The 57,671-nt window shown below is 63.4% G+C and carries 49 protein-coding genes and 3 pseudogenes (2 of these 52 cut by a window edge); 34 read left to right on the forward strand and 18 right to left on the reverse strand.

Going from position 1 to position 57,671, the window contains the following annotated elements; genetic code table 11:
- From X773_RS42510 to lpxK, 6 genes are all read left to right on the forward strand, one after another.
- On the forward strand, nt 1–957 hold the 3' portion of the coding sequence (locus X773_RS42510; protein WP_023674376.1) for a TldD/PmbA family protein. The gene continues 387 nt to the left of window position 1, outside the view; the window shows 957 of its 1,344 coding nt (coding positions 388–1,344); the start codon falls outside the window, past its left edge; its stop codon occupies nt 955–957.
- Nucleotides 944–1,750, forward strand: coding sequence for a 3'(2'),5'-bisphosphate nucleotidase CysQ (locus tag X773_RS42515; protein ID WP_023674377.1), 807 nt, complete (start codon nt 944–946; stop codon nt 1,748–1,750). Before X773_RS42510 ends, X773_RS42515 begins: the two co-directional genes overlap by 14 nt.
- Nucleotides 1,751–1,824: 74 nt before the next feature.
- On the forward strand, nt 1,825–2,070 hold the full coding sequence (locus X773_RS42520) for a DUF4170 domain-containing protein (protein WP_023674378.1): 246 nt from the start codon (nt 1,825–1,827) through the stop codon (nt 2,068–2,070).
- Nucleotides 2,071–2,075: 5 nt separating this feature from the next.
- Complete coding sequence (locus X773_RS42525; protein WP_023674379.1) at nt 2,076–2,855, forward strand: lysophospholipid acyltransferase family protein; 780 nt, start codon at nt 2,076–2,078, stop codon at nt 2,853–2,855.
- On the forward strand, nt 2,852–4,168 hold the full coding sequence (waaA, locus tag X773_RS42530; protein ID WP_023674380.1) for a lipid IV(A) 3-deoxy-D-manno-octulosonic acid transferase: 1,317 nt from the start codon (nt 2,852–2,854) through the stop codon (nt 4,166–4,168). The genes X773_RS42525 and waaA overlap by 4 nt, the downstream gene beginning before the upstream one ends.
- Before the next feature lies 1 nt (nt 4,169).
- Nucleotides 4,170–5,198 carry a tetraacyldisaccharide 4'-kinase gene (gene lpxK / locus X773_RS42535; RefSeq protein WP_023674381.1) on the forward strand — a complete coding sequence of 343 codons (1,029 nt, stop codon included), beginning with the start codon at nt 4,170–4,172 and terminating at the stop codon, nt 5,196–5,198.
- A 259-nt stretch (nt 5,199–5,457) separates the two neighbouring features.
- Here the strand turns inward: lpxK and X773_RS42540 are convergent, their stop codons facing one another.
- Both X773_RS42540 and X773_RS42545 read right to left on the reverse strand, forming a co-directional pair.
- Entirely contained in the window at nt 5,458–5,691 is a 234-nt protein-coding gene (locus X773_RS42540) for a DUF2093 domain-containing protein (RefSeq protein WP_031211156.1), read from the reverse strand.
- Between the two features lie 234 nt (nt 5,692–5,925).
- A complete protein-coding gene (locus tag X773_RS42545) occupies nt 5,926–6,852 on the reverse strand; it encodes a LysR family transcriptional regulator (protein WP_023674383.1) in 927 nt (308 codons plus the stop codon).
- A gap of 90 nt (nt 6,853–6,942) precedes the next feature.
- On the opposite strand from X773_RS42545, the gene X773_RS42550 reads away from it, so the two are divergent.
- Complete coding sequence (locus X773_RS42550) at nt 6,943–7,836, forward strand: DMT family transporter (RefSeq protein ID WP_023674384.1); 894 nt, start codon at nt 6,943–6,945, stop codon at nt 7,834–7,836.
- Between the two features lie 204 nt (nt 7,837–8,040).
- Here X773_RS42550 and mutL read toward each other — a convergent pair whose 3' ends face one another.
- Together mutL and X773_RS42560 are read right to left on the reverse strand one after the other, a co-directional pair.
- The gene (gene mutL / locus X773_RS42555) at nt 8,041–9,891 is read right to left on the reverse strand and encodes a DNA mismatch repair endonuclease MutL (protein ID WP_023674385.1); all 1,851 of its coding nucleotides are present in this window, start codon (nt 9,889–9,891) and stop codon (nt 8,041–8,043) included.
- Between the two features lie 80 nt (nt 9,892–9,971).
- The gene (locus tag X773_RS42560) at nt 9,972–10,874 is read right to left on the reverse strand and encodes a LysR family transcriptional regulator (protein ID WP_023674386.1); all 903 of its coding nucleotides are present in this window, start codon (nt 10,872–10,874) and stop codon (nt 9,972–9,974) included.
- A 103-nt stretch (nt 10,875–10,977) separates the two neighbouring features.
- On the opposite strand from X773_RS42560, the gene X773_RS42565 reads away from it, so the two are divergent.
- Nucleotides 10,978–11,967, forward strand: coding sequence for a zinc-dependent alcohol dehydrogenase family protein (locus X773_RS42565; protein ID WP_023674387.1), 990 nt, complete (start codon nt 10,978–10,980; stop codon nt 11,965–11,967).
- Between the two features lie 17 nt (nt 11,968–11,984).
- Here X773_RS42565 and X773_RS42570 read toward each other — a convergent pair whose 3' ends face one another.
- Nucleotides 11,985–12,887 carry a LysR substrate-binding domain-containing protein gene (locus X773_RS42570; protein ID WP_023674388.1) on the reverse strand — a complete coding sequence of 301 codons (903 nt, stop codon included), beginning with the start codon at nt 12,885–12,887 and terminating at the stop codon, nt 11,985–11,987.
- Between the two features lie 92 nt (nt 12,888–12,979).
- On the opposite strand from X773_RS42570, the gene X773_RS42575 reads away from it, so the two are divergent.
- The 6 genes and pseudogenes from X773_RS42575 to X773_RS42600 all read left to right on the forward strand — a co-directional run bounded on the left by X773_RS42575 (nt 12,980) and on the right by X773_RS42600 (nt 19,459).
- The gene (locus tag X773_RS42575; RefSeq protein ID WP_023674389.1) at nt 12,980–14,530 is read left to right on the forward strand and encodes a trimethylamine methyltransferase family protein; all 1,551 of its coding nucleotides are present in this window, start codon (nt 12,980–12,982) and stop codon (nt 14,528–14,530) included.
- A 41-nt stretch (nt 14,531–14,571) separates the two neighbouring features.
- Nucleotides 14,572–16,221 carry an ABC transporter substrate-binding protein gene (locus X773_RS42580; RefSeq protein WP_023674390.1) on the forward strand — a complete coding sequence of 550 codons (1,650 nt, stop codon included), beginning with the start codon at nt 14,572–14,574 and terminating at the stop codon, nt 16,219–16,221.
- A 105-nt stretch (nt 16,222–16,326) separates the two neighbouring features.
- Nucleotides 16,327–16,805: pseudogene (locus X773_RS42585) on the forward strand (DUF3828 domain-containing protein).
- 4 nt (nt 16,806–16,809) lie between these two features.
- On the forward strand, nt 16,810–17,367 hold the full coding sequence (locus tag X773_RS42590) for a hypothetical protein (protein WP_051406072.1): 558 nt from the start codon (nt 16,810–16,812) through the stop codon (nt 17,365–17,367).
- Between the two features lie 11 nt (nt 17,368–17,378).
- Nucleotides 17,379–18,563 (forward strand): mandelate racemase/muconate lactonizing enzyme family protein, encoded by a 1,185-nt coding sequence (locus X773_RS42595; RefSeq protein WP_023674392.1) that lies wholly within the window; start codon nt 17,379–17,381, stop codon nt 18,561–18,563.
- A 110-nt stretch (nt 18,564–18,673) separates the two neighbouring features.
- Nucleotides 18,674–19,459, forward strand: a complete 786-nt coding sequence (locus X773_RS42600) for an alpha/beta fold hydrolase (RefSeq protein ID WP_198023517.1) — start codon at nt 18,674–18,676, stop codon at nt 19,457–19,459.
- Between the two features lie 14 nt (nt 19,460–19,473).
- Here the strand turns inward: X773_RS42600 and queF are convergent, their stop codons facing one another.
- Nucleotides 19,474–19,935: a preQ(1) synthase gene (gene queF / locus X773_RS42605; RefSeq protein ID WP_023674394.1), complete on the reverse strand. Its 462-nt coding sequence runs from the start codon at nt 19,933–19,935 to the stop codon at nt 19,474–19,476.
- A gap of 113 nt (nt 19,936–20,048) precedes the next feature.
- Between queF and X773_RS42610 the strand changes: the two genes are divergently transcribed.
- The gene (locus X773_RS42610) at nt 20,049–22,094 is read left to right on the forward strand and encodes an NADH:flavin oxidoreductase (protein ID WP_023674395.1); all 2,046 of its coding nucleotides are present in this window, start codon (nt 20,049–20,051) and stop codon (nt 22,092–22,094) included.
- 139 nt (nt 22,095–22,233) lie between these two features.
- On the opposite strand, the gene X773_RS42615 is transcribed toward X773_RS42610, so the two are convergent.
- On the reverse strand, nt 22,234–22,602 hold the full coding sequence (locus X773_RS42615; protein ID WP_245274614.1) for a hypothetical protein: 369 nt from the start codon (nt 22,600–22,602) through the stop codon (nt 22,234–22,236).
- 156 nt (nt 22,603–22,758) lie between these two features.
- Here X773_RS42615 and X773_RS42620 point away from each other — a divergent pair, with 156 nt between their 5' ends.
- Nucleotides 22,759–23,187: a MarR family transcriptional regulator gene (locus X773_RS42620; RefSeq protein WP_023674397.1), complete on the forward strand. Its 429-nt coding sequence runs from the start codon at nt 22,759–22,761 to the stop codon at nt 23,185–23,187.
- Nucleotides 23,188–23,209: 22 nt separating this feature from the next.
- Here X773_RS42620 and X773_RS42625 read toward each other — a convergent pair whose 3' ends face one another.
- Nucleotides 23,210–25,282, reverse strand: a complete 2,073-nt coding sequence (locus X773_RS42625; RefSeq protein ID WP_023674398.1) for an EAL domain-containing protein — start codon at nt 25,280–25,282, stop codon at nt 23,210–23,212.
- A 265-nt stretch (nt 25,283–25,547) separates the two neighbouring features.
- On the opposite strand from X773_RS42625, the pseudogene X773_RS42630 reads away from it, so the two are divergent.
- The 3 genes and pseudogenes from X773_RS42630 to X773_RS73540 all read left to right on the forward strand — a co-directional run bounded on the left by X773_RS42630 (nt 25,548) and on the right by X773_RS73540 (nt 28,520).
- Nucleotides 25,548–26,733: pseudogene (locus tag X773_RS42630) on the forward strand (glycine C-acetyltransferase).
- Nucleotides 26,734–26,829: 96 nt separating this feature from the next.
- Nucleotides 26,830–27,864: an L-threonine 3-dehydrogenase gene (tdh, locus tag X773_RS42635; protein ID WP_023674399.1), complete on the forward strand. Its 1,035-nt coding sequence runs from the start codon at nt 26,830–26,832 to the stop codon at nt 27,862–27,864.
- Between the two features lie 32 nt (nt 27,865–27,896).
- The gene (locus X773_RS73540; protein ID WP_156937260.1) at nt 27,897–28,520 is read left to right on the forward strand and encodes a DUF4304 domain-containing protein; all 624 of its coding nucleotides are present in this window, start codon (nt 27,897–27,899) and stop codon (nt 28,518–28,520) included.
- A 30-nt stretch (nt 28,521–28,550) separates the two neighbouring features.
- Here the strand turns inward: X773_RS73540 and X773_RS42645 are convergent, their stop codons facing one another.
- Nucleotides 28,551–28,988, reverse strand: a complete 438-nt coding sequence (locus tag X773_RS42645) for a MarR family transcriptional regulator (protein ID WP_023674401.1) — start codon at nt 28,986–28,988, stop codon at nt 28,551–28,553.
- A 143-nt stretch (nt 28,989–29,131) separates the two neighbouring features.
- Between X773_RS42645 and hmgA the strand changes: the two genes are divergently transcribed.
- The 5 genes and pseudogenes from hmgA (at nt 29,132) to X773_RS42670 (ending at nt 33,291) form a co-directional block, all read left to right on the forward strand.
- The gene (gene hmgA / locus X773_RS42650) at nt 29,132–30,445 is read left to right on the forward strand and encodes a homogentisate 1,2-dioxygenase (RefSeq protein ID WP_023674402.1); all 1,314 of its coding nucleotides are present in this window, start codon (nt 29,132–29,134) and stop codon (nt 30,443–30,445) included.
- A 10-nt stretch (nt 30,446–30,455) separates the two neighbouring features.
- Nucleotides 30,456–31,365 (forward strand): annotated as a pseudogene (locus X773_RS42655) (MBL fold metallo-hydrolase).
- Nucleotides 31,366–31,413: 48 nt separating this feature from the next.
- On the forward strand, nt 31,414–32,436 hold the full coding sequence (locus X773_RS42660) for a fumarylacetoacetate hydrolase family protein (protein ID WP_023674403.1): 1,023 nt from the start codon (nt 31,414–31,416) through the stop codon (nt 32,434–32,436).
- A complete protein-coding gene (locus tag X773_RS42665; protein ID WP_023674404.1) occupies nt 32,433–32,726 on the forward strand; it encodes a hypothetical protein in 294 nt (97 codons plus the stop codon). Before X773_RS42660 ends, X773_RS42665 begins: the two co-directional genes overlap by 4 nt.
- Before the next feature lie 4 nt (nt 32,727–32,730).
- On the forward strand, nt 32,731–33,291 hold the full coding sequence (locus X773_RS42670) for a DinB family protein (RefSeq protein WP_023674405.1): 561 nt from the start codon (nt 32,731–32,733) through the stop codon (nt 33,289–33,291).
- On the opposite strand, the gene X773_RS42675 is transcribed toward X773_RS42670, so the two are convergent.
- The 3 genes from X773_RS42675 to hppD all read right to left on the reverse strand — a co-directional run bounded on the left by X773_RS42675 (nt 33,270) and on the right by hppD (nt 35,053).
- Complete coding sequence (locus X773_RS42675; protein WP_023674406.1) at nt 33,270–33,644, reverse strand: type II toxin-antitoxin system VapC family toxin; 375 nt, start codon at nt 33,642–33,644, stop codon at nt 33,270–33,272. The two genes, X773_RS42670 and X773_RS42675, sit on opposite strands and share 22 nt — an antisense overlap.
- Entirely contained in the window at nt 33,641–33,868 is a 228-nt protein-coding gene (locus tag X773_RS42680) for a type II toxin-antitoxin system prevent-host-death family antitoxin (RefSeq protein WP_023674407.1), read from the reverse strand. Before X773_RS42680 ends, X773_RS42675 begins: the two co-directional genes overlap by 4 nt.
- A gap of 69 nt (nt 33,869–33,937) precedes the next feature.
- Nucleotides 33,938–35,053 (reverse strand): 4-hydroxyphenylpyruvate dioxygenase, encoded by a 1,116-nt coding sequence (gene hppD, locus X773_RS42685; protein WP_023674408.1) that lies wholly within the window; start codon nt 35,051–35,053, stop codon nt 33,938–33,940.
- A gap of 139 nt (nt 35,054–35,192) precedes the next feature.
- On the opposite strand from hppD, the gene X773_RS42690 reads away from it, so the two are divergent.
- A complete protein-coding gene (locus X773_RS42690; RefSeq protein ID WP_023674409.1) occupies nt 35,193–35,660 on the forward strand; it encodes an Lrp/AsnC family transcriptional regulator in 468 nt (155 codons plus the stop codon).
- Between the two features lie 74 nt (nt 35,661–35,734).
- Entirely contained in the window at nt 35,735–36,088 is a 354-nt protein-coding gene (locus X773_RS76160) for a hypothetical protein (protein WP_156937261.1), read from the forward strand.
- Between the two features lie 42 nt (nt 36,089–36,130).
- Here X773_RS76160 and X773_RS42695 read toward each other — a convergent pair whose 3' ends face one another.
- From X773_RS42695 to aztA, 4 genes are all read right to left on the reverse strand, one after another.
- Nucleotides 36,131–36,469 carry a TIGR01244 family sulfur transferase gene (locus tag X773_RS42695; protein ID WP_023674411.1) on the reverse strand — a complete coding sequence of 113 codons (339 nt, stop codon included), beginning with the start codon at nt 36,467–36,469 and terminating at the stop codon, nt 36,131–36,133.
- Between the two features lie 184 nt (nt 36,470–36,653).
- Nucleotides 36,654–37,595: a zinc ABC transporter substrate-binding protein AztC gene (aztC, locus tag X773_RS42700; protein ID WP_023674412.1), complete on the reverse strand. Its 942-nt coding sequence runs from the start codon at nt 37,593–37,595 to the stop codon at nt 36,654–36,656.
- Nucleotides 37,596–37,617: 22 nt separating this feature from the next.
- Entirely contained in the window at nt 37,618–38,493 is an 876-nt protein-coding gene (aztB, locus tag X773_RS42705) for a zinc ABC transporter permease AztB (protein WP_023674413.1), read from the reverse strand.
- Nucleotides 38,493–39,305: a zinc ABC transporter ATP-binding protein AztA gene (gene aztA / locus X773_RS42710; RefSeq protein ID WP_023674414.1), complete on the reverse strand. Its 813-nt coding sequence runs from the start codon at nt 39,303–39,305 to the stop codon at nt 38,493–38,495. The genes aztB and aztA overlap by 1 nt, the downstream gene beginning before the upstream one ends.
- Before the next feature lie 212 nt (nt 39,306–39,517).
- On the opposite strand from aztA, the gene X773_RS42715 reads away from it, so the two are divergent.
- A complete protein-coding gene (locus tag X773_RS42715) occupies nt 39,518–39,862 on the forward strand; it encodes a RidA family protein (RefSeq protein WP_023674415.1) in 345 nt (114 codons plus the stop codon).
- 211 nt (nt 39,863–40,073) lie between these two features.
- On the opposite strand, the gene hutC is transcribed toward X773_RS42715, so the two are convergent.
- Both hutC and X773_RS42725 read right to left on the reverse strand, forming a co-directional pair.
- A complete protein-coding gene (gene hutC / locus X773_RS42720; RefSeq protein WP_023674416.1) occupies nt 40,074–40,835 on the reverse strand; it encodes a histidine utilization repressor in 762 nt (253 codons plus the stop codon).
- Nucleotides 40,832–42,184, reverse strand: coding sequence for a formimidoylglutamate deiminase (locus tag X773_RS42725; RefSeq protein WP_023674417.1), 1,353 nt, complete (start codon nt 42,182–42,184; stop codon nt 40,832–40,834). Before X773_RS42725 ends, hutC begins: the two co-directional genes overlap by 4 nt.
- Before the next feature lie 98 nt (nt 42,185–42,282).
- Between X773_RS42725 and hutI the strand changes: the two genes are divergently transcribed.
- From hutI to X773_RS42760, 7 genes are all read left to right on the forward strand, one after another.
- Nucleotides 42,283–43,518: an imidazolonepropionase gene (gene hutI, locus X773_RS42730; protein ID WP_023674418.1), complete on the forward strand. Its 1,236-nt coding sequence runs from the start codon at nt 42,283–42,285 to the stop codon at nt 43,516–43,518.
- The gene (gene hutH / locus X773_RS42735) at nt 43,515–45,050 is read left to right on the forward strand and encodes a histidine ammonia-lyase (RefSeq protein WP_023674419.1); all 1,536 of its coding nucleotides are present in this window, start codon (nt 43,515–43,517) and stop codon (nt 45,048–45,050) included. Before hutI ends, hutH begins: the two co-directional genes overlap by 4 nt.
- Nucleotides 45,051–45,324: 274 nt before the next feature.
- Complete coding sequence (gene hutG / locus X773_RS42740; RefSeq protein WP_023674420.1) at nt 45,325–46,143, forward strand: N-formylglutamate deformylase; 819 nt, start codon at nt 45,325–45,327, stop codon at nt 46,141–46,143.
- Nucleotides 46,144–46,175: 32 nt separating this feature from the next.
- Nucleotides 46,176–47,846, forward strand: coding sequence for a urocanate hydratase (hutU, locus tag X773_RS42745; protein ID WP_023674421.1), 1,671 nt, complete (start codon nt 46,176–46,178; stop codon nt 47,844–47,846).
- 8 nt (nt 47,847–47,854) lie between these two features.
- The gene (locus tag X773_RS42750) at nt 47,855–48,442 is read left to right on the forward strand and encodes a HutD family protein (RefSeq protein WP_023674422.1); all 588 of its coding nucleotides are present in this window, start codon (nt 47,855–47,857) and stop codon (nt 48,440–48,442) included.
- A gap of 268 nt (nt 48,443–48,710) precedes the next feature.
- Entirely contained in the window at nt 48,711–57,281 is an 8,571-nt protein-coding gene (locus tag X773_RS42755) for a glucoamylase family protein (RefSeq protein ID WP_023674424.1), read from the forward strand.
- 363 nt (nt 57,282–57,644) lie between these two features.
- Nucleotides 57,645–57,671: the beginning of a glucan ABC transporter ATP-binding protein/ permease gene (locus tag X773_RS42760; protein ID WP_023674425.1), read on the forward strand. The gene runs 1,743 nt beyond the window's last position; only the first 27 of its 1,770 coding nucleotides appear in the window; the start codon lies at nt 57,645–57,647; its stop codon lies beyond the right edge, outside the window.

Raw genomic sequence — 57,671 nt, forward strand, 5'->3', positions numbered from 1 at the left:
GAAGCAGCGCTTGCCGCCGAAGCGGCGGCGCTTGCCGTCAAGGGCGTCACCAATTCGGCCGGCAGTGGCGCCAGTGCCGGGCTCGGCGGCCTGGTGCTCGCCACCTCTCACGGCTTCGTCGGCCATTACGTCGCCTCGCGTTTTTCACGCTCGACCAGCGTGATCGCCGGCGAGGGCACCGGCATGGAGCGCGACTACGAATTCTCCTCGCGCCAGCATTTTTCCGATCTCGACGCGCCGGAAGACATCGGCCGCAAGGCCGGTGAGCGCGCTGTACGCCGCATTGGCGCGCGCAAGGCGGCGACCGGGCCTGTCGACGTGGTGTTCGATCCGCGTGTGGCGCGCGGCATTGCCGGCCACCTTGCCGGTGCCATCAATGGCGCCGCGGTGGCGCGCAAGACCAGCTTTCTCCGCGAGATGATGGGCAAGAAGGTGGCTTCGGCCGCAATCACCGTCACCGACGAGCCGCTCCGGCGCCGTGGACAGGCCTCGCGCCCGTTCGACGGCGAAGGCGTCGAGGGCGAAAAACTGTTCATGGTCGACAAGGGCGTGCTCAACCACTGGTTCCTATCGACTTCGGCGGCTCGGGAACTCGGCCTCGTCACCAATGGGCGCGGCTCGCGCAGCGGCTCGTCGGTCTCGCCGTCGTCGACCAATCTCGCCATCGAGCCCGGGGAAAACACGCCGGAAGAGCTGATCAAGTCGCTCAAGTCCGGCTTCTACGTCACCGAAGTGTTCGGCCAGGGCGTCGACATGGTGACGGGCGAATATAGCCGCGGCGCTTCCGGCTTCTGGATCGAAAATGGCGAGCTGGCCTATCCCGTCGCCGAGGTGACCATCGCCTCCAATCTGAAGACGATGTTCCTCAACATGGTTCCGGCGAGCGATCTCGACCGCAATTTCGGCACTGCCGCGCCCACGCTTTTGATCGAAGGAATGACCCTTGCCGGAGCTTGACCCGGCCGTCTCGGCCGGCGCTACTGAAGACCTGCAGCTGTTGCGCGATGCCGCCCGCGAGGCGGGGCTCATCGCGATGCAGTACTTCAACAACAATCCGCAGGTGTGGATGAAGGGCGGCACCTCGCCGGTCAGCGAAGCCGATCACGCCGCCGACAAATATCTGCGCGAGACCTTGCTGGCGGCCCGGCCGGATTATGGCTGGCTGTCGGAGGAAACCGTCGACGACCCGGTAAGGCTCGTCGCGCGCCGCACCTTTGTCGTCGATCCGATCGACGGCACACGCGGCTTCCTCGAAGGGCTGCCCACATGGTGCGTCAGCGTCGCTGTGGTCGAGAACGGCCGAACGCTTGCCGGCGTACTCGACTGCCCGGCGAAGGGCGAAATCTATTGGGCGCTGCCGGGCGAGGGCGCATTCCTGAACGGCAGGCGCATCAGCGTGCGTCCGCCGTCGGAAACGGCCGAAATCGCCGGACCGAAGGCGATGATCGACCTGATGCCGGCGAAATGGCACAAACGGCTGAAGCGCGTGCTCTATATTCCTTCGCTCGCCTACCGGCTGGCGATGATCGCCGGCGGCCAGCTCGATGCGACCTTCGTCAAGGCCAACGCGCATGACTGGGACATCGCCGCGGCTGATCTCATCCTGCGCGAGGCAGGCGGCGCCTTGCTCGATCGGCATGGCCGCGCGCCGCTCTATGCCGGCGAAGTGATCCGTCACGGATCGCTCGCCGCCGGCAGCGGCGAACTCCTCGCCGTGCTCGCCGGCGTCATCGCCGGGCTGGACAATTGACCACTATCAATAGTTCCAAAGTCGGCGGCTTTGGTCTAGACCTGTCCCAAACTCACGATATGTGAAGGATCGACATGGCCGCTGAAGACGGAAAGAAACAGCTTTTGCACCTGGTGTTCGGCGGCGAACTCAAGAAGCTGGGCGGCACCGAATTCCGCGATCTCGACGCGCTCGATATTGTCGGCATCTATCCGGACTATCAATCGGCGCACGCCGTCTGGAAGGCCAAGGCGCAAGCTAGCGTCGACAATGCCCATATGCGCTATTTCGTCGTTCACCTGCACCGCCTGCTCGACCCCGAAAACAAGGCTGTCGGTTGACATCGATGAACCATGAAGCGGTCAAGCGATCAGCCCCGCGGTCGGCGGTCAGACGTCGCAAGCCGAAGACGTTCTGGCGCAAGATCCGCGAACCGCTGGCGCAGTCGCGATTCGTCAAGAATGCGCTTGCCGCGCTGTTTGCGTATTTCGTCCGCCTTGTCCGCTTGACCAACCGCATGGTCGACGGATCGGCCAAGTTTTCCGGCGGCGCCTATGCGCAGCTCGAGCCTGGCATCATCGCGCTCTGGCACGGCCAGCACCTGCTGACCCCGGCCTACTATCCCAAGGGACGGCCGCTGGTTGCCATGGTATCGCGCAGCGCCGATGCCGAGCTCAACGCGCTGATGGTCGAGAAATTCGGCATCGAGGCGGTGCGCGGCTCTGGCGGGCGCGAAAGCGCAAGGCATCTCGACAAGGGCGGGGCCAAGGCGCTCATCGCCCTCAAAAAGTCGCTCGCCACCGGCAAGAATGTCGCCATGATTGCTGATATTCCCCACGGCACGCCGCGCGATGCGGGGCTCGGCGTCGTCCTTCTGGCGCGGCTGTCCGGCCGGCCGATCCTGCCTGCCGCGATAGCCACCAGCCGCCGCAAGGTGATCGAGGGCAGCTGGGACAAGACGACGATCAACTTGCCCTTCGGCCGCTCCTCGATTGTCGTCGGCACGCCTATCTTCGTGCCGGCCAACGCCGACGCCGCGGAAATGGAACGCAAGCGCCAGGAGGTCACGGCCTCGCTCAATGCCGCGACCGCCGAGGCCTATCGCCTTGTGGACGGTTCGAAATGAGTATGCGCTGGGCCCGCGCCTTCCTGACGGCCTACCGCTTCGCCGGGGCCGCCGCTTACCCGCTGGTCGGACCTTACGTCGCCTGGCGCACTTCCAGAGGCAAGGAGGACCGCATTCGCCGGCGTGAACGCTACGGCGTCGCCGGACGCGAGCGTCCCGAAGGCCCGGTGATCTGGATCCATGCAGCCAGCGTCGGCGAGACCATCGCCGTCGTGCCGCTGGTCGAGAGCATTCTCGATTACGGCGTCAACATCGTGCTGACGACGGGCACGGTCACCTCGGCGCAGGTCGCCGAAAAACGGCTGGGCGACCGCATCATCCACCAATATGTGCCGCTCGACCTCAAGCCGGCGGTCAGCCGCTTCCTCGACCATTGGCAGCCGGACCTGGCGATCATCGCCGAATCGGAGATCTGGCCGATGACCATCCTGGAACTCGGCGCCCGCCGCGTGCCGCAGGTTCTGGTCAACGGCAGGCTGTCCGACCGCTCCTTCAAGTCCTGGAAGAAGCGCGCCAACATTGCCGAAGCATTGTTCGAAAATCTTGCCCATGTCGTCGCCCAGTCGGACCTCGATGGCGAGCGCTTCCTTTCGCTCGGCGCCAGGCCGGTCACCGTATCCGGCAATCTCAAGGTCGACACCGCGCCGCCGCCGGCCGACGAACGGGCGTTGGCGGCGCTGAAACGCCAGATCGGCGGCCGCCCGACCTGGGCGGCGATCTCGACCCATGACGGCGAAGAGGCGGTCGCCGCCGAAGTTCATGCCATGCTGCACAAGCGCCACCATGGGCTTTTGACCATCATCGTGCCGCGCCATCCCGATCGCGCCGGGCAGCTGGCCGCCCAGATTTCCGGCATGGGCCTGAAGCTGGCGCAGCGCAGCAAGGGCGACAGGATCACCGCCGACACCGATATTCTGCTCGGCGACACGATCGGCGAGATGGGGCTTTATCTGAGGCTGACGGAAATCGCCTTTGTCGGCCGTTCGCTGACTTCCGAGGGCGGCCAGAACCCGCTGGAACCAGCCATGCTGGAGACAGCGGTGCTTGCCGGCCGCAACGTCCAGAATTTTCGCGAGGCCTATCAGCGCCTGCTCGATAGCGGCGGCGCCAAGCTGGTGCGCGACCGCGATATGCTGGCCGGCGCCGTTAATTTCCTTTTGACCAACGAGGCGGCCCGCCATGAGATGATGGCGGCGGGNGCGGCGACGGTCGACGAGATGCGCGGTGCGCTGGCGCATACGCTCAGGTCGCTCGAGCCCTATATCCAGCCGCTGGTCGTCAAGTCGCGCCTGAAGGGCGCGAACGGGCGCTGACGTGACCTCGGAAGCGCCGCCCTTCTGGTGGGAGGAGCCCGATTGGCGGGTCACGGCGCTGTCGCCGCTCTCCGCCGTCTATGCGCTTGTCGCCGGTCGCCGCATGCGGCACGCGCCGCGCGAAAAGGTTGAGGCGCCGGTGCTTTGCGTCGGCAACTTCACCGTCGGCGGCACCGGCAAGACGCCGGTGGCGATCGCGCTGGCCGAGCAGGCCAGGCGCATGCGGCTCAATCCGGGTTTCCTGTCGCGCGGCCATGGCGGCTCCTTCGCGCAGCCGCATATCGTCGATCCGCACCACGACGCCGCCAAGCATGTCGGCGACGAGCCGCTGCTTCTGGCCGAACACGCGCCGGTCGCGGTGACGCCGAACCGGGCCGCGGGCGCCAGGCTTCTGCTGGAGAAGCTCGGCTGCGATTTCTTGATCATGGATGACGGTTTTCAGAGCGCGCGCATCCACATCGACTATGCGCTGGTCGTTGTCGATGCGCGCCATGGCATCGGCAATGGCCGCGTCATCCCCGGCGGGCCTCTGCGGGCAAACATCGTCGACCAACTGGTCTTCACCAGCGCCTTGCTGAAGATGGGCGAGGGCACCGCGGCCGACACGGTCGTGCGCCAGGCAGCGCGCGCCGGCAGGCCGATCTTCGAGGCGCACACTGCCCCGAGCAGCAAGGTGACGCTGGCCGGCAGGCGTTTCCTGGCGTTCGCCGGCATTGGCCATCCCGACAGGTTTTTCGACACCGTAATCGAGGCCGGCGGCGAGCTTGCGCTGACCCGACCGTTTCCTGACCATCATTTCTACAGTGCGGACGAGCTTGCCGAATTGGCGGCGACGGCACGTAAAGCCGGGCTTGGCCTCATTACCACCGCCAAGGACGCTGCCCGCCTGCGTCACGGCGCGGCACCGCCGGAATTCCTCGACCGGCTCGATGTGCTGGAGATCGACACCGTCTTCGAACTCGACCATGTGCCGCAACGCATCATCGACGAGACGCTGGATGCCTGGCGGCAGCGCCGGCTTAAAGGCTGACCAGAAGCTTGAGCACCGAGGCAATGCGGGACTGGAATTTGCAGCTTTCCGCCGGTCGAACGTATTTTGTTCTTGCTTTGTGCCGGCAGCTATGCTACTAATTCGGTTATGGTGATGATTCACCGAGACCTGCCCTCGGGCCCCGAGGCGGGTTTTTTATTTCAAGATAACCTCTAAGGTTTCGGTGTCGCCGGCTTGACGTCGCGGCAGGAGGCGGCGCGCGAAGGATCGCAACGGGGCGGCTTCCATTTGCGCTGGACTAGCGTCGGCGGCGCAGTTCCGGATGCGCTTCGATCTCGCGGCGCAGCGAGGCAGCGGCGTTCACATAGGGTTCCTGCCTGGCGACACTCCAATATTTGAGCTCGTCGAGCGGGATGCTCTCGCCGGTCACCGCGCAGCGCACGAAGGCGCCGGGGCTGGTCACCTGGAAGTCGCCGTCGAGATAGCGGATGCGGGCTTCCTTGCCGCCGGGTCCTTCGAAACGGTTCATCATGGGGTGGTGCCCAAATTCATGACGATGTCATCGCCACAAATTGCGGCGAGGTCAAGCTCGGTTGGCCTTGCCTGGTTCTGTTTCTGGTGGCACTTGCTCGAACAAGCCGGCAAACCGGATGCCAATGCATGTCGCGCAAAAGTGTGCAGCGGTTTTGCGATAACGACATGCATAAACACAAGAACCTGAAACACGTCGCATCAGGCCGGTCGAACGCGACGCGCCTTAGACATCTCATTCCTCGGCGATGATAAACTCTTCGATCTTCTCCGCTGACAGCCCGGCCTGGACGGCGATGCGCCGGGCGAGTTCGGCGGCGGCGGCGCGCGGGCGCCCCAGCGGCCGGTCGAGCCAGTAGGATATCGGGCTTAGCGCACTGCGCTCGTCTACGGCGACGATGCGGCCCGATTTCAATTGGTCCACCGTCAACGGCGGACGTGCCAGCGCAATACCGAGCCCGTGCGCGGCGGCGTCGAGCACGAGGTTGTAGTCCTCGAAACGGCGGTCGTGCGGCCGCGGCCGATAGTCCATCTCCTGCGCCGCAAACCAGGCGCGCCAGGCCGAAGCGTCGGAATCATTGATCACCGGAAATTCGAGCAGTCGGGCGGGTTCTCCGCGACCGATCTCCCTGGCCAGTCCCGGCGAGGCGACCGGGAACACATATTCTTCGAAAAGCTGCACCGAGATCCGGCCCGGAATGCGACCGCGCCCGCAGCGGATCGACAGGTCGATGCCCTCGTCGGCAAGATCGCCTTGGCGGATGTCGACGTCGAGCACGATACGCAGCTTGGACGGGTGGTTCTCCAGCGCCGCCATGCGCGGCATCAGCCACAGCCCGCTGACCGAAGGGATCGAGGTCAGCCGCACCACCGCCGTGCCGCGCGGCTCTACCCAACGGTCCGAATTGCTGGCGATCAGGGCAAAGGCTTCGGTGGTGCGCAGATGCAGGCGATTGCCTTCGACGGTCAGAGAGACGCCGCGCGCGCCGCGATCGAAGACTTTCAGCCCAAGCCAGCCCTCGAGCTTGGCGATCTGCCGGCTGACGGCGCCGTGGGTGATGTTGAGCTTCTCGGCCGCCGCCGAAAAGCTGCCGGTCCGAGCCGCGGCGTCGAAGGCGCGCAGCGTTTCGAGCGGCAGCATCGGGTCTAAGCTGTGATCCATAGTCACAGGTGATCCTCGATTTGTTCGTTTGTCAACCGACCCGCAATAGCGTTTCTCTACTTCATGGCATTGGATCGCGAGGACACCCAAATGAGCGCTTACACCGGCACGTTGAATACGACACAGCGCATGGATGCCACGGCTGCCATCGCGGTGGCGCTGACGGTGGTCGGCTGGGCCTCCGCCTTTCCGGGGATCCGCGCCGGCCTTGCCGCTTTCGGGCCGCTGGAACTCGGCGCGCTGCGCTTTGCCATCGCCGCGGTTCCGGCGGCGATCTTCCTCGCGGTCAAGCGGCCGGCACTGCCCAAACTCGATGAACTCTGGCGCTTTGTCTTCGGTGGTGCCGTCTTCGTCGCACTCTACACGGTGATGCTCAATTTCGGCGAGCTGACCGTTTCGGCCGGTGCGGCCGGCTTCATCATCAATGTCAGCCCGATCTTCACCGCCATCATGGCGATGGCGCTGCTCGGCGAACGCTTCTCGGGCCTGGCCTGGGCCGGCACATTCCTGTCCTTCGCCGGTATCGGGATCATCGCCATGGGCGAGGGGCAAGGGCTGCATTTCAACAATGGTGCGCTGCTTGTCCTCGGCTCGGCGCTGTGCTCGGCCGTCAACACCATCGTCCAGAAGCCGCTGTTTGGTCGCCACCACCCGCTGACCATCTCGGCCTCGAACATGGTGCTTGGCGCGCTCTGCCTGTCGCCGTTCCTGCCGAGCGGTCTGGCGCAAGCGGCGGTCGCCGACACCGCCGGGCTCGGCGCCGTCATCTTTCTTGGCATCGTGCCCAGCCTCATCGCCTATGCCGCCTGGGCAACAGCACTTTCCCGGCTGCCGGCGGCGCGCGCTTCCAATTTCCTCTATTTGGTGTCGCCGGTGGCGACGGTGATCGGCTTCTTCTGGCTGGGCGAGGTGCCGACGGTGCTCGGCATCATCGGCGGGGCGCTGGCGCTGGGCGGCGTCATCGTGGTGAATTGGAAGAGATGAGCAAAGGGTTTGGGGCTGTGCTTGACTCGAAGAGAGCCGCTGTACAGCGGCTCTCTTCGTACCCCCACCCCGCTGCTTCGCAGCGACCCTCCCCCAAGGGGGAGGGTAAGCTCCTCGCGAGGCGTCGGCGGGTAGGCTCCCTACCTCCCCCTTGTGGGGAGGTCGGACCGAAGGTCCGGGTGGGGGCTGCGTCCTGCGAGTTTCTTATCGCCGCCCAAACAGCCGCTCGATATCCGCCAGCTTGAGTTCGATGTAGGTCGGGCGGCCGTGGTTGCAGGTGCCGGAGCCGGGCGTCGCCTCCATCTGGCGCAGCAGCGCGTTCATCTCTTCCGGTTTGAGCAGCCGCCCAGAACGCACCGAGCCGTGGCAGGCCATGGTCGCGGCTATTTTGTCCAGCCGCTCCTTCAGCGTGTCGACCGTGTCGTTGTCGGCGATCTCGTCGGCGAGATCGCGCACCAGCTGCTGGACGTTGGTCTCGCCGAGCATCGACGGCGTCTCGCGCACCGCGACGGCACCGGGGCCGAAGCGCTCGATGCCGAGGCCGAAGCGGGCCAGCGTCTCGGAGTGTATGGCAAGCCGCTCGGCATCCTCTTCCGACAGGTCGACAATCTCGGGCAACAGCAGCATCTGCGACGGCACCGCGCGTGAGTGGAGGGCGTTCTTCAAGGCCTCGTAGACCAGCCGCTCATGCGCCGCATGCTGGTCGACGATGACAAGCGAATCCCTGGTCTGGGCGACGATATAATTCTCGTGCACTTGCGCGCGCGCCGCGCCCAGCGCCGTGCCGAGCAGCGTTTCCGCCGCTTCGTTTTGCCCGGCGCGCGCATCGGCGCTGTGCAGCGGCCCCGCGTCGAAGGCCGCCTGCTCGTCCTCGCCGAACCCGTCGCCCATATCGAGCGGCCGCTGCGGCGAACGGGCAGGATCGAACCCGGAAAAGCCGGATGCCCGATAGGCGGCCTCGTAGCTGCGGTGACCGTTGGCCGGGCCGCCATGCGCATAGGATGCGGCGCCTGGCCGGAACGCCGCCATCATGCCGGCGGCCCCGGTGGTGGCGGCGCGGATGCCGGCATTGGCCAGCGCTTCGCGGATAGCGCCGACGATCAGCCCGCGCACCAGCCCCGGATCGCGGAAGCGAACGTCCGCCTTGGCCGGATGGACGTTGACGTCGACGATCGCCGGATCGAGCGTCAGGAACAGCACGGTGACGGCATGGCGGTCGCGCGGCAGCACGTCGGCGAAGGCGCCGCGAATGGCGCCGGCGATCAGTTTGTCACGCACCGGGCGGCCGTTGACATAAGCGTATTGCTGCAGCGCGTTGGCGCGGGTGAAGGAGGGGACCGAGACATGGCCGACGAGATGCACGCCGTCCCGCATCGCGTCGATGGCGATCGCATTGTCCGGAAAGTCGGCGCCCATCACCTGTGCCACCCGGCGCAGCCGGCCTTCCGGGCCGTCCTCGGTCGCCGGCAGCTCCAGCGTCGAGCGGTCCGGCCCGGCCAGGGTGAAGCGCACGGCGGGAAAGGCGATGGCGATGCGCTTGACCACGTCGCCGATGGCCGAGCTTTCGGCGCGCTCGCCCTTCATGAATTTGAGCCTTGCGGGCGTGGCGAAGAACAGGTCGCGCACCTCAACCGTGGTTCCGCGATTGGCCGCCGCCGGCCTGACCGCGGAGACGCGGCCGCCGTCGATGCCGATCTCGGCGGCGTTTTCACTGGACGTGGTGCGCGAGCGGATCGACAGCCGCGCCACCGAGCCGATCGAAGGCAAGGCCTCGCCGCGAAAACCGAGCGAGCGGATGTCGTGAATGTCGTCGGCGAGCTTGGAGGTGCAATGGCGCGCAATCGCCAGCGCCAGTTCCTTTTCCGGAATGCCCGAGCCGTCGTCGCTGACGCGGATCAGGTTCAGCCCGCCGCCGACGGTGACGATCTCGACACGGCTTGCACCGGCATCGAGCGCGTTCTCGACCAGTTCCTTGACCACGCTTGCCGGACGCTCGATGACTTCGCCGGCGGCGATCTGGTTGATCATCGTTTCGGAAAGCTGGCGGATCGGCATGGGGCACTATAGGCGGATTCGCGGTCGATGCGGGAGGGCGGAATTGAGGAAATCCACGCAGCCGACCGCGGCCGTGCATTTCAACTCATGAGCTTGGGCAGCGCTGCCGACAGTGCATCGACGGCAAGGCGGACTTTCATCGGCAGATGAGGCGTCTGCAACCACAGGGCATGAACGTCGTAGAGAAACCGGGATTGTTCCGGCAACAGCGGGACAAGTGCGCCCGCCTGGATGCGCTGGCGAACCATCCAGTATGGCAGCCACGCGAGCCCCATGCCGGCGGCCGCGGCATCGGCGATGGCATCGAGGTCGTCGAGCCGCAATCTGCTGACTGGCCTGACCTCAATCGGGGGATGGCCATTGCGCGGAAACAGCCACGGCTGAACGGCACGCCCGGAACGGCGGTAGATGATCGCGTGATGGCTGCCGAGGTCATCTATTTCATGTGGCTCGCCGTGCCGGTCGAGATAGGGCGGGGACGCGCAGACGACCATGTGCTGGCGCGCGATGCGACGCGCCATCACCCCGGTCTGGTCCTCCAGATCGCCCGTTCGGATGGCAAGGTCGCAGCCATCCTCTGCCAGATCGGCGATGGCATCGCTGAACGATAGGTCAAGTTCCAGCGCCGGATATTGCTGCGCAAGCCCGAACAGGATCGGGGCAACGCAGCGCCGGCCGAAATGCACCGGCATGAGGACACGCAGCTTTCCGCGCGGTTCGGCAAGCTGGTCGGCGGCGAGTGCATCCGCGGCCTCCGCTTCGGCAAGCACCAACCGGCAGCGTTCATAATAGGCGCGCCCGAAATCGGTCAGGCTTTGGCGGCGCGTGGTCCGGTTGATGAGGCGCACGCTCAGGCGCTCCTCGAGAAACCGGACATGCTTGCCGACCATCGGCCCGGACAGATCGAGAGCCGCCGCCGCGGCTGCGAACGAGCCCAGGTCGACGGCTTTGACGAACACGGCCATGCTCGTAAGGCGATCCATATTCAAAACCTACAGTTTCTGCTGATCTACTCAAGCGGCTATTTATCCGCCTGATGAGCGCTGGCATAGCTGATTCAGTTCAAATATTTTGGAGTTGTGATCGATGGCACGTGTCGTTCGCTTTCATGAGCTCGGTGGTCCCGAGGTCCTGCGCATCGAGAATGTTGACACGCCTGCGCCCGCGAGCGGTGAGATTCAGATCCGCGTCAAGGCGCTGGGTATAAACCGCGCCGAGGCGCTGCTGCGTTCGGGGACCTACATCCAGACCGCGCCGTTGCCTTCCGGTCTTGGGCTCGAGGCGGCGGGTATCGTCGAGATGGTCGGCGAAGGCGTGGACGGGTTTGCGCCTGGCGATGCCGTCAGCATCGTGCCGCCATTATCGATGGCCCGCTGGCCTGCCTATGGTGAGATTGCCACATATCCCGCCGAGCTCGTCGTCAAGCACCCGCCATCGCTGAGTTGGGAAGAAGCCGCCGCCGCGTGGATGCAATATCTCACCGCCTACGGTGCGCTGATCGACATTGCCAACCTCCAAAGCGAGGACTTTATTGTCGTTACCGCGGCCTCGAGCAGCGTCGGACTTGCCGCGATCCAGATCGCCAACATGATTGGCGCGACCCCGATCGCGGTCACACGGACATCTGCCAAGAAGCGGGCTTTGCTTGAGTTCGGCGCGGCCCACGTCATCGCCTCGGCAGAGGAGGACCTGGAAGCCAGGCTGAAGCGAATCGCCGGCCCGGACGGCGTGCGCGTGGTGTTCGATGCCGTCGGCGGCCCGATTTTCAAGCCTCTGACGGCAGCGATGGCACCGGGTGGCATTCTCATCGAATATGGCGGCTTGAGCCTCGACCCGACCCCCTTTCCGCTACCTGCAGTGCTGGCAAAGACACTGACGCTGCGCGGTTATCTCGTCCATGAGATCGTGCGCGATCCGGTCCGGCTGCAGGCCGCCAAGGCGTTCATCCTTGACGGACTGAGCTCGGGTTCATTGAAGCCGGCAATCGCCAGAACCTTTCCGTTCGACCAGATCGTCGAGGCGCACCGCTATCTCGACTCGAACGAGCAATTCGGCAAGATCGTCGTGACGGTTTGACCGGGCATTTATCGGCCTCACGCCTGCGCCGCCAGCCAGTCCCGCACCTTGCGGGCATTGTCGCTGAGCTCGCGGTTCTTCGACCAGATGACATGAAAGCCCTTGCCGGTCGTCATCGTGTGGCCGGTGACGCGCACCAGCAGCCCTGATGCCAGCAGCCGCTCGGCGAGGTGACCCCAGCCGAGCGCGATGCCTTGCCCTTCCATGACGGCCTGGATCACCAGCGCATAGTCGTTGATGCGCAAGCCGCGTCCGGCATCGGCGATGTCGACACCGGCCGAGGCGAACCATTCGTCCCAGCTCGCGGCCTCGCGAAACGGCTCTTCAAGATGGATAAGGCGGTGCGATTGAAGGTCCGCGACACGCTCCGGCAGCCCGAACCGTGCCACATAACTAACGCCGGCAACGGGGAATATCACCTCATCGGCCAGCGGCAGCGAATGATAATCCGGCCATTCCTTGGGCTCGCCGCCGCGGACGCCGAGCGGGATGTCTTCGGCGATGATGTCGAGATCGCGGTCGGCGGTCTGGATGCGCAGGTCGATGCCCGGCAATTCGTCGCGAAACTGCTGCAGGCGCGGCATCATCCAGAACGAGGCGAAGGCGGTCGAGGCGGCGAGCGTCACATGCGCGCCGACGGCGATCTGGCGCAGATCCTCCGCCGACTTGCGAATGTGCGACAGGCCGAGCGAGACATCGGCATGGAAGCGGTCGCCGGCCTCGGTCAGGCTGACTTGCCGATGGCGGCGCTGGAAGAGTTTGGCGCCGAGCTGCTCTTCGAGCCCACGGATCGCATAGGAGACGGCAGCCTGCGTCATGCCGAGCTCGCGCCCGGCGGCGGTAAAGCTCGACAGCCGCCCGGCGGCCTCGAAAACGATCAGGCTGCCGGCCGACGGCAGCAGGTGGCGCAAGCTTCGCATAAGCTGAGCTTATACAAGAGATCAGGATTTTCCAGCGTCACAGCTGCATTTTGTCTGGCTAGATTGGTCACCAACAGGAATATGGAGCCTTCATGAACGCACCGGCCGTTGAAGTGAGCGAACACACCAACCGCCGCAGCGGTGGCCGCTTGGGGCGCAAGGCGCTGCGGGGCGCACCCATAGCGTCGTTTCCAACCCTGGTCCGCCAGATTCCCGTCTATCAGATGGTTCCGGACGAGGCGGTTGAGCTGATCCACCAGGAGTCGCTCTCCATCCTCGAAGAAGTGGGATGCGAGTTCCGCGACGACGAGGCGATCGCAATGTGGAAGGCGGCGGGCGCCGATGTCTCGGAGACAAGGGTCCGGATCGACCGCGCCCTGCTGATGGAGCTCATCTCGAAGGTCCCGTCGGAGTTCACGCTCAATGCGAGGAATCCCCAGCGTTCCGTACGTGTGGGTGGCAACAACTCCATCTTCGTGCCGATGTACGGGGCGCCTTACGTGCGCGACCTTGACAACAACAGGCGCTACGGCACACTCGCCGACCTCAACAATTTCCACAAGCTCGCCTACATGGCGCCGGCGCTGCATTCGTCGAGCTCGATCATCTGCGAGCCGATGGAAATCGCGGTGCCGAAACGTCACCTCCACATCATCCATTCGGCGCTGAAGCACTCCGACAAGCCGTTCATGGGCATCGTGACCTCCAGGGATCGAGCCGAAGACACGATGGCGATGGCAGGCATCGTGTTCGGCGAGGACTATGTCCGCGACAACCCGGTCCTGGTGTCGATCACCAACTGCAATTCGCCGCTGGTGTGGGACGCCACCATGCTGGACGCGATGAAAGTCTATGCGCGCCACAACCAGCCGCTGATCCTCGCCCCCTTCGCCCTTTGCGGCGCCTCGACTTCGGCCTCTGCCGTCGGTGCGGTCGCGCAGGTCAATGCCGAAGCGCTGGCGGGCGTCGCGTTCACACAACTCCTGCGTCCGGGTTCGCCGCAGATCTACGGACAGTTCATGGTGACGGTCGACATGAAGACCGGCGCTCCCATGGGCGGCACGCCGGAGGCGGCCCAGATGATGTATCTCATGGGCGCGCTGGCGCGGAAGTATCGTCTGCCGTGGCGCACGTCCGGTTTCCATGTCGGCTCGAAGCTGAACGACGCCCAGGCGGGCTACGAGGCGAACATGCTGATGCATGCCGCCATCCTTGCCGGCGCCAACTACATCTGGCACTCTGCCGGTTGGCTCGAGGCCGGCCTGACCTGCGGCTATTCGAAATTTGCCACCGACTGCGAGCAGCTTGTCGGCTGGTACAAATATGCTGGCGGGCTGCCATTCGACGATTTCAAGGAGGCTATGGCGGCTATCCGCGAGGTCGGACCGCAGGGCCATTTCCTCGGCACCCAGCACACGCTTGAACATTTCGAGTCCGCCTTCTTCATACCGAGCATCATGGACTTCAATTCGTTCGAACAGTGGAAGGCGGAAGGAGCAAAGGACCACGACACCCGCGGCCGCGAGAAAGCGCGCAACATGCTCGCCGATTATGAGGAGCCGAAGCTCGATGAGGGCATCGCCGATGGTCTCAAAGATTTGATTGCGCGGCGCGAGGAGAAACTGCCGGACAGCGTTAGTTGATCACGGGCGAAGACCCGATGCGAACCATAAGGGAGGAAAAAATGACACTCTTCAGAAGCAACGGCGATCGCGTACCGAGCGCCATCGAAGCAATGGCCAGCGAGGCGCGCGCCGGTCGCGTCGACCGGCGGGAGTTTCTGGCCCTGGCAAGCGCTTTCGGCGCATCGACGGCCCTTGCCTACGGCATGATTGGACTTGCCGTGCCGGAGCGGGCTTTGGCTGAAGAGCCGAAGAAAGGCGGAACGCTGCACGTTTCGATGTCGGTGAAGGCGCAAAAGGACACGCGCACCTACGACTGGGTGGAACTTGCGAACATTTCACGCTGCTGGCTCGAGCCGCTTGTCCGCTACACCCGCCAGTTCACATTCGAGCCGGTTCTGCTCGAAAGCTGGGAGGTCAACGACGACGCCACCGAATACGTGCTGCATGTGCGCAAGGGCATCGCCTGGAACAACGGCGATGCTTTCAACGCCGATGACGTGGCCTACAATCTGACGCGCTGGTGCGAGAAGGCTACCGCCGGCAATTCGATGGCCGCGCGCGTTGGTGCGCTGATCGATGCAAAGACCGGCAAGGCCAGGGAAGGGGCGATCACCAAGGTCGACGACAACACGGTGAAGCTGAAGCTGAACGAACCGGACATCTCGCTGATCCCGAACTTCACCGACTATCCGGCGCTGGTGGTCCATCGCAACTTCGACGCCGACGGCGCCAATCCGATTGAGAAGCCGATTGGCACCGGGCCGTTCGAACTGGTGTCTTATGCGGTCGGCCAGAAAGCGGTCGTCAAGCGTCGTGAGAATGGCAAATGGTGGGGCGGTGAAGCGCTTCTCGACGGCGTCGAATTCATCGATTACGGAACCGATTTCAACGCCTCGATAAATGCATTCGACTCCGGCGAAATCGACCTCAACTTCGAGACGCCGGCCGACTTCATAGAGATTCTCGACAAGATGGGGCTGGTCAAATCGGAGGTCGCGACAGCGACCACGCTCGTCGCCCGGACCAACATCACGAACAAGCCCTATGACGACAAGCGGGTTCGCAACGCCCTCCAGATGGCCGTCGACAACAAAGCGGTGCTCGAACTTGGCTACGCCGGGCGAGGCACTGTTGGTGAAAACCACCACGTCAGCCCGATTCATCCGGAATACTACGCGCTGCCCAAGAAGACACGCGACGCCGCGGGCGCCAAGAAGCTTATGGCCGATGCCGGGCAGGACGACTTCGAGCATGAACTGATCACCGTCGAGGACGATTGGCAAAAGAACACCGGCGACGCTATTGCCGGCCAGTTGCGCGATGCCGGGATCAAGGTGAAGCGCACCGTGCTGCCGGGGTCGACCTTCTGGAACGACTGGACGAAATACCCCTATTCGATGACCATCTGGTACATGCGCCCGCTTGGCGTCCAGGTGTTGGCGCTCGGCTATCGCACCGGCGAGGCCTGGAACGAAACCGGCTACTCGAACCCTGATTTCGACGCCAAGCTCAAGCAGGCTCTTTCGCTCATCGACGTGGAAAAGCGCCGCGAGGTCATGAAGGACATCGAGCAGATCCTGCAGGATTCGGGCGTCATCATTCAGCCGTTTTGGCAGAAGCTGTTCAGCCACATGAACGAGAAGGTGAAGAACTACGGTGTCCACCAAACCTTCGAGATGGATCTCCAGAATGTCTGGCTGAACGCCTGAGTTGCCAGCAGAGGACGCGTTGCAGGATTTCATGGACCGCAAGAAAGCCGACGGGCAAGATGCGTGGTACTGATAGCTTCCGTCAGTGAACAATCGGGGACACCCATGAAACTGCCACTTTTTGTTGCCGCGCTTTCGATGGCCGTGCCGGCGGCCGCGTTTGCCGGCCCTGCTGCCAACGCCGTGAAGTTCTTTTATGTCCCGTCGGTCAAATTCGAGGCCGATGCGCAAATCGCGACCGCTTCACCGCACCGGTGACGAAACTGTTCGAGCTGAACGACAATGCGGCAAAGAACCATCCGGATGAAGTTCCCTGCATCGACTTCGCCCCTGGTCTCGATGCGCAGGACTATGACGAGAAGACCGTGGCCAAGACGCTGACGCTGGCCGAAACGCTGGATGGCGACAGCGCCGAGGTGACGGCGACGTTCAACCTTTTTCCGGAAGGCGATGATTCCAAACGCGAAATGGTCTGGTCGTTGAAGAAGATCGACGGCCAGTGGAAGGTCGCCGACATTACCTCGAAGACCAGCGGCTGGACGCTGAGTGCGCTCGAATGCCTGGCCGGGCAGCCTCCGGAGTGACGCCGTGCTTCGCTGCCATCCCTGGATTTTGGCGACTGCGTGCCTGCTGGCCGGATTGAGCAGCGCCGCCGCTCAGGGCCTGTTCGGCGCGCCGCCCGCAAACGCGCCGGCCGACAGTGCGGCACCCCCGCCGGCAGTGTTGCCGCCGGCAGAAAACGCGCCGGCTGCACCCGTGCAGCCGGGCTCGCCGACCGCGGTAGTGAAGCCGTTCTACGAGCATGCCGGGCTCGAGGTCGATCCGGCTCAGCGGGGCCATTTCACCGACCCGGCAAAGTCGGTGCTCGACAAGAGCGACGCGCTGCGGAAGTCGGGGCAGGGCGAGTGCCTCGATCCCAACATGGCGCTCGACAATTCCGAATACGACAAGGCGGAGATCGACAAGAGCCTGAAGACCATCGAAGCGGTCAAGGGCGACGAGGCCAAGGTCGTCGTCGCCTTCGTCGCCGCCGGCAACCCGCATCGGCTGGAATGGAAGTTCAAAAAAATCGACGGCGACTGGAAGATATCGGACCTGCTCTCGGTGACCGGCGAATGGGCGCTAAGCCAATACCAGTGCGAGTGAGAACGGAATCGATGAAGATCACCAACATCCGCGTCACCCACGTCAACGTCCCGCTCGATGCTCCGTTCTGGTGGACGGCTGGTCTCTACGGCGGCGCGTCGAAATCGATCATCGAGGTCGAGACGGACGAAGGCGTGGTCGGACTGGGCGAGGCGCCATGGTGGCATTTCGGCGAGGTGATCAAGGCCGAGATCGCGCCGGCGCTGATTGGCGCCGATCCGCTCGACATCGCCGACTGCGAGGCGCGCTGCGTGCCGCCCTGGCAGATTACCGCCAACACCGGCGAGAATGCAGCCACGGTGGCGTTCGGCGCCGTCGAACTGGCGCTGTGGGATATAAGAGGCAAGGTCTTCGGCATGCCGCTCTACAAGCTGCTCGGCGGCGCGGTGCGCAAGGACATTCCGTTTTCGGAATATTTCGCCTTTCGCCCCGCTCAAGGCGGAGCCGGCGGCGAGATGACCGCCGAAGCGATCGTCGACTACTGTCTCGGCATGCGAGAACAGCACGGCTCGACGATCTTCGAGGGCAAGCTGATCATGGGCGATCCCGAGCTCGAGATCAGGACAGTGCGCATGCTGCGCGAGGCGCTTGGCGATAAAGCGCAGATCAAACTCGATTCCAACATGCAGTGGTCGCTGACCACAGCGCGCTGGGTGCTGCGCGAGATCGAGCCGTTCAACATCCGCAACTACGAGGATCCGGTCGCGACCTTCGAGGAGATGGCTGCGCTGCGCCAGCATTCGCGCATTCCGTTCTCGACGCACATCCCGGATCTCAGACGGGCAGTCGCGCTCGGTGCGCCGGATTACTTCGTCTGCAATTTCGCAGCACTCGGCGGATTGTCGAAAACTCTGAAATTCATTGCCGCCTGTGAGGCGATGGGCAAGGGGTTCTGGTGCTATTCGAACGATCTCGGCATCATGACATCGGCTTATCTGCACGTCGTGGCGGCAACGCCATGGATCACCGAGGCGTCGCAATCCCTGTTTCGCTGGCAGATCGGCGACGTGATCAAGGACGGCCCGTTCAAACAGATCGCCAACACGGTGCGCGTGCCGGAAGGTGACGGGCTGGGTGTCGAGCTCGCCCCGGCGGCAATGAAACGCTGGTCAGCACACTTCGCCGAACACGGGCCGATGCACCATTTCAGCGATCCGAACAGTCCCGGCCGTTACCGGCGGCTGCCGCTCAACTGATGCGAAGTGCACGTGACCGATCGATGAGAAGAGGTCCTGTCGTGGTTGCTTTATTCGCGGCGGTTTGCGTCCTGGCCTGCGCTGTCACCTGGGAGGCAGGAAGCCGCGCGGTGGCCCGCGTGCCTCAGCAAAGCTTCACGCTGCCTGTGGGGTTAGAGGTGGAGCGCATCGTTCTGAAGCAAGAGGGCGCGCCCGATCTTGCCGGTTGGGTGGCGGATCGGCAGGACAGTTGCGGAACAATCGTGCTGTTACACGGACGCGGTTCAAACAAGCTGGCCATGGTTCCAAGAGCGAAGCTGCTTTTCGAAAGCGGCTACTCGATCGTGCTGTTCGATCTGTCGGGACATGGCGAAAGCGGCGGCGATATCAGAGGCTTTGGTTACATCGAACGGCAGGACGCCAGCCGCATCCTCGCCTTTGCGCGGCAACGCTTCGCCGGTCGCAAGGTGGCGGCCATCGGCTCGTCGCTCGGTGCGGCTGCTTTTGTATTTGGCGCTCAGCAGGAGCATGCCGATGCCTATGTCCTGGAGCAGCTCTACGCGACTTTGCTGGAAACCACGGCGTTGCGAGCGCCCTTGCCTATGTTGCGCGACGTACAGGCGACCATCCTCTTGGCGCAGATGCAGCTCCGCCTTGGCTTCGGGGTAGATGATGTCAGGCCGGTCGATCGCATCGGCGCGATTGATCGGCCGATATTGCTGCTAGCAGGCAATTCGGATCCGTTTGTCGCTCGCAGCCAGACATTGGCGCTGAAAGATGCGGCAGGCGCTGCCGCAAAGCTGGTCTGGTTCGACCGCGCGCGGCATGTTGATCTCTATCGCTATGACCAACAGCGGTACCGCGACGCGGTGATGCCTTTCCTGGAGACCAACCTGTGCCGGACCGGGATCAGGTGAGCCGCTCCGTCCGATCAGCCGCGCCCGCGATAGGGGGCGACGCCGGTGTCGGGCAGCCACACACCTTCCGGCGGCGCGCCGGTCTGCCAGAACACGTCAATCGGAATGCCGCCGCGCGGATACCAGTAGCCGCCGATGCGCAACCACAATGGCTTGGTCGCGGCGATGATGCGGCGGCCGATCATGACGGTGCATTCTTCGTGGAAGGCGCCATGGTTGCGAAACGAGGTCATGAACAGCTTGAGCGACTTCGATTCCACCAGCAGCGCATCGGGTGCGTAGTCGATGACGATATGGGCGAAGTCCGGCTGGCCGGTGACCGGGCAGAGCGAAGTGAATTCCGGGCAGGTGAAGCGAACGATGGCCGGCGGGCCGTCGCCGCGCGAAAACGGCACGGTTTCCAGGACTGCCGCTTCAGGGCTCTGTGGCGCCTCGACGTTGGTGCCGAGCTGGGTGAGATTTTTCGTATCGGTCATGAGCAGGTTCCTTGCTGCATGTCGCCCAAAACTGCGCAGCGATTTTGGGACAGCGACATGCGTAAAACAAAAATTTGCCGCTCATTAGCACAATTTGAAACAGCAGGAAGACGATGACCAGCAACGACCCGCTCCTCCAGCCCTATCAGCTCAAGCATTTGACGCTGAAGAACCGGGTGATGTCGACCAGCCATGAGCCGGCCTATTCCGAGGACGGCATGCCGAAGGAGCGGTACCGGCTCTACCATGCCGAAAAGGCCAAGGGCGGCATGGCGCTGACCATGACCGCCGGTTCGGCGATCGTCTCGCGCGACAGCCCGGCCGCTTTTGGCAATCTGCATGTCTATGACGACCGCATCGTGCCGTGGCTCGCCGAGCTTACCGATGCCTGCCACGAGCACGATTGCAAGGTGATGATACAGATCACCCATCTCGGCCGCCGCACCGGTTGGAACAAGGCCGACTGGCTGCCCGTCCTGTCGGCTTCGCCGGTGCGCGAACCGGCCCATCGCGCCTTTCCCAAGACTATCGAGGACTGGGATATCGAGCGCATCGTCGCCGACTATGCGGCGGCCGCGCAGCGCTGCCAGGCTGCCGGCCTCGACGGCATCGAGTTCGAAGCCTACGGCCATCTGATGGACGGTTTCTGGTCGCCGGCCACCAACCAGCGCGACGACGATTTCGGCGGCTCGCTCGACAACCGGCTGCGCTTCACCGGAATGGTGCTCGACGCAGTGCGTGCCGCAGTCGGCGAAAAGTTCGTCGTCGGCATCCGCATGGTCGCCGACGAGGATTTCGAGAAAGGCCTGTCGAAACAGGAGGGCGTCGAAATCGCCAGGCGGCTGGCCGGCTCCGGCAAGGTCGATTTCCTCAACATCATCCGTGGCTCGATCGAGACCGATGCGGCGCTGACCAAGGTCATCCCGGTGACCGGCATGCGCTCGTCACCTCATCTCGACTTCGCAGGGGAGGTGAGAGCGGCGACGAAATTCCCGACCTTCCATGCGGCGCGGATTTCCGACGTCGCCACCGCGCGTCACGCCATCGCCACCGGCAAGCTCGACATGGTCGGCATGACGCGTGCCCACATTGCCGACCCGCATATCGTCAAAAAAGTGATGGAGGGCCGCGAGCACGAGATCCGGCCTTGCGTCGGCGCCACCTATTGCCTCGACCGCATCTATGAGGGCGGCGAGGCGCTGTGTATCCACAATGCGGCGACGGGCCGCGAGGCTGATATCCCGCATATTATTCCGAAAACCGAGGGACCGAAGCGGAAGGTGGTCGTCGTCGGCGCCGGCGCCGGCGGGCTGGAGGCAGCGCGCGTCGCCGCCGAGCGCGGGCACCACGTGACGGTGCTGGAAGCATCGAGCCAGGCCGGCGGCCAGGTGCGGCTGGCAACGCAAAACCCGCGCCGCAAGGAATTGATCGGCATCATCGACTGGCGGCTGGCCGAACTCGACCGGCTTGGCGTCGAGATCCGCTACGACAACTGGGCGGAGAAGGACGACGTGCTGGCGCTGTCGCCGGACGTGGTGGTGATCGCCACCGGCGGGCTGCCGCAGAACCCGCCGCTGACGGCGGGCGACAATCTCGTCACCTCGAGCTGGGATATCATGGCCGGCAGCATCAAGCCGGCCGAGAACGTGCTGCTCTATGACGACAATGGCGGCCATCAGGGCATGGGTGCTGCCGAACTGATCGCCAATAGCGGCGCCAGGCTTGAGCTGGTTTCGCCCGAACGCTTCTTCGCCCCGGAAATGGGCGGCATGAACCATGTGCCCTACATGCGCGCCTTCCAGGAAAAGGGGGTCACGGTGACCATCAACACACGGCTGCGCTCGGTGCGGCGCGAAGGCAACCAGCTGATCGCCGAGCTCGCCTCCGACTTCGCCGATGGCTGGCGCGGTGAGCGGCGCGTCGACCAGGTGGTGGTCGAGCACGGCACGCTGCCGCTCGACGATCTCTACCTGGCGCTGAAGCCGCTGTCGAAGAACGCCGGCGCGATCGATTACGAAAAACTGGTCAATGGCGGCGACATCTTTCCGGTGCGCAATCCGCAGAGTGGTTTCGTGCTCTTCCGCATCGGCGATGCAGTAGCCTCGCGCAACATCCACGCCGCCATCTATGACGGCATCAGGTTCGGCTTGCGAATCTGAGGAATATTTTGGATTGATTGGTGGCGCGCAGCCGAACCTCCGTACGGAGAGCCACCAGGCACGTCGGTCCGGTCTGCGCGCCGCGCACGCCGCCGGCCATCGCCGGGCACCGTACGATCTTGCGATTGCGGCAGGACGCTCAAAACATCCTGGCGGTGGCCATGCAGAACACGGTGATGACCAGCAGGCCGCCAGCGATGCGTTCGCCTTTTGTCATCTTGGCGCGCAATTGGGTTTGCTTCGCCGCATCAGCGCCGGCCAACTGCCTGCTGGCGGAACCCACCAGCGCGCCCTGAACCCCGGCGGCGATTAACGCCGTCAAGATGCCCAGCGCCAAGACCTTCTCCATCGAGCCGAAAGAGCCGTTGTGGAAGAAATACCACAGCAGCAAGCCCGTGAGGAAAACCACGCCGGCTGCGCCCATTTGCGGCCGGAAGAAACGTTCCGCCCTGATCTCCGGTTCGCGCGCAACCGCGATAGTGGTGCCGGCCCAGAACACACCCGCCATGACGTGAAGGCCGAGGACGATGATGTAGACATATTGCATGACCGCATATCCTCTCTTGCCCACCGCCAGGCATATTGATAGATATCAAATGATTAGATGTCAACGCATAAGCTCGAGCCGGTTCCATAGGCTTTGCCCTTGTTCTAGTGTCGGATCATGACGCCCTTTGACCGCCCGCCGATCGGGATGAATCTCGCGCGCACCGCCAAGCTGGTTGCGCAGGCTTTCGACGCTGCCTTGGTCGAGGCAGGCGGCACCCTGCCGGTCTGGGTCACGTTGCTGTCGGTCAAGTCGCGGGAACTGGCCAACCAACGCGAGCTCGCCGGCATGATCGGCATCCGGGGCGCAACGCTGACCCACCACCTCAACGCCATGGAGACGCAAGGCCTGCTGATGCGCCGCCGCGATCCCGAGAACCGCCGGGTTCACCAGGTGGAGCTGACCCAAGCCGGAGAAGCGCTGTTCCTGAAATTGCGCACCGCCGCGTTAGCCTTCGACAAACGGCTGCGGAAAGGACTGTCCGACGACAGGCTGGCAGAGTTTGCACAGGTGCTGGCCGCGCTACGGGCCAATGTCGAAGGCTAGAAATTTAGGCTAGGAAACGGATCTACGCCCGGCAGCCCTGCAGCACCGTCAGCCTGGCCTTCTTGGGCGTTCGCGCCACCAGCCATTCGCGCACGCTGTCCGGCGGCATCGGGAAAGCGATGGAATAGCCTTGCACCTGGTCGCAGCCGATCGCCATCAGCGAGTCGAGCTCGGCTTCGGTTTCAGCGCCCTCGGCAACGATCGAGATGCCGAGACCGCGGGCGAGTTCTGTGAGGGCACGCACGATCTTGGTGTTGCCGCTGTTCTCGTTGATGTTCTGGACGAAACGGCGGTCGATCTTCAGCCGATCGATCTCGTTTGGATTGACATGGCTGAGCGATGCGTAGCCGGTGCCGAAATCATCGAGCTCAGGATGGATGCCAGCGGCGCGAATGTGCCGCAGCTTTGCCGCGATACCGGTCTTCTCGTCGTCGAGGATGACGGATTCGACGATCTCCAGCGACAGTTTGTGCGCTGGCAGGCCAGCCCTCTCCAGCATGTCGAACAGGAAGACTTCGAAATCTGTCTCGCGCAGCTCCGAGCCGGATACATTGACGGCGATCCGCCCGAAGGCGATGCCTGCGCGGTTCCATTCGGCTGCTTCGTCGATCGCCTTGGCAATGACGATGCGGCCGATCTCGGGCATGAGACCGCATTTTTCCGCGATCGGAATGAACTCGCCCGGCGCGATCATGCCGCGCTCGGCATGACTCCAGCGAACCAGAGCCTCGATGCCGCTGATACCGCCGTCCGACAGCGAGACTTGCGGCTGGAAATAGACTTCGAACGCCTTCTCCGAGATGGCGGTCCTGATGTCGAGCTCGAGCTGCTTGCGATAATCGAGTTCGTGCCTCAGCTCCTCGGAGAAGAACGACAAGCTGCCGCCGCCCTGCTTCTTGGCGGAATACAGCGCCAGATCGGCATGGACGAGCAGATCCTGCGCATTGTCGGCGTCGACAGGGTAGACCGCAATCCCGGCACTTACGCCCGGATGGATTGTCGTGCCTCGAAAGACGATCGGCTTGTTGAGCTTGGTCAGGATGCGCCGGGCGACGGTATCGATGTCCTCGGTGCTGCCGGCACCGTTGAGAATCATGACGAATTCATCGCCGCCGAGCCGCACGTTGAGATCCGACGTACGGCACGAATCACGCATGCGCTGCGCAGCCGCCACCAGCACATAATCGCCGGCGGCGTGGCCGAACGTGTCGTTGATCTGCTTGAACCGGTCGAGATCGAACTGCACCACGGCAACCCGTTCACGCCGTCGCCGCGCCGCATTGATCAGCGTATCGAAATGCTCGGTCAGGAAGGTGCGGTTGTGCAGGCCGGTCAGCCCGTCATGCACGGCAATAAAGGCCATGGAATTGCGCGCATCGACCAGCTCGCGCGTCCGGCGCAGGATGGCATTCGACATCGGCCTGAAAATGAAAAGCGCCACCAGCACGATGACGCCGATGGTCGAGTAGAACAATGTGCGGTTAAGATCGAGAAGTGTTTCGGATCGCTGGTATGCAAAGGCGCTGATGCGCTGGCCAAGTGCGGCATAGCCCGACAATGTTGCGTTGGCAACTGAAGCGTTCAGGTTGACGCGCTCCTCTCCGCCTTTGTAGCCACCATTGCCGGCCATGTTGAGCCGCGATTCGAATGACGAGATCAGGCGTTCGCCGTTGGCGATAAGCCCGACCGAGAAATAGTCGAGATGGTACGGCTTGGCGAAAAGCACGCTCTCGATCGATTTCGGATCGAACCTTGCCGGCGACGCCGGATCGGCGGCGGTCCGTTCGAGCAGCAGATCGTAGTTCTTCTCGAACTCCACCGTCGCTTGCTTGAGCGCGCTAACCAGGGCCGGCTGCTGGTCGCGTGAAGCGCTGCCTGTCGCGCCGGCGAGGAAGACGATGCGCTGCGACAGGGCTTTCTGTGTGCTGACGATATCGAGCAGCGCCTGATTGTGCCGTTGGGTAGACATCACCTGTTGCAGCAGGATGAAGGAGGCCACGACCATGGCGGCTATGATCAACAGAGCCAGCCAGTAGCCGGATTTGATCAGGAGTATGAGCCTGCCTGAAACGGCGTGCACCGGCTGCTGCGACATTTTCTGAGGCGGCCCTCTCGCCAACGAATTCTTGTGCGACAACCTTTGGCTTCAAAGTGTTAACAGGTTTGGGACGGCAGCAGGCCGGCGGCGGCGACCGCGGCGGGAAACCCGCAAAGTGGTTATTGCAATCTTTCGCGGCGCCTCCGCATTTGAACATCGTGGCCTCTGCCGTGCCATTGCCGCCACCGAAGCGGTCGCTTTTGCGATGGATTTTTCGTCCGCGCGGCGCGACAGTCCTCGTCGATCTCAACAGGGCCTGATCATGACCGAAGCATTCCTTTCCCACATCGACAGCGAGCTTGAAGGACTGAAATCGGCCGGCCTTTACAAATCCGAACGGGTGATAACCTCGACCCAATCGGCCGAGATCGAGGTGGGCGGCGAGAAGGTGCTGAATTTCTGCGCCAATAATTATCTCGGCCTCGCCGACAGCGCCGAACTGCGCGAGGCGGCCAAGCAGGCGCTCGACCGTTACGGCTACGGCATGGCGTCGGTGCGCTTCATCTGCGGCACGCAGGAAGAACACAAGCAGCTCGAGGCGACCATTTCTGACTTCCTCGGCATGGAGGACACCATCCTCTACGGCTCCTGCTTCGACGCCAATGGCGGCCTGTTCGAGACGCTGCTCGGCGAGGAGGATGCGGTCATCTCCGATGCACTGAACCACGCCTCGATCATCGACGGCGTGCGGCTGTCGAAGGCAAAGCGCTTGCGCTACGCCAACAACGACATGGCCGATCTGGAGGCGCGGTTGAAAGAGGCGAGCGACTGCCGGTTCCGGCTGATCGCCACCGACGGCGTGTTCTCGATGGATGGCATCATCGCCAATCTGAAGGGCGTCTGCGACCTCGCCGACAAATATGATGCGATGGTGATGGTCGACGACAGCCATGCAGTTGGCTTCGTCGGCAGGAACGGCCGCGGCTCGGCCGAACATTGCGGCGTCGAGGGCAGGGTGGACATCATCACCGGCACGCTTGGCAAGGCGTTGGGCGGCGCGTCGGGCGGCTACACTTCGGGCAGGAAGCAGGTAGTCGACTGGCTGCGCCAGCGCTCGCGCCCCTATCTGTTCTCCAACACGCTGATGCCGGCGATCGCTGGCGCTTCGATCCGGGTTTTCGAGATGATCCGCAATGGCGATGCGTTGCGTCAGCGCCTATATGCCAACGCAGCGCGGTTTCGCTCCGAGATGGGCAGGCTCGGCTTTACACTGGCCGGCGCCGACCATCCGATCATCCCGGTGATGCTGGGCGACGCGACGCTGGCACAGGAAATGGCGGCGCGGATGCTGAAGCGCGGCATCTATGTCATCGGCTTCTCGTTCCCGGTGGTGCCGAAGGGCCAGGCGCGCATCCGCACGCATGTCGGCCGCCCATTCCAGCGCTGACATCGATCGTGCGGTTGAGGCGTTCGCCGCAGTCGGTCGCGAACTCGGCGTGATTTCCTGAGCGGCCGGGACCGAAAAGCGATTCCGGATCAAGAGATTCAAGCGACTAAGTTCAGGCGACTAAGGTTCAGGCGACTAAGGTTCAGGGGACAAGAGAATGTCGAACATGATGAAGGCGCTGGTCAAGGCCAAGGCCGAGCCGGGCATCTGGATGGAAGAAGTGCCGGTGCCGGAAATCGGTCCGAACGACGTGCTGATCAAGATCAGGAAGACGGCGATCTGCGGCACCGACGTGCACATCTACAATTGGGACCAGTGGGCGCAAAAGACGGTGCCGGTGCCGATGGTGACCGGCCACGAATTCGTCGGAACCGTCGCCGATTTCGGCACGGCGGTGACTGAGTACAAACTCGGCCAGCGCGTTTCCGGAGAAGGCCATATCGTCTGCGGCCATTGCCGCAACTGCCGGGCGGGCAGGGGGCATCTGTGCCGCAACACGCTCGGCGTCGGCGTCAACCGGCCGGGCGCCTTTGGCGAATACCTGGCGATCCCGCAGCACAATGTTGTGCCGATCCCCGACGACGTGCCGGACGAGATCGCGGCGATATTCGATCCCTTGGGCAATGCGGTTCACACCGCATTGTCCTTTGATCTCGTCGGCGAGGACGTGCTGGTCACCGGCGCCGGGCCGATCGGCATCATGGGCGCGCTGGTGGCGCAGTGCGTCGGCGCGCGAAAAGTGGTCATCACCGACATCAACCCGGTGCGCCTGGCACTGGCGAAAAAGCTCGGCGTCCAGCATGTCGTCGATGCGTCGAAGGAAAAGCTGCGCGACGTGATGCCGGCGCTCGGAATGACCGAGGGTTTTGACGTCGGCCTCGAAATGTCGGGTGCCGCGCCTGCCTTCCGCGACATGATCGACACCATGAACAATGGCGGCAAGATCGCCATCCTCGGCATTGCGCCGACCGGCTTCGAGATCGACTGGAATAAGGTCATCTTCAAGATGCTGCATCTGAAGGGCATCTACGGCCGCGAGATGTTCGAGACCTGGTATAAGATGATCGCCCTGGTGCAGGGCCCGCTCGATGTCAGCGGCCTGATCACCCACCGGATCGGCATCGACGACTATATTTCCGGCTTCGAAGCGATGAAGGGCGGCAATTCCGGCAAGGTGGTGATGGATTGGTAGGCCAGCTCACTGCCTGCACTTTGGGGGACAAAATGGCGGAGAACGAGCACGGACGTATCATTGCTTCGGAAGCAAAGACCGTACTGCAGCCGGCCGGATTTCGGCGAAAGGGGCAGTCACGTGTCTGGATCGCTGATCGTGGCTTCTGGGTGAGTGTAGTCGAATTTCAGCCCAGCTCTTGGTCCAAAGGCACTTACCTGAACGTGGCTGTCCACTGGCTTTGGGGTTCGCTTCCGCAAACACTGACCTTCGATCGGTCTGAACGCGTCGGCGGGTTCGTTGAGTTCCAGAACTCCGCACAGTTTGTGCCCCTGGTCGGTCAAATGGCGAGGAAGGTACTCGAAATTGATCAGATTCATCGATCGATGTTCCCTTCCGTGCAGGCGACAGCCGCGATCCTCGTGAATGAATTGCAGCTTGGTGCGTACGGCGAATGGGCAGCTTTCCACGCCGGGGTGGCGGCCGGCTTGGCTGGTGACTTTGAAACGGCAAGGCGGCTGTTTGAAAGCGTTCGAAGACACGCGGTTTCGCAGGCACAGGCGCTCCTGGCCTACATCGATGATCCGGTAGAATTTCGAAGCCATGTCAAAGGCATCATTGAAGCCGAACGCGCCTATTACGGTTTAGGAGCGTTGCCTGCCGCGGTAGCCATCTGATTTCTGCGACGGTCGAACCTATGGAGGATTTCAACCCAGGGTGAGTTTTGCCTCCAGCGCCGCTACCCCACTGACAATCGCCGCCCGCTCTTCCGCACCAAGCCTCTCCAGCAGCTCCCGCTCGAACTCCTTCGCCAGCGGCACCATTTCGCGATAGGCAGTAACGCCAGCCTTGGTCAGCGCCAGATGCTCGACACGGCGGTCCTTTTCGTCTGGCGTCCGGACGAGCCAGCGGCGCCGCTCGAGTTCGGCGACCGCGCGCGAAACCTTGGTCTTGTGCATCGCCGACTGCTCGCCGAGCGCCGTCGCCGTCATCGTGCCGTGCTGTCCAAGTCCGGCGAGCGTGCGCCATTCGGGCCGGGTCAGGCCGTGGCGGTCCTTGTATATCCTTGAGAATTCGCGGCTGACGGCATCGGCGAGCCGATAGAGCCGGTAAGGCAGGAAGGATTCCAGCTCGAGGATTTCCATGGTTGGTCTTGATTGAGCAGGCTGGCGGCTCATGCCGAAATCACCGTTGATGGTTACATTTTCAATGGTTACAAATGAAACCAGTCTGGTCAACTCAGAGCTTCCCTTCGGACGCTCCGGGACTATGAATTCGGGAGGATTCCATGGCCTATTCCTACATGCCGGGTTTCGGCAATGACTTCGAGACCGAGACTTTGCCGGGCTCGCTGCCGCAAGGCCGAAACTCGCCGCAGCGGCCGGCCTACGGCCTCTATGCCGAGCAGCTTTCGGGCTCTCCATTCACCGCGCCGCGCGGCACCAATGAGCGCTCCTGGCTTTATCGGATAAGGCCGAGCGTGAGGCACACCGGTCGCTTCAAAGCGGCGAATTATCCGCTTTGGAAAAGCGCGCCGAACGTCGGCGACCATCAGCTCGCACTCAGCCAGTATCGCTGGAGCCCGGTGCCGATGCCGAAGGAGCCGACCGATTTCATCGCCGGCATGCGCTCGATCACCACCGCCGGCGACGTGCTCGGCCAGACCGGCATGGCGGCACATGTCTATGTCGCCAACCGTTCGATGGCCGACGATCATTTCTTCAACGCCGACGGCGAGTTGCTGGTCGTGCCGCAGGTTGGAGCCTTGCGCTTAGTCACCGAGATGGGTGTTATCGAACTCAGGCCGGGCGAGATTGCCGTGCTGCCGCGTGGCCTGGTGTTCAAGGTCGAACTGGTCGATCCGCAAGTGCGCGGCTATGTCTGCGAGAATTACGGCGCCAAGCTGACGCTGCCGGATCGCGGCCCGATCGGCGCCAATTGCCTGGCCAATCCGCGCGATTTCAAGACGCCCTGCGCCTGGTTCGAGGACAAGGAGACGCCGTGTCGGCTGATCGCGAAATGGTGTGGCCAGTTCCATGTCGCCGAGATCGACCATTCGCCGCTGGATGTGGTGGCGTGGCACGGCAATTATTCGCCCTACAAATATGATCTTGCGACCTTTTCGCCGGTCGGCGCAATCCTGTTCGACCACCCCGATCCATCGATCTTCACCGTGCTGACCGCGCCGAGCGGCGAGGAAGGCACCGCCAATATCGATTTCGTCATCTTCCCGCCGCGCTGGCTGGTCGCGGAAGATACGTTCCGCCCGCCCTGGTATCACCGCAACATCATGAGCGAGTTCATGGGCCTGATTCATGGTCAGTACGATGCCAAGGAAGAGGGCTTCGTGCCCGGCGGCATCAGCCTGCACAACATGATGCTGGCTCACGGACCCGATGCGTCTGGCTTCGAAAAAGCCTCGCGAGCGGAGCTGAAACCGGTCAAGCTCGACAATACCATGGCCTTCATGTTCGAGACACGCTTTCCGCAAATGGTGACCCGCTATGGCGCCGAGCTCGAAACCCGGCAGGACAATTACATCGACTGCTGGGCCGGCCTGAAGAAGCGCTTCAACGGCACGCCAGAGGGCGACTGGTCTTGAGCGCCGTCGCATGACGGATCGTCTGGTGCTTCTAGGTTCGAAGGGTGGCCCGGCGCTGCGGCCGGGCGGCCCGTGGCCGAGTTCGTCGCTGCTGGAGATTGGCGGCCGCACCATCGTCATCGATTGCGGGCTGGGCGTAACGCGCGGGCTGACCGATGCCGGCATCAGCCTGAAGGCGCTCGACCTGATCTTCATCACGCATTTGCACTCCGACCATGTGCTGGAATTGGGACCGCTTATTCACACTGCCTGGACGGCCGGCCAGGCGACACCGGTCAGTTTGTTCGGCCCGCCCGGCATCGACTACTATTGGCAGCGCTTTTGCCAGGCGATGGAGTTCGACATCGAGATCCGCATCGCCGATGAAGGGCGGCCGGATCTCCGTGACCTGGTCTCGATCGTCGAGTTTGGTGAAGGCCAGGTGGCGGAAGAGCGCGGTCTCAAAATATCGGCGCTGCGTGTCGACCACCCGCCGGTGACGGACTGCTTTGCGCTGCGCTTCGATCATGCGGGGCAAGGCGTCGTGTTTTCGTCGGATACGGCGTTCTTTCCGCCATTGGCGGATTTCGCCCAAGGCGCCGACATACTGGTCCACGAAGCCATGCTGGAAGTGGGTATCGAGCGGCTGGTCGCGAAGACCGGCAACNACCGGCAACGGCGCAAGGCTGAGAGAGCACCTGCTTGCCAGCCACAGCTTTGCCGAGGAGGCGGGCCGCATCGCCAGCAACGCAGACGTCAAAAGGCTAGTCCTCAACCACCTCATTCCGGCCGACGATCCGGAGATCGGCGAGGCCGACTGGATCGCCGCCGTCAGGAAAACATGGGCCGGCGACTTGACGATCGCCCGCGACGGCCTTGTTGTGAGGCTGGAGCATGATCCCGAAAAGTGGGAACCGGTTTTCGGAAGAGATCATGCGTAGAACAAAAAATCAAAGCAGCGCCAAAGCTGCGCCAGGAGAGGAAACCGCATGAAGCTTGCCACATTGAAGGACGGGACGCGCGACGGAAAGCTCGTCGTCGTCTCGCGTGACCTGACGCGGTTTACCGATGCTTCGTTCCTGGTGCGCACGCTGCAGGCCGCACTCGATGACTGGCATCGGATCGCGCCGCATCTCGCTGCGATGGCCGAATCACTTGAGAATAATGCGGTGCCGTCTGCCCGCTTTCACGAGCATGACGCTCATTCGCCGCTGCCGCGCGCCTACCAATGGGCCGACGGCTCGGCCTATGTGAACCACGTCGAGCTGGTGCGAAAGGCGCGCGGCGCCGAGATGCCGGCAAGCTTCTGGACCGATCCGCTGATCTACCAGGGCGGCTCGGACGCTTTCCTCGCACCGCGCGACCCGATCCGCATGGTCGACGACGCCCTTGGCATCGACATGGAAGGCGAGGTCGCCGTCATCGTCGACGATGTGCCGATGGGCGCAAGCCTCGATGAGGCGCGGGCGGCGATCCGGCTGGTCATGCTGGTCAACGATGTAACGCTGCGCGGCCTGACCGGACCCGAGCTCGCCAAGGGGTTCGGCTTCTACCAGTCGAAACCGTCATCGGCCTTTTCGCCGGTTGCGGTGACGCCGGACGAGCTGGGCGATGCCTGGGATGGCGGCAAGGTCAGCCTGCGGCTGCTGGTCGATCTCAACGGCAAACCGTTCGGCCGGGCGAACGCCGGCATCGACATGATCTTCGATTTTCCGGCGCTGATTGTTCACGCCGCAAAAACGCGGCCGCTGGCCGCCGGCACCATCGTCGGTTCGGGCACCGTCTCCAACAAGCTCGACGGCGGGCCGGGCAAGCCTGTCTCGGCGGGCGGCGCCGGCTATTCCTGCATCGCCGAGCTGCGTATGATCGAGACCATCGAAGCCGGCGAACCGAAAACGCCGTTCCTGCGCTTTGGCGATAGCGTGCGTATCGAGATGAAGGACCGGGGTGGGCATTCGATCTTCGGCGCCATCGAGCAGAGGGTCGAGAAGTACGAGGGGGCAAGAGAATGACGGGCGAGACATTCTATCTGCTGTGCGGTGTCTGGGCCCTTGTCATGCTGGCGATCTTCATCCTGGCGATCCGCCTGAGCTATCGCATCGAGGCGCGCTCGCCCGGCCTGACCAACCGCAGCGGCCTGCCGCGCAAGGCGATGATGTTTCACACCGTCACCAACACGAATGTCGCGCTGGACCAGGAAACGCAAGGCATGCGGCGGCGCATGATCGGGCTGCTGCTGATTGTTTTGGCTGGGTTTGCGCTTCTATGGGCGGGTGTGTCGCTATTCCGGGTCGCGCCGTGAAGTCATGGACCTGCTGAACCATTTCCGCGGCATGGCAGCCAACAATCTGTGGTCGAACGACCGGCTCTATCGTGCCGTGCTGCAGCTTGAGCCCGGCGAATTCGAGGCTGAAAGGATAAGCTTCTTCCCCTCGATCAAGGCAACGCTCAATCACATCCTGGCGGTCGATCACCTCTATCTCGATTTTCTCGAAGAGGGCGGCGTTGGCGCCGCCGCCCATGACGATTTTGTGCCGTTCAGTGATGCCAAGGCGCTTTTTGTTGCACAGGCGGAGGCCGACCGGCGGCTGATCGCCTTTTGCGACCGCCTGTCGGCGGACGATCTCGAGCGCCGCGTCGTCACCGATCGGCGCGAGGACGGCATGATACCGGAACGGATCGGCGACCTGCTCGCCCATCTCTTCATCCACGACATCCATCATCGCGGCCAGGCGCACGCGATGCTGTCCGGCACCTCGGTGAAACCGCCGCAACTCGACGAGTTTTTCCTCGATTACGATGTGAAGTTGAGGAAAGCCGAAGTCGAGCGGCTGGAGCTGGATGATCAGGCCAACGCGACGTCGTAGGCTGAGAAATGTCGATCCGCAGTGACCACCGTCAGACCTTCAATTTGAGCCTGTGCGATGAGCAGACGGTCGAAGGGATCGCGATGATGGAACGGCAGATGCTCAAGCCTCGCTGCGTGTAGTTCATTCACACTGAGGATCGGAATGCCGTTCGATCGCAGGATTTCCACGATGTTGCCTGTGAGCGTGACTTTGCCGAGCGATTTCTTAATGGCGATCTCTGCTACCGAGACGGCGCTGACGACCACATCCTCGCCCGCAAGAAAGATGTCGCGATGGTGATCCGAAAGGCGTGAATCCGCGTTGAGTACCCAAAGCAGAATATGAGTATCCACCAGATATTGGCGGCTCATTTAATGTACTCGTCCCATTCGGGACCGAGTTCATCAAAATCATCCGGTATCCGAATTTGGCCTTTCAGGGCCCCAAAAAGGCCTTTGCTCCCGCCGGCCCGGGTGGGCGCGCTTAAGGTCGCCACCACCTCTCCATGCCGCGTCAGATGGATCTCTTCGCCGGCCTGGGCACGTTTCACCAACTCAGAGAGTTGGGCCTTCGCTTTTGCCATCGGAACATTCATGGTCAGACCTCTTATGACCAGAATTTAGGTCATAATTGATCAAACCACAAGGCACCTCGGCCGAGTTGGCTACGCTGCCTTGCCGTCCACCTTCAGCACGCCGCGCTTGATCTGGTCCTGCTCGATCGATTCGAACAAAGCGCGGAAATTGCCCTCGCCAAAGCCTTCGTCGCCCTTCCTCTGGATGAATTCGAAGAAGATCGGCCCGATCACGGTTTTCGAAAAGATCTGCAGCAGGATCTTGGTCGTGCCGCCGTCGACGACGCCCTCGCCATCGATCAGGATGCCGTGCTTTTTCATACGTTCAATCGGCTCTTCATGGCCGTTCACGCGGGCAGAGGACATGTCGTAATAGGTCTCCGGCGGGCCCGGCATGAACTTCAGGCCGTTGGCAGCCAGCCTGTCGGTGGCGCCGTAGATGTCGTCGGTGCCGACGGCGATGTGCTGGATGCCCTCGCCATTATACTTCTTCAGATATTCGGCGATCTGGCTGGTTTCGTCCTTGGACTCGTTCAGCGGAATGCGGATCTTGCCGCAGGGCGAGGTGATGGCGCGGCTGACCAGCCCGGTGATCTTGCCGTCGATGTCGAAGAAGTGGATCTGCTTGAAGCCGAACAGGTCGCGATAGAAATCCCACCATTTGTCCATCTGGCCGCGATAGACATTGTGGGTCAGGTGGTCGAGATAATAGAAGCCGACGCCTTCCGGCCTGGGGTCGCGCTCGCCCAGCCAGTCGAACTCGGCGTCGTAAGCCGAGCCCTTCTCGCCGTAAGTTTCGATGAAATAGAGCAGCGATCCGCCGATACCGACGATCGCCGGCACATCGAGCGTCTTGTCGTTGCCTTCATAGGGCGTCGCGCCCTTGGCCACCGCGTGATCGAAGGCATGCCTTGCATCGACCACCCGCCACGCCATTGAGGCGGCGCAAGGGCCGTGCTTGTCAACGAATTTCATGGCATGCGAGCCGGGTTCGGCATTGACGACATAGTTGATGTCGCCCTGCCGCCAGACGGTGATGTCCTTGCTGCGGTGCTTGGCCACCGGCACATAGCCCATGCGGGTGAACAGTTCGGCGAGCTTTTCCGGCTCGGCATGCGCGAATTCGACGAACTCGAAGCCGTCGGTGCCGGCGGGATTGGTTTTGCTGATCTTGGCGGGCGGTGCGTCGTGCGGGAAGGGACCCATGGCATTGCTCCGAAATCTGGAACTGGCCGCGTCGGCCATCTAAACCCAATTATAGCGCGGAGCGAGTGCAAATTGCTTGCATTCAAACGCTTGAAATGGTCAGATCATGCGCGAGTTGTGCACTGCGGACCCGAAATTCATGGATGAGGCGCGCATCGACCAGTTTGACCGCAAGATAATGGCTCTGTTGCAGGGCGATGCACGGCTGACCAACAACGATCTGTCGGAACGGGTGAACCTGTCCGCGTCGCAGTGCTCGCGTCGTCGCCAGCGGCTGGAGGAGGACGGCTATATCAAGGGTTACCGGGCGGTGCTCGACCGCGACAAGCTCGGTTTTTCTCTGGTCAACGTCATCTCGGTGACGCTCGCCACCCACAACCGCGACAATGCGCGGCGTTTCGGCGAATTGGTGGCGCGGCTGCCGCAAGTGCAGGAAGCGCACGCGCTGACCGGCGAGATGGATTATATATTGAAAGTCGTGACGCCCGACCTGAAGTCGCTGTCGGAATTCGTCAACGGCGTGCTGCTGCCGCACGAATCCGTGCAGCATGTGAAGACGGCGATCGTGCTGGAGACGCTCAAGGAAACCGGCGCGCTGCCGATTTGACGGCATTTTCTGTCAGTTTGATCGGTGCATTCGAAAGGTCTATGACATAGCTGAACAAACAATTGCGGTAGTCCATGTCCAACTTTCAGCTTGCAGGGATTGTCCTCTTTTTTGTTGGACTGGTGCTGTTCACGGTCGGCGGCCTGATCCACCTCGCAAATCATCCCAAGAGTTGGGATTCACGTCTCCTAAATACAAACTGGTCCTGGAGGCCTAGAGCTCCCGTATGGGATCTCAAGGCTTATGACTGGAGCATGTTCACCTATTCGAAGTCGCGCTGGTGGTGCCTCATCGGCTACCCGATCGGCCTTGCGGGCTTCGTCCTGCTGGTGATCAGCACGTTTCCGCTTAGCTTTCTCGCGCTATTCGTTGCTCTCGGCGTGGTTTTCTTCGGTGTGCTCAGTCTAGTCGGCGAGAAGCGCCCGTAGCACCCGCTCATCCCGGCGAGTTGATAGGGTAACGGAGGCCTCTCACCCCTTCGACTGCTGGATCAGCCCATAAAGATTAGTGCAGCGGGCGCCGGACCGGCAGTAAGCGAAGACCGGGCCTTCGAGTTCGTCAAGCGCCTCGGCCTGGTCCTCGACATTCTCGGCCGTGATCTGGCCGCTGATGACCGGGATGTAGCGGAAGGCGAGCCCGGCGCCCTCGACCGCCGCCTTGACGGTGTCGGCCGATGGCTGGCCGGGCTGCTCGTCGTCCGGCCGGTTGCAGATCACGCTCTTGAAGCCGGCGGCCTTGATGGTCGCGACATCTTCGGGCTGGATCTGGCCCGAGACTGAATAGTCCTCGCTTATCTGACGGTATTCCATGGCTGGGGTCCTCGCAATCTGGTTAGCGGCAGTCTTGCCACTCCCTGACCCGGTCGGCAATCCGCGCGAAAAGAAATCCATCCGCAGATAGAGATTTCGATGCCAGAAATCCAGCCGGGCTAACGCCGCATGTCGCCAGGACGCATCATGCGCCAACCCGGCTGGATGAACCGGATCGGTCGGCTCAGCTTCCTAGGATCGCGCCTTTGATCTGGGCGATGTTGTTGTGCATCAGATCGATATAGGTCGCGGCCGGGCCGTCGGGCTGCGACAACGCATCGGAATAGAGTGTGCCGCCCACCTTGATGCCGGTCTCGCTGGCGATCTGCTCGATCAGCCGCGGGTTGGTGATGTTCTCGACGAAGATCGCCGCCGCCTTGTCCTGTTTCACCTGGCTGACCAGCTTGGCGACGTCGGCAGCGGAGGGCTCCGACTCGGTCGACACGCCTTCCGGGGCAAGGAACGTCAAGCCGTAGGCCTGCTCGAAATAGCCGAAGGCGTCATGCGAGGTGATGACGACGCGCTTCTCCTGCGGGATCGACTGGATCGCCGCCTGCACTTCGCCCTCAAGCGCCTCAAGCTTCTGCGTATAGGCGGCTGCATTGGCCTTGTAGCTGTCGCAACCCGCAGCGTCGGCCGTGCAAAAGGCGTCGGCGATGTTCTTCACATAGATCTTGGCATTGGCGATCGACTGGAAGGCATGCGGATCGGTGACCGTCTTGCCGCCATCGGTTTCCGCGCCTTCGGCGACATCGGCCTCGGCGAATTCGGGTTTGAAATTGATCGGCGTGACCCCCTTGGTCAGCACGGCGACAGTCGCCTTGGTGGCGCTGGCGTCGACCAGGCGCTGCAGAAAACCTTCGAAATGCAGGCCGTTGACCAGCACGATGTCGGCCTTGGCCATCGCCACCGCATCGGCGGGGCTCGGCTCGTAGACGTGGGCGTCGCCGTCCGGCCCGACGATGGTGGTCAGATCGATGCGGTCGCCGCCGACATTCTTGGCGAAATCGGCGATGATCGTGAAGCTGGCGACCACTTTCAACGGCTCTGCGAAGGCCGAAGATGCGCCAAAGGCGGTTAATGTTATAACGCTCACGGCCAAAGCGGCGCGGATCGATTTCAGCATGGACAGGTTCTCCTTGTTGGGATCAGGCAGTTCTGTGGCGGTGATGAACGATGCGGGCACGCAGGATGCCGCGCGTGCCGAACAGGATCGAGGCGAAATAGACGACGCCGGCGGACAGGATGATGGCCGGGCCGGAGGGCAGCGACGCATGGTAGGACAACAGCAGCCCGGCAATGCAGGAGGCAAAGCCGATCACTGTGGCCAACACGCACATCGGCTCGACGCGCGAGGTCCAGAAGCGGGCCGCCGCCGCCGGCAGCATCATCAGCCCGACCGACAGCAAGGTGCCGAGCGCCTGGAAGCCGCCGACGAGATTGAGCACGACGAGGCCGAGAAAGATGAAATGCACCGGGCTGCCCATCCGGCTGACCGAGCGCAGGAACAAAGGGTCGAGGCATTCGGCGACCAGCGCCCGCCAGAAGATGGCGAGGCTGACCAGCGTCACCACGACGATGCCGCCGATCAGCGTCAGCGCCTCGTTGTTGAGCGCCAGCACGGTGCCGAAGAGCACATGCATGAGATCGACGCTGGAACCGCGGATCGATACCATGAGCACGCCGATGGCCAGCGAAATCAGATAGAAGGCCGCCATCGAGGCGTCCTCGCGCTGAATGGTGAAGCGCGAGACGGCGCCGGCGCCGAGCGCCACGATGATGCCGGCGATCAGTCCGCCGATAGTCATCGGCAGGATCTCCAGGCCATAGAACAGGAAGCCGGCGGCAGCACCGGGCAGGATGGCATGCGCCATGGCGTCGCCGGACAGGCTCATGCGCCGCAGCATCAGGAACACGCCGACCGGGCAGGCGCCGAGCGACAGCATCATCGAACCGGCGAGCGCCCGCTGCATGAAGGCGTAGTCGGCGAAAGGAGCGACGAAAAGACCGTAAAGCACGTCCATCATGCCGTCCTCGGCCCGGAGCCGTGATAATGGTCGTGGTCATGGCCGTGCTCGTGGCCACCGTGCTGGTGATCATGCTCGCCGGGCTCACACCATGGCGCGTTGTCCTCCCAGGCTTCGTGGAAGCGGCGCGCGCGCAACAGATTCTCCGGCTGCAGCGTCTCCCTGGTCTCGCCCCAGGCGATCGGCTGGCGCGCCAGCAGCAGTGTTTCGGGGAAATTCTGCCGCACCAGATCGAGATCGTGGACCACAACCATGATCGTGCGTTCCTCGCCGTGCCAGCGCTTGATCAGCGCGATCAGGTCACCGACCGTCTTGGCATCGACGGCGTTGAACGGCTCGTCGAGCAGGATGAGCTCGGCATCCTGCAACAGCACGCGGGCAAACAGCGTGCGCTGCAGCTGGCCGCCCGACAGTGTGTCGATCGGCCGCTTCTCGAAGCCGCCGAGGCCGACGGCCATCAGCGCCTTGCTGACAGAGTCGCGATCTTCCCTCGTATAACGGCCGAGCATGCCGCGCCGCGGCCACAGACCAAGCGAAACCAGGTCGACGACCCGGGCCGGAAAGGAGCGGTCGAGTTCCGATTGCTGCGGCAGATAGGCGGCGCGTACGCCGGGCGCCCGGATCACCGCGCCGGCCATCGGCTTCAGGACGCCGACAATGCCCTTCATCAGCGTTGATTTGCCGGAGCCGTTGGCGCCGACGACCGCCGTCAGCGATCCCTTGCGGATCGTACCATTGAGGTGGTGGACCGCAGGATGGCTATTGTAGCCCAGCGTCAGGTCGCGGAAGGTCAGGCAGGTTTGGCTCATGTGACGATCCATGGGGGCGATGATCGGCGCTGCAGGGGCGGATTCGATATGTGATGTTATTACATTAGTCAACAAGCCAATCGGGCGGAATTGCGGCCGGGCCGTCTTGTTGTGTGCTTTGGCTTGGCTCAAGAAGTTCCGCTCGAGCGGCCTTGCCCCCGGCGAACCCGGCCCCTAAACAGGCGCACCGACAAGAGGAGAAGGAATATCCAATGAGCATTCGTCGTATCGATGTAGGCCCGCGCATGAGCCAGATCGTCATCCACGGCAACACCGTCTATCTGGCCGGTCAGGTCGGAAAGCCGGGCGGAAACGTCGGTGCCCAGACCAGGGACATTCTGGCGGCGATCGACGAATTGCTGGCCAAGGCCGGCACCGACAAAACCAAGATCCTGCAGGCGATCATCTGGCTGGCCGACATGAGCACCTTTGCCGAGATGAACGCGGAGTGGGACAAATGGGTACCGCAGGGCAACACGCCGGCCCGCGCCACCGGCGAAGCCAAGCTTGCCGGACCAGAATATCTGGTCGAGATTATTGTTACCGCGGCGATTTGAGGCGTAGCGCTTTCCCTTCTCCCCTTGTGGGAGAAGGTGGCCGAGCGAAGCTCGGTCGGATGAGGGGTGTTGGACGGATCGCTACGCCGATATTTTAAACACCAAAAATCATTCGATATTTTTAACGTCTCATTCCTTCCAGCACCCCTCATCCGTCTCGGCGCTGCGCGCCGATCCACCTTCTCCCACAAGGGGAGAAGGGGGCGTGTCACTACCCCCTTGACGGTGCAAACCGCGCCACCAGCGTGTGGTTCTCTGCCGCATAGGTGAAGCGGACATGGGTGATGGGGTGCTCGGCGCTCCATGTCCGCCGCTCGATCACCAGGCACGGTGCGCCCGTCGCGATGTCGAGTGCCGCCGCTACGTGCTTTTCGGCGGCAACCGCGCGGATGCGATGCTCGGCCGCACTCCACGGCACACGGCCGATCAGCCACGGACCGGGCGCGGTGTCGAAAAACGCCTCTTCGGCGGCCTCCGGCACGGCAGCCAGGTTGATCAGCCGCTGCTCGTGGGCGAACGGCCGCTTGCCGGCGAAATGCCGGCATTCCAGCACCAGCACCGGCCCGGCGACGTCGAGTTCCAGCAGGGCGCGGTCGTCGGCGCTGCTGCGCCTTCTGTTTCGCGCTATGCGCTCATAGCGGTAGGGCAGGCCAAGTGCCTCGACCTCGATCCGGATGTCGTGGATTTCGAGAACGGCTGCCTGTGACTGCGGCCGGCGGACAAAACTGCCGGAGCGACGCCGGCGCTCGATCAGCCCGGCCTTGGCCAGTTGCGACAGCGCCTTGTTCACTGTCATGCGCGAACAATTGTATTCGGCCGTCAGTTCATGCTCGAACGGAATGCGGTGGCCGGGCGCCCAGGCACCCGACAGGATCCGTTCGCTGATGTCCGACAGGATGCGCTGGTGCAGCGAAAGAACCTCGCCGCCGTCCGCGCTTCCAGAATCCGCGCTTATTGTCCCGAGCATGCTCATGCCGAAAGCGCTGTCATCACCTTGCGGAACCGCTCGGCGATGGCATCGCGCCTGGCATGCATGCCGCCGCTGACCAGTTTCTTGCCATGCACCCAGACGCAATCGACCTTGGTGCCGTTGGCAAAAATCCAGGCATCAAGGATTGCATCGCCCGTCTTGCCGGCCAGCGATGGATGCTTGCCGTCGAGCGAGACGAAATCGGCCGAGGCACCTGCTGCGATCTGCGAGTGGCCGGCGCCCAACGCGGCACTGCCACCATCGAGCGCTGCATCGAACAAAGCACGGCCGGTCGAGCCACCGGCCACCGCCAGCACGTTGCGGGCGCGGTGGGCGAGGCGCTGCGAATATTCGAGCTGCCGCAACTCGTCCGGCACGCCGATCAGTACGTTCGAATCCGAGCCGATGCCGAAGCGGCCGCCATGCTGCATGAACAAGGACGCGGCAAAGGTGCCGTCGCCGAGATTGGCCTCGGTGATCGGGCAGAGGCCGGCAACGGCGCCGCTTTTCGCCAAATCGGTCGTCTCGGTCTCGGTCATGTGGGTGGCGTGGATGAGACACCAGCGCCGGTCGACCTTGGCGTTGGCAAGCAGCCATTCGACCGGCCGCGCCTCGGACCAGGCAAGACAATCCTCGACCTCCTTCATCTGCTCGGCGATGTGGATGTGGATAGGCCCCTCCGGCGCCATCACCGTGATGTTTTCCAGTTCCTCCGGTGTCACGGCACGCAGGCTGTGCGGGGCGACGCCGACGACGCCTTGATTCAAGGTGCGAATGGATTCGCGGCTTTTCTCAACAAGCCGCGAGAACTGGTTCACATCGTTGATGAACCGGCGTTGGCCTTCATTTGGCGCAGCGCCGCCGAAAGAGGAATGCGCGTAGAACACCGGCAGCAAAGTCAGCCCGATGCCTGTCTCGGACGCTGCAGCAACAATGCGCTGCGCCATCTCGGCGATATTGGCATAGGGCCGGCCGTCGCGGTCATGGTGTAAATAATGAAACTCGCCGACGCGCGAGAACCCGGCCTCCAGCATCTCGACATAGAGCTGGGCCGCGACCGCCTCGACTTGGTCCGGCGTCATCGACAGCGCGAAACGGTACATCACCTCGCGCCAGCTCCAGAAACTGTCGGCGGAAGGGCCGCGCAATTCGGCAAGGCCGGCCATGCCGCGCTGGAAGGCATGGCTGTGCAGGTTCGGCATCCCTGATAGCAGGATGGCACGGCGCTCGTCTCCAGGCAGGAGCGAGGTATTCGCCTTGACCGTGGCGATCCTGCCGTCGGAGATGACGATCCGCACATTGCTGTGCCAGCCGTCGGGCAGAAGCGCCTGTTCCGCAAAGATTGCTGTCACGTTTTTCTCCAAATCCCGGTCTGCCGTGCGATGATAGCGCTTGCAGTGCCTTTTCATATGTATATACATAATCGTCACCTATTGAAACGGAAAAGATGATGGCTGCAGAGAGCAAAAGCCGGGCAGGGGAGGTTCGCCTCTGGCGCAATGCGCGCCTCGCGACCATGGCCGAAAGCAGCCCCGGGTCAGGCGTTGTCGAGCACGGTGCAATCGCCGTGCGCAACGGCCGGATCGTCTATGCTGGGCCGGAAGCCGACATGCCGGCAGCACTTAGCAAAGGCGCCGAGGCGATCGACTGCGAAGGCCGCTGGATCACGCCCGGCCTGATCGACTGCCACACTCATCTGGTCCACGCCGGCAACCGTGCCAATGAATTCGAGATGCGGCTGGCCGGCGCCAGCTATGAGGAGGTTGCCAAGGCCGGCGGCGGCATCGTCTCCTCGGTCAAGGCATTGCGCGCGGCGAGCGAGGACGAACTGGTCGGCCAGTCGCTGCCGCGCCTCGATGCGCTGCTTGCCGAAGGCGTAACCACCGTCGAGATTAAATCCGGCTACGGTCTCGACCTCGAAAACGAGAAGAAGTCGCTGCGCGCCGCACGACGGCTGGGCGGTGAGCGGCCGGTGACGGTCAGGACCACTTTCCTCGGCGCTCATGCGCTGCCGCCCGAAGCAAAAGGTGACAAGGACGCCTTTATCGATCTTGTTGCAAAGCAGATTTTGCCGGCCGTCGCTGCCGAGGGCCTGGCCGATGCCGTCGACGGTTTTTGCGAAGGCATTGCCTTTTGGCCGGAGCAGATCGCCCGCGTGTTCGATGCCGCGAAGGCGGCGGGCCTGCCGGTCAAGCTCCATGCGGACCAGCTGTCCAATCTGCACGGCGCCGAACTTGCGGCGCGCTATGGTGCGCTATCGGCCGACCACCTCGAATACACCGACGAGGCCGGTGCGGCGGCGATGGCGAAGGCCGGAACCTTGGCGACCATCCTGCCCGGCGCCTACTACTTCATTCGCGAGACCAAGAAGCCGCCGATCGCCTTGTTTCGCCAGCATGGCGTCAGGATGGCCGTTGCCACCGATAACAATCCCGGCACGTCGCCGCTGACCTCGCTGCTGCTGACCATGAACATGGCCGCGACATTGTTTGGCCTGACCGTCGATGAATGCATTGCCGGCGTTACCCGCGAGGCTGCCCGCGCGCTCGGGCTGCTTGGACAGACCGGCACGCTGGAGGCCGGAAAATCGGCCGATCTGGCGATCTGGAACGTCGAGCGCCCGGCCGAACTCGTCTACCGCATGGGCTTCAACCCGCTGCATGCCCGCATCTGGAGGGGACAATGACCGAACTCAAGCTAAGGCCGGGCAATGCCACGCTGGCCGATTGGCGCGCCATCTATCGCGGCGCCGCGCTGAGGCTCGACGATGCCTGCCGGCCGAAGATCAAGGCCAGCGCCGAGGCCGTCGCCAGGATCGTTGCCAAGGGCGAGCCGGTCTATGGCATCAATACCGGCTTCGGCAAGCTGGCCAGCGTCCGCATCCCCGCCGCCGATCTGGAAACGTTGCAGCGAAACATCGTGCTGTCTCATGCCGCCGGCGTCGGCGAGCCGATGCCCGTCGCAATCTGCAGGCTGATGATGGCGCTGAAGCTGGCCAGCCTGGCACAGGGCGCCTCCGGCGTGCGGCCGCGGACGATCGAACTGATCGAGGCGATGCTGGCCAACGACGTTATCCCCGTGGTGCCGGCGCAAGGCTCGGTCGGCGCTTCCGGCGACCTTGCGCCGCTGTCGCACATGACCGCCGTGATGATCGGCGTCGGCGAGTGCTTTACCCCGCATGGCCGCTTTCCCGCCAAGGTCGCCTTCGTTTCGCATGGGTTGGAGCCGGTGACACTGGGCGCCAAGGAAGGCCTGGCGCTGCTCAACGGTACCCAGTTTTCGACCGCCTATGCGCTTGCCGCTTTGTTCGAGGCGGAAGTGCTCTACCAGTCGGCACTGGTCGCCGGCGCGCTGTCGACCGATGCCGCCAAGGGCTCCGACGCTCCGTTCGATCCACGCATCCATCTGCTCAGGAAACATCGCGGCCAGATCGAGACGGCCGAGGCGTTGCGCAATTTGATGGCCGGCAGCGCCATCCGTGAATCGCACCGCGTCGGCGACGAGCGCGTGCAGGATCCGTATTGCCTGCGCTGCCAGCCGCAGGTGATGGGCGCAGCACTCGACGTGCTCCGCAAGGCCGCCGAGACGCTCGGCACCGAGGCCAACGGCGTCACCGACAATCCGCTGATCTTTGCCGAGGACGACTCCGCACTTTCGGGCGGCAATTTCCATGCCGAGCCGGTCGCCTTCGCCGCCGACATGATCGCACTCGCCGTCTGCGAGATCGGCTCGCTGTCGGAGCGGCGCATCGCCATGCTGGTCGATCCGGCGCTGTCGGGCATGCCGGCCTTTCTCACGCCCAAGCCGGGTCTGAATTCCGGTTTCATGATCCCTCAGGTCACGGCGGCAGCACTGGTTTCTGAAAACAAGCAAAAGGCCTATCCGGCCAGCGTCGATTCGATCCCGACCTCGGCCAACCAGGAAGACCACGTCTCGATGGCGGCGCATGGCGCGCGCCGCCTCATCGGCATGGTCGAGAATGCGACGGCCGTCATCGGCATCGAATTGCTGGCCGCCGCGCAAGGCTGCGATTTCCACGCACCGCTGGCCTCGAGCGCGGCCCTGGAGGCGGTGCGCCGGCTGGTCAGGGCAGAGGTGCCGCATCTCGACAACGACCGGCACTTCCACCCCGACATGGAGAAGGCCATCGCCATGATACGCAGCGGCGCGGCGGTGAAGACCGCGGGTGCGGTGAAACTGCCGGGCGTTGCGTCATGAGGCGGTGTGCCGTGACAGGTCGCGTTCTGTCGCGCCCCCCTCTGTCCTGCCGGACTGTCCGGCAGGACAGAGGGCGGCGCTGTCCCGCTGACGTCCTGCCAGAAACAAAAAACCCGCCTCAAAGGCGGGTCGTCGGGCCGAATCAGCACCATACCGAACTTAGTAGCATAGCTGCCGGCACAAAGCAAGAACAAAATGCGTTCCGACCGGCAAAAAGCGAGGTCGGTGTTCACGGACGATTGCAAGGTCGCGTTCTGTCGCGCGGAGACTTCCGATGACCTCACCCTCCTGGCTCACCGTCACCCAAGGCACAGCACCCCTGCTGGTTTCGATCCCGCATACCGGCATCGATCTCGCCGGCCTCGACAGCCGGCTGGTCTCGCCCTGGCTCGGCCGCCGTGACGCCGACTGGTGGATCGACAAGCTTTATGACTTCGCCGAGAGCCTCGGCGCGACGGTCGTGCATACGGCGATTTCGCGCACCGTTATCGACGTCAACCGCGATCCGTCCGGCGTTTCGCTCTATCCCGGCCAGACGACGACTGGGCTCTGCCCGACAGAGACCTTTGACGGCGATCAGCTCTACCGCAAGGGTGAAGAGCCGGGACCGTCGGAGATCGACGAACGCCGCGAGAAGTTCTTCGTACCCTATCATGCCGCTCTGCAGGCCGAGATCGACAGGCTGCGCGCTTTGCATGGGAAGGTCGTCGTCTATGACTGCCATTCGATCCGCTCGGTGCTGCCGCGCCTTTTCGAAGGCAAATTGCCGGTCTTCAATCTCGGCACCAATGACGGCAAGAGCGCCGATCCGACGCTGCAAGCGACGGTTGGCCGGATCCTCGCCGAAACCGGCGAGAGCTACGTCGTCAACGGCCGCTTCAAGGGCGGCTGGATCACGCGCCATTTCGGCCAGCCGCTAGCCGGCGTCCACGCGCTGCAGATGGAACTCTCCAACCGCGGCTATATGCGCGAGCCCGAAGGCAAGGGCGAACCGGCTAACTGGCCGGTGCCTTACGAGGCCGAATTCGCGGCGCCGATCCGCGTCACGCTGAAGAAGATCCTGGAAACCGCGATCGCCTGGGCCGAACGCTGACGCGCGGTGCACCTCACTCGAAAGGGACAATCATGACCGATCCTCGCCACAACATCCGTGAAGTGCGCAGCCCGCGCGGCAGCGAGCTCAACGCCCGCACCTGGCTGACGGAAGCGCCGTTGCGCATGCTGATGAACAATCTCGACCCAGACGTCGCCGAAAACCCCAACGAGTTGGTCGTCTATGGCGGCATCGGCCGGGCGGCGCGCACCTGGAACGATTTCGACCGCATCGTTGCCTCGCTGAAGACGCTTGGCGACGACGAGACGTTGTTGGTGCAATCGGGCAAGCCGGTCGGCGTGTTCCGCACTCATCCTGACGCCCCGCGCGTGCTGATCGCCAATTCCAACCTGGTGCCGCACTGGGCGACATGGGAGAAATTCAACGAGCTCGATAGAAGGGGCCTGATGATGTACGGCCAGATGACGGCCGGCTCGTGGATCTACATCGGCACGCAAGGCATCGTGCAGGGCACCTACGAGACCTTCGTCGAGGCCGGCCGCCAGCATTATCGCGGCAATCTCAGGGGCAAGTGGATCCTGACCGGCGGTCTCGGCGGCATGGGCGGTGCCCAGCCGCTCGCCGCGGTCATGGCCGGCGCCTGCTGCCTGGCCGTCGAATGCGATCCCGACCGCATCGATTTCCGGCTGCGCACCCGCTATGTCGATGAGCGCGCCGACACGCTCGACGAGGCTCTGGAAAAGATCGAGCGCTGGACCAAAGCCGGTGAGGCGAAATCGGTTGGCCTGGTCGGCAACGCCGCCGACATCCTGCCGGAACTGGTGCGGCGCGGCGTGCGCCCTGACATCGTCACCGACCAGACCTCGGCGCATGACCCGCTCAATGGCTATCTGCCCAAGGGCTGGTCGCTGGCCGAGTGGCGCGAGAAGCGCACCAGCGACCCGAAGGCCGTTGAAAGAGCTGCCCGCGCGTCGATGCGCGAGCATGTCGAGGCGATGGTGGCGTTCTGGAATGCCGGCGTGCCGACGCTCGACTACGGCAACAACATCCGCCAGGTGGCGAAGGAGGAGGGGTTCGAGAATGCTTTTGCCTTCCCGGGTTTCGTGCCGGCTTATATCCGTCCGCTGTTTTGCCGCGGCATCGGCCCGTTCCGCTGGGCAGCGCTTTCCGGCGATCCCGAGGATATCTACAAGACCGACGCCAAGGTGCGCGAGCTGACCCCCGGCAACACCCATCTGCACAACTGGCTCGACATGGCGCGTGAGCGCATCGCCTTCCAGGGACTGCCGGCGCGCATCTGCTGGGTTGGGCTTGGCGATCGCCACCGGCTCGGCCTCGCCTTCAACGAGATGGTCGCCAGGGGCGAACTGAAGGCGCCGGTGGTCATCGGCCGCGATCACCTCGATTCCGGCTCGGTCGCCTCGCCGAACCGCGAGACGGAGGCGATGAAGGACGGCTCCGATGCCGTCTCCGACTGGCCGTTGCTCAATGCCTTGCTCAACACGGCGTCCGGCGCCACCTGGGTGTCGCTGCACCATGGCGGCGGCGTCGGCATGGGCTTTTCGCAGCATGCCGGCATGGTCATCGTCGCCGACGGCACGCCCGAGGCGGCCAAGCGCCTGGAAAGGGTTCTGTGGAACGATCCGGCGACCGGCGTCATGCGCCACGCCGATGCCGGCTATGACATCGCGATCGAGTGCGCCCGGGAGAACCAGCTCAACCTGCCCGGCATTTTGGGCTGAGCCGCGCCTTGCGCATCCTTCGGGCAGCCGAATACCGGCCGATGCCGTGGAAGAACGGCGGCGGGGTGACGACGGAGATTGCCGTCTCGCCGCCAGGTGCCGGGCTCGACGATTTCGACTGGCGCGTCTCGATGGCGCTGGTCGAGGGCGGCGGCCCATTTTCCGGATTTGCCGGCGTCGACCGGACCTTGGCGTTGCTGGAAGGCGAGGGCATGATCCTCGACATCGCCGGCCGGCTACCGGTCGAAATCACCAAGGCTTCCGCACCGCTTGCCTTTCCGGCCGACGTGCCGACGCAAGCCACGCTGATCGCCGGTCCGATCACCGACCTCAACGTCATGACCCGCCGCGCCCGGGCGATCCACACGGTCGAGCGCCTGCTGATTTCGGCTCCGACGGAGATCCAGGCCGAAGCCGATGAAACACTCATCCTGTGCGTCGACGGCGAACTCAGCGTGGCCGGCGCGGCGCCCATGCAACTTGGGCCGCTCGACGCGCTGTTGCTCGGGGCGCAAGCGCCGGAACTGCGCCTGGATCCGGTCCGGCCGGCCATGCTGTTCGTGATCCGCATCGACCGCATTGCCGGCAACGATTAACGTCTGTTGCCAAACATGATCGTGACGCCGGCCAAATATCGCGTAAGCTGGTCGCTGCATCACGAAAAAGCCTGAATCTTCCGCCGATCAGAAGCCGAAACGATGCTCATAGTGCCCGCCTGGAAGTTGTCGAAAGACGGCATCTTGTCGTGGTGCGGAAACAAAACTTTCGGCCAAGTGTTGCGATGCAACCAATTGCATTTGGACCGGTTTTAGGGACATTGCCGTGGCGGTGACGCCGCACTGCGTCCCCAACACGGAACCTTAGATGAATATCCAGACCAATCTCGCACAGATCGAAAAGACGAGCGCCAGCTTCCCGGCTGTCACCGACGTGCCGATACGCTCCAATTTCCTGCCGGAAGATCGGCTGCGCGCTTTGGGCGCAGCCCTTGCCAATGGCGACGCCAAGGACTTGTTCGGTCTGACGCCTTTCGATTTTCAGGCGCGCATCCGCGACAGCGCCAGGAAAATTCTCGATGTCTACCGTTCCACCAACGCTGCCCAGGCGAGGGGCGAAACGATCACGCCCGCGGCGCAGTGGCTGCTCGACAACAACTACCTGGTCGAGGAGACCATTTTTCAGGTCAAGCGCGACCTGCCGCGCCGCTTCTACCGCCAGTTGCCGACGCTGAAACTGTCGGATGGATCCAGCGTGCCGCGCGCACTGGCGGTCGCGTGGACCTATGTCGCGCATTCCGACAGTTCCGTCTCGTCGGCCATGTTCAAGGCGATTGTCGAAGGCTTCCAGTCCGTCGAGCCGCTGAAGATTGGCGAATTATGGGCGCTGCCGTCGCTGCTGCGCTTCGTCCTGATCGAGAACCTTCGCCGGATCGCGGTCCGCGTCAATCGCACGCGGGAACTGCGCCAGATCGCCAACGAGGTCGCCGACCGTGTGCTGGCGACGGACGACAGCGCCGACCGGCAGGCGATACTTTCCCACTACAGCGCCCATGCGCAGGACACCACCTTCGCCACCCAGTTGCTCTACCGGCTGCGTGACGGCTCGCAAAATGCCGGCAGGGCGCTGGAATGGCTGGAGGGCGAGCTGGAAAGGACCGGCTCCGACGCCGAGGAGATCATCCTCAGCGAGCACCACACGCTGTCCAGCGGCAACGTGACCACCGGCAACATCATCCGCGGCCTGCGCCTGATCAACGACATCGACTGGACGGTGTGGTTCGAGGGCGTCAGCCGCATCGACACCTTGCTGCGCGAACGCACCGATTTCGCCGCGCTCGATTTCTTTTCGCGCGACCAATACCGGACTGCGATCGAGGAGCTGGCGCGCCGTTCCGATCTCTCCGAATTTCGCGTTGCCGAAAGGGCGATCGAGCTCGCCGGCCATGCTGCCGATGCACCGGGCTCCGAAAGCGGTCCGATCGCTCACACCGACGTCGGCTTCTTTCTGGTCGGCCCGCGCCGGCAGGAGCTCGAGCGGTCGATCGGCTACCGGCCGACCATCGGCAAGACGCTCAACCGGACCTTCCGCAAGACCGGATGGCTGGGCATCGTCGTGCCGGTGTTTGCGCTGACGGTCCTGCTTCTGGTCGTTTCCGGCAATGCGCTTGCCAATCTCGGCCTGTCGGTGCCGCCGATCGTCCTGATGCTGGCCCTGTTCGCGGTGCCGGCCAGCGAAGGCGCGCTCGCATTCTTCAACACCGTCGTCTCGCTGTTTTTGAAGCCGACGCGTCTCATCGGCTATGATTTCAGGCACGGTGTGCCGCCCGAGGCGCGCACGCTGGTGGTGGTGCCGTCGCTGATCGGCTCGCGCGACGATGTCGAGGAGAACATCCGCAACATCGAGGTGCATCACCTCGCCAACACGGCGGGCGAAGTCTATTTCGCGCTGCTTTCCGACTGGCCGGACTCGAAGACCGAGATCGATACGGCGGATGTCGAAATCCTCGAATTCGCCCGCGCCGAAATCGCCAGGCTGAACGCCCGCTATCCCTCGGAAGGGGCGCCGCGCTTTTATCTGCTGCATCGGCGCCGGCTCTACAACGCATCGCAAGGCGTCTGGATGGGCTGGGAGCGCAAGCGCGGCAAGCTGCACGAATTGAACCTTCTGCTGCGCGGGGACAGCGACACCACCTTCCTGCCGTTGGAAGTGCCATTGCCGGAGAGCGTCGTCCACGTGATGACGCTGGACGCCGACACCCGCACCACCCGCGACGCCGTCGCTGCGCTGGCCGGCAAGCTTTGCCACCCGCTCAACCGTCCGTATTTCGATGTCGCACGGCACGAGGTTACGGCAGGTTATTCCATCCTGCAGCCGCGTATCACCGCGTCGCTGACCAGTGGCGACGAGGCATCGTTCTTTCAGCGTGTCTTTTCCGCCAATCGCGGGCTCGATCCGTACGTCTTTGCCGTGTCGGACCTCTACCAGGACATCTTCGGCGACGGTTCCTTCACCGGCAAGGGTCTTTACCATGTCGACGCCTTCGAGGCGGCGCTGAAAGGCCGCATCGAGGAAAACACCATCCTCAGCCATGATCTGCTCGAAGGCGCCCTGGCGCGCTCGGCCTTGGTCACCGACGTCGAACTGGTCGAGGACTATCCGACCCGCTATTCGGTCGACGCGTCGCGCCACCATCGCTGGGCACGCGGCGACTGGCAGCTTCTGGGCTTCATTCTTGGCCCGCGCTCAAACGTGCCGGCGCTGTCGCGCTGGAAGATGGTGGACAATCTGCGCCGCTCGGTGACGCCGATCTTCTGGGTGATGGCCGCGATCGCCGGCTGGACGCTGCTGCCCTTCACGCAGGCCGCGCAATGGCAGGCGCTGCTGATCCTTACGCTGTTCATGGCGCCCACGTTCGACATCGTCGACGCCATCCTGCCGAAGAGCGGCGACCAGACGCCGCGCGGCCATTTCTCGGCACTGGCGCGCGACGTTGCCTTCGGCACCGCCCTGGTGGCGCTGAAGATCGTGCTGATGGCGCACCTTGCCTGGATGATGGGCGACGCGATCATCCGCACGCTCTACCGCCTGTTCGTCAGCCGCCAGAACCTGCTCGAATGGCGCACCGCCTCGCAGGCACACAAGGGCGGCGACAACGATCTCGGCTCCTACTACAGCATCATGTACGGCGCGGTGATCATAGGCGTCGTCGGCCTCGCCGTCCCGGTGCTGGCCGATTCCACCGGCGCCTTCGTCGCCTTCTTCTTTGCCTTGTTCTGGATCGGCTCGCCCGCCATCGCCTGCTGGATCAGCCGTTCGGCCGAAACCGAGGACCGCCTGCGCATATCGGCCGCCGACATCCACGCGCTGCGCACCGTGGCGCGGCGTACATGGCACTATTTCGAGACCTTCGTGACGGCCGAGCATCACCATCTGCCGCCGGATAATTTCCAGGAAAGCCCGGCCCCCGTGGTGGCGCCCCGCACCTCGCCGACCAATATCGGCGTCTACCTGCTGTCGGTGATTTCGGCACGCGATTTCGGCTGGATCAGCCTCTCCGACGCCGTCAACCGCATCGACGCGACGATGTCGACCATCGAGAGCATGCCGCGCGACCGCGGCCATCTCTTCAACTGGTATGACACGACGACCCTGAAGCCGCTCTACCCGCTGTACATTTCGGCGGTCGACAGCGGCAATCTCGCCGGCCATCTGGTGGCCGTGGCCGCTGCCTGCGCCGAATGGGCCGAAGCGCCGTCGGTGCATGTGCAGGGCGACTTCGAAGGCATCCTCGACACCGTCACCATCCTCGACGAAAGCCTTGAGGAACTGCCCGACGACCGGCGTCAATTGCGGCCCTTGCGCCAGCGGCTCGCCGACCGTCTCGACGGCATGCGGCGGGCGGTCGAATTGATCAAGGCGCAGCCGGAGATGGCGTCGATCCGTACCATCAACCTGGCCGTCCTGGCCGGCGAGATACGCAAGCTCGCGACAGCCATCCACACCGAGGCCGCGTCGACCCAGAGCGACACCATCGCCGATTGGGCGGCCAGGCTCGAAGCCACCTGCGAGGCGCATGTGCACGACGCGCACAGCGACGAAAACGCCGTCGCGGCATTGCGGGCCAAGCTTCTGACGTTGCGCGAGCGCACGCGCCGTTTCGCCTTCGAGATGGATTTCTCGTTCCTGATGCGGCCCGAACGCAAGCTCTTGTCGATCGGTTACCGGGTCGAGGAGCATCAGCTCGACGAAAGCTGCTACGATCTTTTGGCCTCCGAGGCGCGGCTGACCAGCCTGTTCGCCATCGCCAAGGGCGATTTGCCGACCGAGCACTGGTTCCGGCTCGGCCGGCCGATCGTCGAGATCGGCTTCCAGGGCGCACTGATGTCCTGGTCCGGCTCGATGTTCGAATATCTGATGCCGCCACTGGTGATGAAGGAGCCGCAAGGCAGCATTCTCAACCAGACCAGCAAGCTCATCATCAAGCGCCAGATCCAGTATGGCCGTTCGAAGAACGTTCCCTGGGGGATTTCGGAAGCGGCCTACAACGCCCGCGACCGCGAGCTGACCTATCAGTACACCAATTTCGGCGTGCCCGGGCTCGGCCTGAAGCGCGGCCTTGGCCAAAACACGGTGATCGCGCCTTACGCGACCGTGCTGGCAGCGCAGTTCACGCCGCATGAATCCGTCCAGAACCTGGCCACGCTCAGGCGGCTGGGCGCACTGGGCCGGCACGGTTTTTACGACGCGGTGGATTTCACGCCGCAACGCGTTCCCGAGGGCACCGACCACGCCGTCGTGCTCAACTACATGGCCCACCACTCCGGCATGTCGATTGCCGCAGTTGCCGATGCGATCTTCGAAGGGCGCCTGCGCGACCGCTTCCACAGCGATCCGGTGATCGAGTCGGCCGAATTGCTGCTGCAGGAAAGGGCGCCGCGCGACATCCCGACTGCGACCGTCAGGACCGAGGCCGACGAGCGCTCGAAGGACGAGACCGAGCTGGAAAGCCCGGATACCCGCATCGTGCTCGATCCGCTCAGGGCGCTCCGCTCGACCAGTGTCATGTCCAATGGCCGCTATTCGGTCATGGTGACCGCCACCGGCTCCGGGTACAGCCGCTGGGGCGAACTTGCCGTCACGCGCTGGCAGCCGGATCCGACCGAGGACCGCCTTGGTTCCTATATTTTCCTGCGCGACGCCAGCAACGGAGACTGGTGGTCGACCACCGCCGAGCCGAAGCGCGCCGCCGGCGAGCGTGCGCAAACGCTGTTCTCCGACGACAAGGCGAGCTTCGTCAAATCGATTGGATCGCTGCGTTCGGAAGTCGAGTGCATCGTCATCTCGGAAGGCAATGGTGAGGGCCGACGGGTGACGCTCCACAATGATGGCCCCGCCGACCGGCATATCGAAGTAACCTCGTTTGCCGAACTGGTGCTGGGCTCCGAGCCCTCGGATAATGCCCATCCGGCTTTTTCGAAGATGTTCGTGGAAACCGAGATCGCGCCGAACAACGGCGCGATCTTCGCCACCAGGGGCAAGCGCGAAAAGGACGAACCCGACGTCACCATGGTGCATTTCGTCACCGACCCGTCTGGATCGGCGCGAGACGCCGAGGCGGAAACCGACAGGCGCGCCTTCATCGGCCGCGGCCGCACCATCACCGAAGCGGCTGCCTTTGATCCCGGCGCCAAGCTTGGCGGCCATTCCGGCTTCACCCTGGATCCGATCGCATCGCTTCGCCGGCAGGTGCGCGTGCCGGCCAACAAGAAGATTTCGCTGACGTTCTGGACCGTCGTCGGTACCCATCGCGCCGAATTGGATGCCGCCATCGCACGGCTCGACCATCCCGAAAGCTTCGCCCGCCAGGCGATGCTCGCCTGGACGCGCTCGCAGGTGCAGACCCGGCACCTTGGCCTCAGCCTGTCCGACGCCGCCAATGTGCAGAAGCTGGCGCGCTATCTGATCTATCCCGATCCGTTCCTGCGCCTTCCGGGCGAATCCATCGTCTCCGGGCTCGGCAGGCAATCCAGCCTGTGGCCGACCAGCATATCCGGCGATTTTCCGATTTTCCTGGTCAGGATCGCCGATGTCGCCGATCTGGAGATCGTCGCCCAGGCGCTTCGCTTCCAGGAATACATGCGCGCTCGCGGCATGATGATCGATTTTGTCGTCGTCAACGAGCAGGCGTCTTCCTACGTGCAGGACCTGCAGCGCGCGGTGGAGACGCTGTGCGAAAACAGCCGGTTGCGCGGCAAGGAGCTCGGACCCCGCCAGCACATCTTCGCGGTGCGCCGCGATCTGATGGAGGAAACGACCTACAGGACCTTGCTCGCCGTCGCTCGGGTGGTGCTGCATACGCGCAACGGCACCATCTTCGACCAGATCGAGCGCGCTGAGGCCGCGGCACTGCAGGCGCGGGACGCCGCCCTCCAGCCGGCAGAGCTTGCAGCGCTTCGCGAGCCGTCCTTGCCGGTGCCGACGTCGCAAGCATCTGCCGCCCAGGCACTGATCGAGGGCCGCGTCGACGGCAGCGGGCTCGACCAATGGAACGGTTTCGGCGGCTTCGACGGCGACGGACGCCACTACGTCGTGCGTCTTGCCGGCCGGCGCACGACGCCGCAGCCGTGGATCAACGTCATCTCCAACCCATCGTTCGGGTTCCACATGTCGGCTGAAGGCGCTGCCTTCACCTGGAGCCGCAACAGCCGCGACTATCAGTTGACGCCATGGTCGAACGATCCGGTCACCAACCGGCCGGGCGAGGGCATCTATATCTACGATCATGCCAGTGGCAGGGCGTTCTCGCCAATGGCTGCTGTGGTGCGTGATCCGACAATGACCTACGAAACCTGGCACGGGCAGGGTTTTTCGACGTTCCGCTCAAAACGCGGGCCGCTGTCGATGGACCTGACCCATGTCGTCGATCCCGTCGATCCGGTGAAGATATCGCGGCTGCGCATCCAGAATTCGGGTTCGGTGCCGATGCGGCTGCGCGTCTACGCCTATGCGGAATGGGTTCTTGGCGGCCATCGCTCGCGCACCGCTGCAAGCATCGTTCCGTCGAGGGATGCCGCAACCGGCGCATTGCTGGCGCAAAATCCCTATGGGCTCGATTTCGGCGAGCGGATCGCCTTTCTGGCCGCCGACGGTGCTGTGCATTCGGTCACCGCCGATCGCGGCGAGTTCATCGGCAGGCAAGGCACGAGCGAGTTTCCGCATGCCGTGCTGAGCGGCGCCGGCCTGTCCGGCCGTGTCGAGGCCGGCGACGATCCCTGCGCGGCCATCGCACGCGACATCGACATCGCTGCCGGCGGCGACGTCACGCTGCTCTGGCTGCTCGGCGACGCGGCCTCGCCCGAGGGGGCCAGCGCGCTGGTGCAGACCCATCGCTCAAGGGATTTCGATCAGCGGCTGGCCGACAACGAGCGCACATGGCGCGGTTTTCTCGACACAATCCAGGTCGAGACGCCGGACAAGGCACTCGACGCTATGATCAATCACTGGCTGCCGTATCAGAGCCTGGCCTGCCGCATCCGTGCCCGCTCTGCGTTCTATCAGGCGAGCGGTGCCTTCGGCTTCCGCGATCAGTTGCAGGATACCTTGGCTTTGCTGGCGCATGACCCCAAGCTGGCGCGTGATCAGATCCTCAATGCGGCGCGGCGGCAATTCCCCGAAGGCGACGTACAGCATTGGTGGCTGCCGCGTACCGAGGCCGGCGTCCGCACCATGATCTCGGACGACGTGGTCTGGCTGGCCCACGCCACGGCCCGTTACCTGCTGGTGACCGGCGACACCGCGATCCTGAAGGAGCAACTGCCCTTCATCGAAGGGCAGGCGCTGGGCGAAGGCGAGCACGATGCTTTCTTCATCCCGGAAATCTCGAAGAAGACAGCCTCGCTCTATGACCATTGCGCGCGGGCGCTCGATCTTGCCGTCAAGCGCAGCAGCCCAGCCGGGCTGCCGCTGATCCTCGGCGGCGACTGGAACGACGGCATGAACCGCGTCGGCGAGCACGGCAAGGGCGAGAGCGTGTGGCTGGGCTGGTTCCTGCTGAAGACGCTGGGCGACTTTGCCGCCGTCGCCAAGGCGGAGCGCGATGCCAAGCGCGTGCAGGCCTGGACGAAGCACGCCGAGGTGCTGAAACGGGCGCTGGAAAGCACCGCCTGGGATGGCGAGTGGTATCGGCGCGGCAGCTTCGACGACGGCACGCCGCTCGGCTCGCGCAAGTCGGACGAGTGCAAGATCGACTCGATCGCCCAGTCCTGGAGCGTGCTTTCGGGCGAGGGCGACCCGGCGCGGTCGACCACGGCAATGGCGCAGGCGATGAAAGCGCTCGTCGACGACGACCTCAAGATCGCCAAACTGTTCACCCCGCCCTTCTCGAAGACGGAAAAGGACCCGGGCTACATCAAGAGCTATCCGCCGGGGGTCCGTGAAAACGGCGGCCAATACACGCACGCGGCAACATGGTTCGTCATTGCGCTAGCCGAGATGGGTCGCACCGACGATGCCTACCGTTGCCTTTCAATGCTCAATCCGGTCAACCATGCGCTCGACGAAGCCGCGGCAGAGCGCTACCGGGTGGAACCTTATGTCGTCGCGGCCGACGTTTATTCCGGGCAAGACAAGGGCGGCCGCGGCGGCTGGACCTGGTATACCGGGTCGGCGGGCTGGCTTTATCGCGCCGCGGTCGAGAGCATTCTCGGCATAGAGCGCCGCGGACAGCGCCTCCAGTTCACGCCGAGACTTCCTAGCCATTGGGACGGCTATTCGGCAACTCTGAAGATGCTGGGCGCCGAGATCAAGGTACGCGTCGTCCGCGACAAAAAGGCCCGGGCCATCTCACTTGAAGTGAATGGCACGAAGACCAAATCTTCGTCCTTCGAGCCAAAAGCCGGAGATAGTGCCGAGGTGGTCGTCAGAATACCGGCCTAGATTCAAGGGCTTGGAGCGTCGCTTAGCGTTCCCAGGGCACGCACGGGCGCTCCAAGTGCCTCTACCGGTTATATTTGCGTTTGACCTTGCTGAATGCCTGCACACGACTTTAGACGTCGTGCCCAGGGTCTTGCTGATTAAAATTGTGGCAGTGCTTTCCAGCTGCCATGATTTTGCCGCAACGCTGACATTTCACCTTTTATCTCAAACTGTTAGACGATCACGGCAAATTTCGAAGCGTCGTCATCTTTTGTTCGCGGAATGGGAACGGAAGAGCTAGACGAGCATTGTTTTGCGACGCGTCAACCGATACGAGTCAAAAAATGACGCACTGCACCATAAATAATTGGCGGAGTAGCTGAAGTGTCACTTCTGCAAATCTACTGGCGA

This window comes from Mesorhizobium sp. LSJC280B00 (genome assembly GCF_000502835.1).
Lineage (GTDB): Bacteria > Pseudomonadota > Alphaproteobacteria > Rhizobiales > Rhizobiaceae > Mesorhizobium.

Bases quoted from the DNA above. Each gene is read 5' to 3' on its own strand.
- X773_RS42520 (WP_023674378.1), top strand. From the start codon at position 1,825: ATGGCCGCTGAAGACGGAAAGAAACAGCTTTTGCACCTGGTGTTCGGC.
- X773_RS42525 (WP_023674379.1), top strand. From the start codon at position 2,076: ATGAACCATGAAGCGGTCAAGCGATCAGCCCCGCGGTCGGCGGTCAGA.
- X773_RS42540 (WP_031211156.1), bottom strand. From the start codon at position 5,691: ATGATGAACCGTTTCGAAGGACCCGGCGGCAAGGAAGCCCGCATCCGC.
- X773_RS42545 (WP_023674383.1), bottom strand. From the start codon at position 6,852: ATGGATCACAGCTTAGACCCGATGCTGCCGCTCGAAACGCTGCGCGCC.
- X773_RS42550 (WP_023674384.1), top strand. From the start codon at position 6,943: ATGAGCGCTTACACCGGCACGTTGAATACGACACAGCGCATGGATGCC.
- mutL (WP_023674385.1), bottom strand. From the start codon at position 9,891: ATGCCGATCCGCCAGCTTTCCGAAACGATGATCAACCAGATCGCCGCC.
- X773_RS42560 (WP_023674386.1), bottom strand. From the start codon at position 10,874: ATGGATCGCCTTACGAGCATGGCCGTGTTCGTCAAAGCCGTCGACCTG.
- X773_RS42565 (WP_023674387.1), top strand. From the start codon at position 10,978: ATGGCACGTGTCGTTCGCTTTCATGAGCTCGGTGGTCCCGAGGTCCTG.
- X773_RS42570 (WP_023674388.1), bottom strand. From the start codon at position 12,887: ATGCGAAGCTTGCGCCACCTGCTGCCGTCGGCCGGCAGCCTGATCGTT.
- X773_RS42575 (WP_023674389.1), top strand. From the start codon at position 12,980: ATGAACGCACCGGCCGTTGAAGTGAGCGAACACACCAACCGCCGCAGC.
- X773_RS42580 (WP_023674390.1), top strand. From the start codon at position 14,572: ATGACACTCTTCAGAAGCAACGGCGATCGCGTACCGAGCGCCATCGAA.
- X773_RS42595 (WP_023674392.1), top strand. From the start codon at position 17,379: ATGAAGATCACCAACATCCGCGTCACCCACGTCAACGTCCCGCTCGAT.
- queF (WP_023674394.1), bottom strand. From the start codon at position 19,935: ATGACCGATACGAAAAATCTCACCCAGCTCGGCACCAACGTCGAGGCG.
- X773_RS42610 (WP_023674395.1), top strand. From the start codon at position 20,049: ATGACCAGCAACGACCCGCTCCTCCAGCCCTATCAGCTCAAGCATTTG.
- X773_RS42615 (WP_245274614.1), bottom strand. From the start codon at position 22,602: ATGGCGGGTGTGTTCTGGGCCGGCACCACTATCGCGGTTGCGCGCGAA.
- X773_RS42620 (WP_023674397.1), top strand. From the start codon at position 22,759: ATGACGCCCTTTGACCGCCCGCCGATCGGGATGAATCTCGCGCGCACC.
- X773_RS42625 (WP_023674398.1), bottom strand. From the start codon at position 25,282: ATGTCGCAGCAGCCGGTGCACGCCGTTTCAGGCAGGCTCATACTCCTG.
- tdh (WP_023674399.1), top strand. From the start codon at position 26,830: ATGTCGAACATGATGAAGGCGCTGGTCAAGGCCAAGGCCGAGCCGGGC.
- X773_RS73540 (WP_156937260.1), top strand. From the start codon at position 27,897: ATGGCGGAGAACGAGCACGGACGTATCATTGCTTCGGAAGCAAAGACC.
- X773_RS42645 (WP_023674401.1), bottom strand. From the start codon at position 28,988: ATGGAAATCCTCGAGCTGGAATCCTTCCTGCCTTACCGGCTCTATCGG.
- hmgA (WP_023674402.1), top strand. From the start codon at position 29,132: ATGGCCTATTCCTACATGCCGGGTTTCGGCAATGACTTCGAGACCGAG.
- X773_RS42660 (WP_023674403.1), top strand. From the start codon at position 31,414: ATGAAGCTTGCCACATTGAAGGACGGGACGCGCGACGGAAAGCTCGTC.
- X773_RS42665 (WP_023674404.1), top strand. From the start codon at position 32,433: ATGACGGGCGAGACATTCTATCTGCTGTGCGGTGTCTGGGCCCTTGTC.
- X773_RS42670 (WP_023674405.1), top strand. From the start codon at position 32,731: ATGGACCTGCTGAACCATTTCCGCGGCATGGCAGCCAACAATCTGTGG.
- X773_RS42675 (WP_023674406.1), bottom strand. From the start codon at position 33,644: ATGAGCCGCCAATATCTGGTGGATACTCATATTCTGCTTTGGGTACTC.
- X773_RS42680 (WP_023674407.1), bottom strand. From the start codon at position 33,868: ATGAATGTTCCGATGGCAAAAGCGAAGGCCCAACTCTCTGAGTTGGTG.
- hppD (WP_023674408.1), bottom strand. From the start codon at position 35,053: ATGGGTCCCTTCCCGCACGACGCACCGCCCGCCAAGATCAGCAAAACC.
- X773_RS42690 (WP_023674409.1), top strand. From the start codon at position 35,193: ATGGATGAGGCGCGCATCGACCAGTTTGACCGCAAGATAATGGCTCTG.
- X773_RS76160 (WP_156937261.1), top strand. From the start codon at position 35,735: ATGTCCAACTTTCAGCTTGCAGGGATTGTCCTCTTTTTTGTTGGACTG.
- X773_RS42695 (WP_023674411.1), bottom strand. From the start codon at position 36,469: ATGGAATACCGTCAGATAAGCGAGGACTATTCAGTCTCGGGCCAGATC.
- aztC (WP_023674412.1), bottom strand. From the start codon at position 37,595: ATGCTGAAATCGATCCGCGCCGCTTTGGCCGTGAGCGTTATAACATTA.
- aztB (WP_023674413.1), bottom strand. From the start codon at position 38,493: ATGGACGTGCTTTACGGTCTTTTCGTCGCTCCTTTCGCCGACTACGCC.
- aztA (WP_023674414.1), bottom strand. From the start codon at position 39,305: ATGAGCCAAACCTGCCTGACCTTCCGCGACCTGACGCTGGGCTACAAT.
- X773_RS42715 (WP_023674415.1), top strand. From the start codon at position 39,518: ATGAGCATTCGTCGTATCGATGTAGGCCCGCGCATGAGCCAGATCGTC.
- hutC (WP_023674416.1), bottom strand. From the start codon at position 40,835: ATGAGCATGCTCGGGACAATAAGCGCGGATTCTGGAAGCGCGGACGGC.
- hutI (WP_023674418.1), top strand. From the start codon at position 42,283: ATGGCTGCAGAGAGCAAAAGCCGGGCAGGGGAGGTTCGCCTCTGGCGC.
- hutH (WP_023674419.1), top strand. From the start codon at position 43,515: ATGACCGAACTCAAGCTAAGGCCGGGCAATGCCACGCTGGCCGATTGG.
- hutG (WP_023674420.1), top strand. From the start codon at position 45,325: ATGACCTCACCCTCCTGGCTCACCGTCACCCAAGGCACAGCACCCCTG.
- hutU (WP_023674421.1), top strand. From the start codon at position 46,176: ATGACCGATCCTCGCCACAACATCCGTGAAGTGCGCAGCCCGCGCGGC.
- X773_RS42755 (WP_023674424.1), top strand. From the start codon at position 48,711: ATGAATATCCAGACCAATCTCGCACAGATCGAAAAGACGAGCGCCAGC.